The following is a 56,936-nucleotide window of genomic DNA, read 5'->3' as shown; positions in this document are numbered from 1 at the left end:
GCGTCGCTCGGCGTATTCGACTTGGGCGGGATCGCGGTCAATACCGGTGACCTCACCCGTAGGCCCCACCAAGTGGGCCGCCAACAACGCGACATCGCCCGATCCTGAGCCGATGTCGAGAACACGCATCCCAGCCGTGATGCCGGCTCTTTCAAACAGCCGCCGTGTCAACGGGGCCACCAATCCGCTTTGGGCGATAAGCCTTTTCCGTTCGTCGTCCGAACTCTGAAATGGGTAGACTTCTTTCATTCGGTGTCTTTGCCTCTCCCCGAGGCTCAGGGTAAGGCATCGTAGCCATTCAAACAATCACTCCGGAAGGGATAGGACGGGACATCAGCCACGTCCGCTCAGGGTCAAATGGCGCCATTCGGAAGATCGTTCGGCTGCTTCCGGTTTACCCCGACAAGCCGACGTTCAAAGAGCCAGACCGGACTTCACTTTCGGGCCAGATGCGGAAATTCGAGCGTTTGCCACCAAATTGGAATAGACATCACAAGTTTGGGATGCGTTGACGTGTTCTTCCTGTTAGCTACATCACGTTACCTGCCGGTAAATTGGACTAGGTTGGCCTGATCGGCCGTGCATATGGGAATGTCTCAACTTTCCACTAATTGCTGGAGGCAGACACATGTCCAATCTCCGCACTATCCGTCAAACCACGACTATCCGGCCGGATGGCGGGGCGCAACTCGCCGCGCATGGCGTCTTGATTCAGCCCGATCGGCACACATTCGCCAACTTCGATGAGCTCAATGCCTACCTTCATCAGGTCCTCGGCGCGAAGCTAGACGGCAGAGGCATCCGCGGAACGATGTCTCGAAGGGGTACGTATTCGCGGCAAGCCGCTGACGGCACACCTGCCGTGACTTTCGGGGACCCCGTCCTCGATGCGATTTCCTCGGCGAATGGCGTGCTCGTTGTCGGTGACCAAACGATCGATCTTAAAGAGGCCGGCGGAATACGAAATGCGAGCGGCTCAGCAAGCGATACCGTCGTCTTCTCTAGGCCCAATCTGAAGTTCACTGGTATCGTGAATGACGCCGAAAGATGGGCCACCGACGATGGCTCCATGGTCGAGTACCGGCTTGGCGTGGGAAAACTAATCTTCCATGCCTGGAAGAAGCACACCTTGTACGGTTACTGGTCAATGGGCGGAGAGATCAGCGTCTTGTACACTCCCGCCAAGTTTCAGGCTGCCGACATCCTCACGAACGATTTCATGTCGATTACCGCTCCTTGCCAGGCGTACCCGGGTCACGACGACGACATTAATGACACTTACCTCGACCAGTATTCTTTTGGCTGGAACGCACAACAGCCAGAAAGGACTGCGGCGCTGTGTAAGGCGAAATGGCACAACATGAAGTTCGCTGACCTTGTCACGGCAGGCGAAGGCTGCATGAACTACCTCGACGAGCGCTATTGGACACCGGGCTTTCCTGTCAACTGGGACCCCGTTAACACCTTCTTGAATCTGAATGGCGATTGGAGCGATGGAAGTTCGCGAAGCGCCGCAATTTCCGTCGAATTCCCGTCGTCTCTGAAGGTCGATATGTCGTCCTTCGATCGGCCAACGGCCCGCGGCTCGATTGATAATTCGGATACGATCACAGTAAAGTTTCCCGACGACAGGACGTATACGGGCCACCTTGAGGCACCGAACAAAATTCGGTGGTCGAACGGTTCAGTCTGGGTCAAGGTTGTGAATACTGTAATGGATTTAAATGGCAACTGGACCGATGGGAGTGCCCGAAGTGCAGTCATTTGGGAGGGATCCAAGTCGATCAAGATTGACATGTCGGACTTTGATCGACACGAGGCCAGCGGCTCGATTGTCGACGCAACCAATATCAAGATAACATTCCCGGACGATCGTACGTATACTGCCCAGCTTCTATCTCCAAACAAGATCAAATGGTCTAACGGCTCAGTTTGGACTAAGAAGCCTGATTGAGTGAGCACGCTGGATCAGACAACAACTTAAATAACGTACTCTTAGCTGCAGCGATTGAAGTTGAATGCTTGTCAATGGCTGCTTCGGGTCAACAGGCGACCTCGCCAATCATCAGGTGCTAGTCCGCTCCACCCCATAAACCGGACATCTGCGCGCTGGTCACGCAGGTCGGCAACGGGCCAAGAAGAGACTCATGCGCCGCATCAATTATTCGATCTGTAATCAGTTGATTTGCCGGCGCAACATTAACCGCACTCAGCGATAAGATTAGCAGAACAAGCCGCCGCCGGGTTAGGAGCGGCGACGGCGTTCTTTACGCGCTCACATGGCCGCGACTATCGCCTGATAAAGAAGCAGTCAGCGATAGCGCCAGCTTTCGACGCCCTCAATGAGACGACGCTCCTGCTTGCGCAATTCATCAACTAGGCGTTCGAGTAAGGCGGCAGAGGCTAGGCTTCGAGAGCTAAGTCCAGCCGCAATCGGTCACCCACCTCGTCACAGATCGACCGGGCAGTCTTGTGTTCGATGTGTTCGGACATTCGCCTGGAGGGTTCCATTTCGCGCTATCTCGATTTGCCCCGATCCACTAAAGTTCCAGGCTTGGAGATTGTTTCGCGCTTACTTGGACGATGGCGATGGTTCCATTTATTGGAACGAAGGCCTTAGAGGTCATTGACTGCTAGCCACAACTCTCCAGGCGCGAAGGGTTCGCTGCCAACGTTTACACTTGACCGGTCTTTGCAGGCCTTCAGAACGTTGGTTTTAGCAGTTGATCATGCCGGGTGCCCGCGGCGAGTTGCCCAGCTTCTCGAGGTGCTCGTTGGGACCGACGGCCTCGACCCGAGCCAACCGGCGGGACTGCGGACGGAAGCTCATACAAGCAGTTCACCGGAGACAAATTCCTTGACCACCCGAAACACGCCCTACAGAATGAGAAAAGCCCCAGCTCGTTAGGCAAATGAGCAATGGCCCGCTCAAGCTCGAAGCCTAGGCAAGCTATTCTGGGCGCCGCGGGAGTGCTTGGCGCTGTCGTGGCGACTACGTTATGTCTTTTCGCCGTTGGCGATGGGGAGCGGGCTGTCGTCACGTCGTTCGGCAGGCCTGTGCAGGTAGTCACCACGCCGGGCCTTGGCGTGAAGCTGCCTTACGAAAGCGTTACCAAGTTCGACGGAAGGCTTTTTGTTTACCAGCCCCCACTCAGCGAATTCCTGACGCTTGAGAAGACTGCCGTGACGGCAGCGGGCGCCGTCATGTGGCGCATAGCCGAGCCCAAACGGTTCTTTGAGACGGTTCTCAACAAGGCGGGTGCGGAATCGCGCTTGGGCGACATCCTCTCTGCGGAGCTTGGCGCCGCCATTGGCCAAAGTCCGCTCGCTGCCTTTGTCTCGACCGAAGCCTATCGAGCAGAGGCTTTGCTCGCCGAAGTCGCAGCAAAGTGCCGGAATGTTGCGCTTCGGGACTACGGCATCGAGATCCTTGACGTGCAGCTGTTGCGCTTTGATTTCCCTAAGCGCAACCGGCTCACGGTCTACGCTCGCATGCGCTCCGAGCGTGCCGCAATTAGCATGCGCTACCGCTCCGAGGGCGAGGAGGAAGGCCTCAAGATCCGTTCCGCGGCTCAGGGTGAGAAGACGAGCATTCTAACCGAGGCCTTCAAGGTGGCCCAGCGGCACCGCGGCGCTGGCGAAGCAGAGGCCGCCCGCATCTACGCCGACTCGCTTCGCGAGGCACCGCAGTTCTACGCGCTGCGGCGGACGCTCGACGCGTCGCGCAAGTTCGTCAAGGAGGGCACGACGATGGTGTTGCCGGCGAACTCCGATCTCTTCGGCCTTCTGTATGACAGCGGCTTCTATGAGCGCGCCAAGCCGCCGGCAAGCTTGGCCGACAGTGCGAGGAAGGAAACGCCCCATGAGATGACGAGCGGAACTCTTACGCCGCCTCCGTAGCAACAATCTACGCTGCCAACACAGGAGGAATTTCTATGAGTCGAATGAACGAGCAGTCGGTACGAGCGGCCATCGTGGCTCTATCCTCGGCACTCATAGTTATTGGGGTCGCGCCTGCCTCGGCCGCGGAAGTCCGCTATGACCCGGGAGACACTGTTTACTTCACCTATTGCCATGCACATCCGCCGGCGATCCGCATCAGGCCAGGCGACACGGTGATCACAAGGACCAAGGACGCGGCGAACGACGTCTTCCAGCCGACCGACAAGACGGTGTTTCCGAGACTCGACCTTACCAGAGTAAACCCGCAGACCGGGCCATTCTATATCGAGGGCGCCGAGCCAGGCGATACGCTCGTCGTGCGTATCGACAGGATCGGCCTCAACAGAGACTGGGGGTGGGGAGCTTCTATCCCCTACTTCGGAGCATTGGCCCCCGAATACAAGACGGCGATGATAACCGACCCGGTGCCGGACAGGCTCTTTATCTGGCGGCTCGACAGATCGAGAATGCTCGGTGTCCTCGACCTCCCCAACAGCAAGATCGGCAAAGTCGAGGTCCCGTTGCGGCCATTCTTCGGGACAATCGGCACCGCACCTGCTGGCAAGGAATGCATCAGCTCGCTGATACCCGGCCCTCATGGCGCGAACATGGACTTCAATGAGGTCGTTGAGGGTGTGACGATGTCTTTCCCGGTTTTCGAACCGGGTGCGCTCTTCATGCTAGGCGACGGGCACGCTGCGCAGGGTGACGGCGAGATAGACGGCGCCGCTATCGAGACCTCGTTTGACGTCACCTTCACGGTGAATCTCATTAAGGGAAAAAAGATCAACTGGCCCCGGCTCGAGAACGACAGAATGATCATGTCGATCGGCAGCACGCGGCCGTTGATCGATGCGCTGCGGATCGCCTGCGTCGATCTCGTCAACTGGCTGGTGCAGGATCACGGCTACGACAAGATCGAAGCGCTTCAGCTTCTAGGCCAAGCAGCGCATCTCGAGATCGCCAACGTTGTCGATCCGCAGTACTCCGTGGCTTGTCAACTCGACAAGCGCTACCTGCCGCGGTGAGGTTGCACTGGAGACTTCAGGAAGCGTAGGGCTCTGAACATGGGCGTAGCCTGTTGCGGAGAAGGCGCCACCTTCGAAGGCCTGTCGGCTGATTACAAGCGGCGGCTTTGGATCGTCATTGCGATCAACGCCGGGATGTTCCTGGTGGAGATAGGAGCCGGCGCACTCGCCGGCTCGCAGGCGCTGCAGGCCGATGCTCTGGACTTCCTGGGCGACGCGGCGACCTACGGTATCAGCCTCGCGGTCATCGGTGCATCCGTTCGGGTCCGGGCGCGTGCGGCCTTTGTGAAAGGCGTCAGCCTCACGCTGATGGGCTTGTGGGTGTTTGGGGCGACCGCTTATCACGTGCTGGTGCTCGGTGTGCCCCGCGCCGAGATCATGGGCGCCATCGGCTTCCTGGCTCTCGCTGCCAACGTGGCTAGCGTCGTCATCCTCATACGCTACAAGGATGGCGACGCCAACGTGCGGTCCGTGTGGCTTTGCTCGCGTAACGATGCGATTGGCAACGTCGCCGTGATGCTCGCTGCGCTCGGCGTTTGGGCAACGGCGACCAAGTGGCCCGACCTGATCGTGGCGGCCATCATGGCGGGATTGTTCCTGTGGTCATCCGCTCAAATCCTCCGACAGGCCGTGCGTGAGCTCCGGACCGGGGAAATCTCGCTCCACACGCACGTGCCGCGCACGCACGCGCCGTCGAGGTGGGTCCGGCTGCGCGACAGGTTTGCGGCCGCGATCCGCGTGTTTGTTACTGACACCCGCGTTAAGATCGCGGCAATGGCAAGCCTGGTCCTCCTCTGGCTCGCAAGCGGCTTCTTTACGATCCAGTCCGGGGAGATCGGCCTGCGCCTCCGGTTTGCTCGCATCGTCGCGGCCGACCTCGGCCCAGGCCTACACTACCGCCCTCCCTGGCCAATCGAGACGCACCGTCTCGTCGAAACCGAACGCACGAGGAGTGCAGAGCTCGGTTTCCGCAGTCTGGCGGACGAGAGCTTGACGATGCGCACACTCGCCCGCGAGCGGCTCACAACGGGCGGCCCCTCGAATCCAGTGCCGGAGGCGATCAAGGCCAAGGGCTCCTGGTTCCAGCGCGAGGTGTTGGAGGGCGAGTCCTTCCTCCTGACCGGTGATGCCAACCTCATCGATCTTCGATCAACCGTGCAGTACCGCGTCAAGGATCCGGTGGCCTACGTCACAAATCTGGCGGAGCCTGACGCGCTCGTCCGGAGCGTTACTCGAGCAGCGCTGCGTAGCGTTATTGCCACTCAGCGAATCGACGCGTTGCTAACAAACGCCCGAGCCGAGGTGGAGGCGCGACTGCATGAGTTCGTTCAGGCGCGCCTAGACGGTCTGAACGCCGGCATCGCGCTCGTCTCGGTGTGCTTGGTCTACGTCCATGCGCCCCAGGAAGCACACGACGCCGAGCGAGACGTGGCTAGTGCACAGGAGGACAAGCTACGCACGATCAACCGCGCCAAGGGGTTCGCCGCCGAGGAGGTAAACGAAGCGAAAGGAGAGGCCGCGGCGACGGTCGAGGGTGCACTCGCCGTCCAGGAGGAACAGGTCCGCCGAGCTCGCGGCGAGGCCCTAGCGTTCAGCCTACAAGTCGAGGCGTTTCGGCAAGCGCCCGAATTGGCTGCATTCCGCTTGCAGATCGAGACGATCGAGGACGTGTTGCCGAAGGTGCACAAGCTTGTCCGGCCAAAGGCGAGTGCCATCAAGGACTTCGACTTTTGGCTCCTTGAGCCTCCGATCAGCGCGGGCGGCAACCGATGAAAGGCAGCTCATCCTGGAGTTGGCAGATAAGCCGCTCGGGCGGCAGGCGGAGGGCAGCGCTTTGGGTGCTGACGCCTGCCGCTATCGCCGTGCTCGTGCTGTCGGCCTTTGCGAGCCTCTTCACGTTGGATATCACTGAGCACGGGATGGTCACGCGCTTCGGCCGGATCGTGCAACTCGTTGAAGTGCCGGGCTTAGGCTTCAAGCTGCCCTTCGAGCGTGTGCAGCGATTCGACAAGCGCCTCCTATACTTGAGCACTCGGCCCGTTGAGTACGTCACGGCGGACAGGAAGAACGTGTCCGTTGCCATGCTCGCTACCTGGCGCATCGCCGAGCCGACGCGCTTCCTCGCGACGCTTGCCACGCGCGGCGATGCCGAGCAGCGGCTGACGGAGGCTATCGTCGGTGAAGTCGGTGCAGTGCTCGGCCGCCACAGCTTCGCCTCCCTGATCGCGCCGCATGGTTCACAGAACAGGTTCGGGGCAATAGTCGCGGAGGTACGTGCCAGCGTTCAGGCTCTTGTTGCGCCCGCCTACGGTATCGAGGTGATCGATCTCGGTGTGCGTGAACTCGCCCTGCCTCAGCAGAACCGGCAGAGCGTCTTTGAGCGGATGAAGGCAGAGCGAGCCCGCATCACCATGCAACTGCGCTCCGACGGGAAGGCCGAGTCGAGGCGGATCATCGCCGAAGCCGATCGACAGAAGGCACGCATCCTCGCCGAGGCCAACGAACAAGCAAGGCGACTCGACGGCGAGGGAGAGGCTGAGGCGATGAGAATCTACGCGCGCGAGTTTGGTGCCGATCTACCCTTTTTCAAGCTCGTCCGCACACTCGAGGCCTATGATCGTATCCTCGACGACAAGACGACCCTGTTCCTGCCGCCCGAGTCCGAACTCCTGCAAATGCTGCAGCCGAGCGCATCAGTCGCGCTTGATCTTAACCCGCCGCCCAAGGCTCGTCCCAGGAACGGCGAGACCGTGGGCGCTGGTGTCGAAGGTCAGCGGCCACCGTCACGCGGGGAATCGCCATGACGACCAGCCACGAAGACGTGGTGCCGCAGGACCGGGCGGAAAGCGCCCCCAGGCATCCGCGCTGGCGCGCGCACGTGCTCCGGGGCGGTATCATCTTCTTGCTCCTGCTGATCGCGGCCTACTTCGCCACGGGCTTCCATCTCGTCGCAACGGACGAGCAAGCTTTGGCGCGCCGCCTCGGCGCGCCCCATGCCCGCCTGGGCCCCGGCATGCACTGGCGTTTCCCCTGGCCCATCGACCGGGTCGACGTGGTTAAGACCACAAGTGTCTCGAAGGTCGGCGTGGGCTTCGAGTTGCCCGAGCGAGAGCAGGAGACCGCGATTGGGATGGAGCTGCTGACCGGCGACACGAACATCCTAAGCATCGCGCTCGTGCTACAATACGTGATACGCGATCCTGCCGACTTCCTGCTGCATGTCGAGGACACAAAGGAGCTGATCGGCGGGCTCGCCGAAAGTGTGCTCACCCAAGTTTTGGCCGGCATGTCGGTTGATGAGGTCTTGACCACAGGCAGGCTTGCCATCCAGGACAGGGTGAAGATACGGACTCAGGAGCTCCTCGATCGCTACCGAAGCGGCGTTCAGATCACGGCTTCCAGCATCATGGCCATGACACTTGACGCGGCGGTAGCACAGGCCTTTCAAGATGTGGCGGACGCCATGGCTGATCGCGAGCGCTCGCGCAACGAGGCGCGGGTCTATGCGGCCAACCTACTGCCTAAGGCTCGCGGGGAGGCGCACACATTGGTCCAGGCAGCGCAGAGTCGGCGTGAGCAGCGCATCGCGCAAGCCGTAGGCACGACCACCCGCCTCAAAGCTTTACAGCAAGAGTATGCGAAGGCCCCCGAGCTCACGCGCACCCGCCTCTATCTTGAAGCCATGGAGAAGACTCTACCCAGAGTGAAAGCCTACATCCTGGACACGGAGGATGGACAGGCTCCGGTGAATTTGCGAGTGAGAGGGCGATAGCTTCTGTTCAGCGAACAGCATCATCCCCACCGGGTGCCCTTTCGGCCCAGCTCTAGCCGCTCGACCAGAACCGGTCGAGCTGTGACTCCTGCCACAGCTTCAGCGAGGTTGCCAGGCAGCGGTTTAACAGCCTGAGTTCCTGATGAGCGCAGTTCTCGTCTGGCAAGATCGATTTCCCATCCCGCGCATACGTAGGCGGGGCGCTGGCCTTGCCCAACCATCATTGGGATAGCCCCAAGCAGTTTCTAAGTTTTCTGGCAGTACCATCCGCCCTCAAATAGAAAAAGCAATTCGCCCAAAGGCAAAGGTGACCTGCAATCCGGCACAGATTTGCCGGACGACATGCCGAGCCAAGAAGTGTGGCCAAGAGTCGAGCCAGTAACCGCCCTGCAGGCCTTCGCTTCGCGCCCACGATGTTCAGCGACAGCCCCGCATTCATGATCGATAGCTAGAAGGTCGCCAAGCGACGAGCGCCGGTCAACGCACACAATCCGCTTTCTTCAACAGCCGCGGCAGATAGATCCTTCGAGCATCTTCTCAAGCCGTGCGTCGTCCTTGTCGATGGTAGGATCCGTGCCGAGCAGCGGCCCCTTCATGGCGTGACCACCGATGCCGGATGACGGCAGTGCGGTGCCCAGGGAATTCGTTCCCGGCGCAGCGGCGCTCGTACCGAGCGCACCGCCGCTCGCCATCGACATGTGCGATCCCCCGCCGCCGCGGGCAGACGCCGCGCTCGAGAGCGCAAGGCAGGCGGCGATGCAAAGAAACGAAAGCGGCCTCATGGCTCATACTCCACGTGTTACGGTTACCTGGACTTAGAGCTAGGCGCCTCACGCGTTTTGACCATGCACAATCACGCGAGCGGATCATTACAACGGAGACAGGATTCTGTTTCGAAGCAGCGCAAAACCCTCTTCACCGTCGATGACGCATACCCTTCGGCCGATATTCCGCGAGCTTCTCGTAAGAGTGATGCACACGCACCGACGCTTTCCAACCGGAATGCCTATCCACTATGGAAACGAAGCCCCACCGACCGAGCAGCGATCATCGCTTGTCGGGGCGAAACGTACTCGTGATGCGGAGGTCGATGAGGGCCTCAGAGCGTTAGCATCGTTATCGAGAATGCGCTTCGATCGGCACGCTGAGACCGAACTAGGGCAAAATCAGTGCACATGATCGACGTGGACGGCGACCTCGCCAGCTACGACATCGGCCAGCTACTCGCGCTGCGCGGCGGTCAGCAGGCCCAGCGCCCGAACGGCCTCCAGCATATTTGCGCGGCGCCGAGCGCTCAGCGCCGAATTGACGGGAACGGCAACCTGCGAGGGCAGAGACGCGAGCGAACCCGTTCGAGGCTTGGAGGCTCTTCAAACGAGTCCGCAACCGCCACCGCTGCCTTCCCCCTCGAAGAAATGCAATTCATTCTGTTGCCCGCGCGTGTCTGCACGCTGCTTGACACATGCCGGCGGAATCCGGTTTGCTGTGGCGACTTAGTTACACTGATCCGTTTCGGGCACTACCAAGCCCGCATTCCGGCGGCTGCGCCGCCGAATAACGGGATCTAATGATCGATGGAGAAGGCACGCCCGTTAGGTGCCGACATAATTCGGTGGACGGCCTTCCGCCTCCGCTTTGCGCCCCTCAAGAAAATCGTTCGTGCGGTATAGCGCGCCATATTGTGCATCGAGTTCGCAGTAGGCTGCGTCCTCCCCCGCATCTATCGCGAGGTGGGCTAATGCGAGGGTCGTCCGGATGCCGAGCGGCGCGCAGCGGGCGACCCGTCCCGCGATCTCGATACCAAGAGCAAGCGCCTTCTCGCGGTCAGACGCGATCTCCTGAACGACACCAATGCGGCGCGCTTCGTCCGCTCCCCAATGGTCGCCCGTCAACATGTATCTCATCGCGTTCGCCCAGCCTGCCTCGCGGACGAACCTCACGGTCGCACCACCACCCGAAAAGCGACCATGAGTGTTTTCATCCTGGCCGAACCGGACATCGGCGGCAGCGATCCGGACATCCGCGGTGAGCAGGAGTTCATGCCCCATGTTCCATGTATCACCATGCGCGACCACAATGAGCGGTTTGCTCAAGCGCTTGATCTTTCCGAGAGGATCCAGCTCTCCTTCGACGAGTTCAGTCGGCTTTCCGGTCTTGGCAAGCTCGGTGAATGCGTCGACATCAACGCCGCGCGAGAAGTTCTCACCCTGGCCAAAAAGTACGGCTGCTCTCAGCGAACTTTCGTGATCGTAGTCGTAATAGACTTTCGCGAGTGCATGATACGCCTCGGGGTCAATACGATTGTGGATGTAAGGTCGGTTGATCCCGATCAGAAGGATATGTCCTTGACGTTCGATCGTAATCTTGGCGCCGCTTTCGGTGGATTCATCGTCCATAGTTGTGTCCTTTAACTTCACATTGCGACTATTGCTGCCGCTCCAATTGCTGCTGCGGCATTCTCCGGCTCGCGCCAGAGGTCTTCGACCCCAACCCCGGTCAGGAGAACCACTGCCGTGAGTCCAGGCTCAGGCCTTCATATGCGAGCGCTCTGACGACCGAAGGCCTCGTCTTCATCCGCGCGAGATAGCCGCTGAGCCGCTTTGGTACTTCGATCTCAACCTTGCCAGCCCACATCAGCATCACGACGAGATATGGGTCTGCGATGACAAGCTGGGCGGTAAGCCCGGTCGGCGAAAACGAGCTGGTCGAGCTGCAAAGCCCCGGAGCAACACTCGGGACTTGGCTACCTCTCACACCGGGAGAAGAGCGGGTCGCAAATTCCTGGTGGCCGCGCGCCTGACCTTTTCGAAGGCCACGGTTTCGATTTGCCGCACGCGCTCGCCGGAAATGGACAGCTCACGCCCGAGTTCCTCAAGGCTCGGCGGATCCTCGCTGAGCCGCCGCGCCGCGAACACACGACGTTCACGCGCCGTCAGCACGTCAAGGGCTGACTGGAGTGCTCTTGCCTTTCGCGCGCTTTCATCCTGCTCGGTGACGATCGCCTCGGCATTCGGCGATTGATCGACCAGTGTTGCCTCCCATTCGGTCGCCCCATCGTCATTGACGGGCCTGTTCAGGGAAAGGTCCCCTGTCAGGCGGCTGCTCATCTCGATCACTTCGCGAAGCGGGACCGCGAGCTCACGCGCGACGGCCTCGGCCACCTCCTGCGTGAGCCCCGTCTTGTCGCCTCCGAACTTGCGCATGGCGCGCCTAAAGCCAAAGAACAGCTTCCGCTGGGCGGCCGTGGTCCCCATCTTGACCAGCGAGCGCGACCGCAGAATGTAATCGTGGATGGCGGCCTTGATCCACCACAGGGCATAGGTGGAAAACCTTGCACCGTGGCCAGGCTCAAAATGCGAGGCCGCGATGACGAGACCGAGATTGGCCTCGCCGATCAGATCGGCAAGCGGAAGGTCGTATCGCTGATAGCGCCGCGCGACCTTTGCCGCCAGGCGTAGATGGCTGATCACAAGCGTATCGGTCGCCCGGCGGTCCCGATGCTCCTGCCAGCGCCGTGCAAGCTGCTGCTCACGCGGCTGTTCGAGCAGAGCGTATCGCTTGATCAGGGAGACGTATTCATCGGCGAGATCCCGCGATCTGTCGCCGGTCAACATCTCTCGCCTGTCTATGGTCGTGCTGTGCGCGTTCATGGGTAGCTCCAATCCATCGGGTCCGGCAGCTGAACCCTAGGAGACGACACCACAGCGCATCTATTAAATTGGGATTCAGGATTCTAAATTCGCCGTTAGCGTGCGCGCCATTCCGGTCTCGAATTTCAAAATTGCACGATCCGTCTGGACAGCAACTTCGAAGCAACCGCTTCCCGTGCGACGCCCCCCGATAAGGCTCAAGATTGGTTGAGCTTTGTAAAAGGCAATTTAGTGGGGTGACGCCGCCCTCGCCCTACATCTCCACCATGCATCCGCTCTCCGGGTGCAGTTTCAAACGAGCAGTTCGCGTTCGAAGAACGCACGTCCCTTGCGGCGCGCGGCCGCGCTTGCGCGTCCAGCGAATTCCCGCATCGACAAACATGGAGAAAGACAATGATCTCGATCAAGACAATCGCCGTCGCGGGACTGCTGTCGATGATGGCAGCAGCCCCCGCTTTCGCGCAGGAAGCCATCCAGGAGCCTGGTGCTTTCGCATTCTTTTACCCGAACCTGGACGTCCTGAATGGTGGTGCGCCCACGCCGGCCTACAGGATGGAAGGGCTGCCGCCCTCGGTGATGCAATCCTATAATGAGCGGGAAAGCGGCTTGGCCGGTCCAAACGTCTGGCAGCACAGCCGGGTCCATCACGCGTCCGGCACCGTGCATGATGGCCGCCGGCATGGATGACCCTGGCCGAACAGCTCGCCGCCCCCTATCTCCGGCCGGCTTGCTCATCGGGGCAAATGATCTCCACCCGGCCCCCCGGGCCGGAGTGGATGATCAAACGAAATCCGTGCAACTTCACGATGGCCGAAACCAGGTTGAGTCCGAGGCCGACGCCTGGCGTGTTGCGAATCTTGTCCGATCGATAGAATCGGCGCAGAACGGCGTCGTGTTCCTGATCGCTGATCCCCGGCCCCGTGTCCGTCACGCGCAGGATGGTTTCTCCCTGGCCGCGCAGCAGATCCAGCCTGACCGCGCCGTTTTCAGGCGTGAACTTGATGGCGTTGTCGACGAGATTGGCGACCGCCTCCAGCAGCAGATCCCTATCGCCGTGCACATAAAGCTTGCCTGACGTATCCACGTTCAGCGCGATGTGCTTGTCTTCTGCGATCGGCTCGTACATGTCGCAGACCTCACGCAGCATTTCGTCGAGCGCCACCCTTCCGAATGCAGACGACCGGCGGCTGCTTTCGATTTCGGCCAGGCGCAGCAGCGCCGTGACAATCGACAGTGACTGGTCAATGCCAGCAATGGCCTTGTCGGTGGTCTCCTGAAGCCGCTCCAGCGAGGTCGCATTGGTACGGCCGCGTTCGAGCGTCAGGCGTGCGCGCGTCAGCGGCGTTCTGAGATCGTGGGCGATGTCGTTGCCGACGCCCGCCAGCGCGTTGATGGTGGTCTCCAGCTCATCGAGCATGCCGTTGACGATGGCCGCTAGCCTCGAGAACGGTTCATCGATGTTCCCGTGTGGCAATCGCTCGCGCAGGTCGCCTGCGATGATGCGCTGGACCCGCAAGTTGACCTCTTCGACACGTCTCTGCGCGCGAACGCTCAGCCACGCGCCTGCCAGCAGCCAAAAGCAGAATGCGGGCAGCAATCCAAACGCGAGGGCCCCTCCGACAACCCTGGATATCTCCCCTGTTTCGTCGACGTTGCGTCCAATTACCAATACATTGCCGTGATCAAGCGCCCGCGCGACGGCTCTGACCAATGGCACATTGACCTCCTTGTCATCAACTCGCGAGAGCCGCACGCTTTTTACCGGAGCACCGATCTCGAGCCCGCCCGGCAGGCCTGCGACATTGCCGGCAAGCCGACTTCCCTTCGCATCGAAGACGCCGGCAAACTGGACGCCGCGGGAGTCCTGCCCCAGATGATCGTCGAGAGCGGCGATCAGACGATCGAGCGGCAACGCCGCAAAAAAATTGACCTGCGTCGTGATCATCCGATCTGAACGCGCGATCAGGTAGCTGTCTATTTTGAAGTAAATGAACCCGAACAGGATGGTGACAAAAGCTGCAAACAGGCCTGCCAGTGCTGCGGCCCAGTGAAACGTGTTGGAGCGCACGAATTGCATCTGACGCTTCGGGACCTGCCGCCCAATTGCCTCACCGGGCCCGCGCGGGTGCCCGCCACGATCGCTAAAATTGCTCAGGGTACTGCGCGCAGAATGAACCCTGCGCCGCGGACATTGTGAATCATCGGGGTGTCGCCCGGGCCGTCCACCTTGTGCCGCACGCGGCCCATATGCACGTCAACCAGGTTGGTTGCCGGAACGAACTTGTAATTCCACACCTCTTCGAGCAGCATCGCCCGCGTCAACAACTGATCGCACCGTCGCATCATGTACTCGAGCAGCCGAAACTCGCGCGGCAACAGATCGATGTTGCGATCGCCACGCCTCGCCGTGCGCTCGATCAGATCGAGTTCAAGTTGCCCTACCCGCAAGATGGTTTCCCGCGTTTCCAGCGGGCGACGAAGTAACGCCTCTATGCGCGCGACGAGTTCGACGATCGCAAACGGCTTGGTGAGGTAATCGTCGCCGCCCATCCGCAATCCGCGCACTCGGTCATCGACCGCGCCAAGCGCGCTCAGCACGAGCACAGGCGTCCGCACCTGATCTTTCCGCAGCGACTCGATCACGGTGAGACCATCCATTCCCGGCAGCAGGCGGTCGACTATCATGGCGTCCGGCCGCAGATTACGCGCCTTGGCAAGCCCGTCCAGCCCGTCCGAGGACCATTCCACGTCGAAGCCGCGATCAGCCAGTTCGGCGGTGATTTCTCCCGCCGTCTCTTTGTCATCTTCTATGAGGAGAACCTTCGTCATCTGATCAGTCCGATTGCCCTCAAGATGCGCACTCGCGGCGGTTATAATGATACGCTGGCCAGCCGACAAAGCCATGGCGAGGCCCGCACATCTCACGTTCAGGGAACCAGACGGCGCCGCCATCCCTTAGGGGATCCGGCAGGCACCATCCGCCCGGCAGCCATTCCGCCGCCTCGGGACGAGCACAGCAGGACCGTCCCAAACAGGTAGCCCTTGTCGGCGAGTAGCACCAATAAATAGAGATTTAATCAATCGGCACGCCTGCACTATCACTTCAGCCGCCGCGATTTCGGGCAGATCGAGGCCTGCGTCATCCTCACGTCGAGTTGAAAGCGCGTGAAGCGATATTCGCTTTGGACGAGGACAGGCGAGCCGCACGTCAGACGAAGAAGCCAACCCGGCTTCCCCTCACCGAATGGAGAATACCATGCGCAAAGTGAAACTCCTGTCGGCTGCGCTGCTCGCCGCGGCCGCCCTCGCCACACCGGCGCGCGCCGCCACGCACAGCACGCGGCATGTCGTAACCAACGACTATGCGAATATGGCATCCGTCACGCGTTCGGCCGATCGCGGTAGCTGCGTCCGCGCACCGGACGTCGGTGCGTATGCCACTGCACCTTGGACCGTGCCGCCTTGCGAGCCCAACACGGGTTACTGATCCACGCGCTGCGATTGACGACGCATGATGGGCTGGCGGGATTTCCGCCAGCCCGTTTCTTTACCGCGCGCACGGCGCTCGCCTTTTATGCCCGTCTGGCGCTGCGCTCTTCGTGAACGCGACTAACGCCGAATTTAATGGATGCGTTGTGCATCGCACCTACCTGTCACCCATCCGACGTTGGCTCGCGCAGCTCGCTGAAAGTTAGCGCGTCACGGCGCCGAGCAATCTGACTGAAAAGGAGTGTCACGATGAAACGGATGATTGCGATATTGGCAACAGCTCTTCTTGCTTCGAGCCTGCTGGCGGGCGCCGCCGAAGCCCGCGGTGGTGGCGGTGGTCACGGCGGAGGTTTTGGAGGCGGCTTCGGTGGCGGAGGCCATATGGGCGGCGGCTTTGGTGGCGGAGGCCACATCGGAGGCTTTGGCGGCGGCGCCCATATCGGCGGCATGGGTGCCGGGGAACACGTGGGAGGCCTCGGCTATGGCCACATCGGCAGCGTCGGTCACATTGGCGCGCATGGCTTCGGACTCCACCAGCACGCTCTGCATCGCTTCGGCGCATACGGGCCAGGATACGGTTACGGATACTACTACGGTTATCCCGACTGCTACGACTGGTACTACCTGCACCCAACACCCCCTTGCCGCTGAGCTGTAGCTGAACTCGCCGCGCAAACCTCTGCGTGCGCGGGCCGTCGGTTCGGAGGACGTTTTTCCGGTCTTCTTGGCGTCCTCCGGACCGATCTTCCCCCAACAGCCGGGCAGATGTCGCGTGGACTTCGCTCCACGCGTTCGTCGTGCCGACTGAACGACACTGGAGAGCAACATGAAACGCTTCCTGATGATCACGGCAGCCTCGGCCTTGCTGTGCGGCCGAGCCTTCGCGCAGCAGGCTGCGGTGATGCCGACGCCTTCGCTCTCGGCCACATCGCCGCTTGGCATGGTGCCAAACGCGCCGGTCGGCGGCACCGGGATCCCGCTCGGCGCAACGGAAATCGCATCCCCCGGCGTAAGTCCGGCGCCGACCGGCACGATCGGTAGCACCGTATGCTCGACCATCGGTACGGCACCCTCGACGATGTTCGGATCGACAGCCACCTTCGACGGGGGCGGCGTGGCAGTCGGGACCGTCACGCCGCAGAGCACGATGTCCACGATGCCGATGGCGGGAGCGCCAATGTCGTCGGCAATGTCGTCATCGGGCATTCCGCCGACATCGGCCCTGATCGACACGTCCGGGATGTCGAGCATGTGCGGCGCGGGATCGGGCAACCTTGCCGCATCATCGATGCCGACCTCTCCGGTGGCGCCCGGCGGCGTGATGCGGACCGGCATTCCAATGGGCTCGACTGAGATCGGCAATCTCGGGATCAGCTCCGCCGCGGCGGTGCCGACCATTACCGTGACACCCACCGTCAGCACCATCGCGCCAGCGATCCCGACGGTGCCCGCTGTCACACTTCCGACCCCGAACACGACAGCCGTCGCTGCGCCCACGGACCCCATCACAGGGGCGCCGAACACGATACCCGGCCTTTCAGCCGCCGCTACGATGCTCCGTTGATCGGAAACCCACTCGCGAGAAGCAGCCATGAAAATGAAAGTCGCAATACCAGCAGTCGTGTTCGGCGTCGCCGCCTCAGGCGGCCTTCTCTATCTGACGCACGCCAATACGTTCAAAGCCGCCGCCGCCGCGGCGGCGGCGCCAGCTCCGGTGCCCGTCGTTGCCGGCGTAGTCGCCGAGCATGACGTGCCAATTTACCAGAACGGCGTCGGCACCGTGATCGCCTACAACACCGACGTCGTGCGCGCCCAGATCCAGGGCCAGATCATCAGCATCAACTTCACCGAAGGACAGACCGTCCATGCGGGTGACCTGCTCGCGCAAATCGATCCGCGTCCCTACCAGGCGCAGATCGACCAGTTCGAAGGAAATCTGCAGCGCGATCAGGCTCAATTGACCAATGCCCGCGCCAATCTCACGCGTTACAGCCAACTTGGCGACAAGGGCTGGGCCACGCCACAATTGATCGAAACGCAGAAAGCGCAGGTCGGCCAGTTGGAAGCCGCGATCAAGACTGACCAGGCGCTGATCGACGCTGCCAAGGTGCAACTCAGCTACACCCGCCTGACCTCGCCGATCGACGGCGTGGTGGGCATTCGCCAGATCGACGTTGGCAACATCATCAGCCCGACGACGACCAACGGCCTTGTCGTCGTGACGCAGCTCGATCCCGTCTCGCTGATCTTCACCCTGCCGGAAGGGGTGCTGCCGCAGATCGTAACGCAACAGCAGGCCAGTAGCACGCCGCTGCCGGTGCTCGCCTATGATCAGGCCAATTCGGTCCAGCTCGGACAGGGCAAGCTCGCGCTGGTCAACAACGAGATCCTGCAGACCACCGGCTCGATCCAGCTCAAGGCCAACTTTCCCAACAAGTCCCGCGAGCTGTGGCCGGGTGAGCTGGTAAATGCGCGGCTGCTAGTTACGACCCGGCACAACGGCCTGACCGTTTCCGCCAACGTCGTGCAGCAGGGGCCGAACGGCGCCTATGCCTATGTCATCAGGCAGGACAATACCGTGGCGATGCGGCCCATCAAAGTCGCGCAGATCACCGACGGTGAAGCACTGATCGATTCCGGCCTGAAGGCGGGCGAGCAGGTGGTGGTCGACGGACAATACCGGCTGCAGCCGGGCACACACATCACGATCCTGCACGGCGAAGCGGCCGAGGAAGCGACGGCACAGCAGGCACAACAGGCGATGATCCCATGAACATTTCCGCGCCGTTCATTCAGCGGCCGATCGCGACCGCGCTCCTGATGGTCGGCCTGTTGGTCGGCGGCCTCGTCGCCTACCCGCTGCTGCCGGTCGCGGCATTGCCAAACGTCAACTATCCGACGCTTCAGGTCACGGCGCAGCTACCGGGCGCCGATCCGCAGACCATGGCAGCGTCAGTGGCGACGCCGCTCGAACTTCAGTTCGGCCAGATTCCGGGTCTCACCCAGATGACCTCGGCGAGCGCCCTCGGCTTCACCCAGATCACGCTGCAGTTCGATCTGAACCGCCAGATCGACGGAACGGTCAGCGACACGCTGTCGGCGATCAACGCCGCGAGCCCGTTCCTGCCGGCAGGCATCCCCTATCCGCCGACGATCCGCAAGGTCAATCCGGCCGATACGCCGATCCTCGTGCTCGGCCTGACCTCGGACAGTCTGCCGCTGACCACAGTGGATGCGTACGCGGAAAACATCCTGCTGCAGAAGATATCGCAGATACCGGGCGTCGGTCTCGTCGGCATCGGCGGCCAGCAAAAGCCCGCCGTGCGCGTGCAGCTCGATCCGCAGGCGCTTGCCGCGCGCGGCATCAATCTGGAGGACGTCCGCACGGCGCTCGGCCAGGCCAATGTCGATATGCCGAAAGGCACGCTCAACAGCCCGCGCCAGACTTTCACGCTAAACACCAACGACCAGCTCTTGAAGGCGGAGGACTACGCCAATCTCGTGATCGCCTATCGAAACGGCTCGCCGGTCCGTATCCGCGACGTCGGCCGCGCCGTCAGCGCGCCGGAAAACGACCTGATCGCCGGCTGGTACAACAACCGGCGCGCCATCATCCTGGCGATCCAGCGCCAGCCCGGCGCCAACGTCATCGACACCGTCGAGCGGATCAAGGCGGAAATGCCGGTGCTACAGGCCTCGATCCCGCCCGCGATCAAGGTCAATGTCATCTCCGATCGCACCGATACGGTCCGCGCATCCATCCACGACGTTCAGTTCACGCTGATGCTGACGGTTGCGCTGGTGGTGATGGTGATCTTCATCTTCCTGAGAAACTTCTGGGCAACAGTCATCCCGGCGGTTACCGTTCCACTGTCGCTGATCGGCACGCTCGCTGTCCTCTACGAACTCGGCTACAGCCTCGACAACCTATCGCTGATGGCGCTGTCGATCGCCGTCGGCTTCGTGGTCGACGACGCCGTGGTCGTGATCGAGAACATCGTACGGCACATGGAAGGCGGCGCCACGCCATTCGAGGCGGCGCTGAAGGGCGCCGGCGAGATCGGATTCACCATCATGTCGATCACGCTGTCGCTGATCGCGGTGTTCATTCCGCTGTTCCTGATGGGCGGATATGTCGGGCTGCTGTTCCGCGAATTTGCCGTCACCGTCAGCGTAGCCCTGGTGCTGTCGCTCCTGATCTCGCTGACTTTGACGCCGATGATGTGCGCGCGGCTGCTCAAGCCGGAAAACAGGACGCACGGACGGCTGTTCAGCATCCTCGAAGGTGGCTTCAATTCACTACTCGAAGTCTATGTGGCCGGTCTCAAGATCGTGCTTCGTCACCGCTTCATCACCTTGCTGACGATGTTTGCGACCATCGGGCTGACCGGCTATCTCTACGTCGTCATCCCCAAAGGCTTCTTTCCGCAGCAGGACACCGGGCTGATCATCGGCCTGTCCGAAGCAGCTCAGGACATTTCCTATTCTGCGATGGCCGAGCGTCAGCAGGCGCTGCTCAACGCCATCATGCAGGATCCGGCGGTCGCATCGGTCGGCTCGGCGATCGGTGCCGGCGGCGGCAATACCACTGTCAACAATGGTCGCGTCTACATTGCGCTCAAGCCCTACAAGCAACGCGACAGCATGGAGACGGTGCTCGCTCGCTTGCGGAAAAATCTGGCGAATATCCAGGGCGTCACGCTCTACATGCAGGCCGCGCAGGACATCACCATCGGCGGCCGCGTTTCGAAAACGCAATATCAGTACACGCTGGGCGACGCCGATCCAGGCGAGTTGAACCACTGGGCGGCCTTGTTCCTGGAGCAGATCAAGAAGGTTCCCGGCATTACGGACATCGCGACCGACCAGCTCAATTCCGGTCCTCTGCTCGACATCGCCATCAAGCGAGAGGTGGCCTCAAGCTACGGCATCCTGCCGTTCACGATCGACAACACGCTCGACGACGCCTTTGGCCAACGCATCGTGTCGACCATGTATACGACCCTGAATCAGTATCATGTGATCATGGAGGTCGATCCGAAATTCCAGTACTCTCCAGAGGCGCTGACCGGAATCTATGTGAAATCCTCCACCGGACAGGAAGTGCCGCTATCGACGCTGGTCGACAGCGTGGTCAAGGTCGCCCCGCTCGTTATCAACCATCAGGGGCAGTTCCCGTCGGTGACGATCTCCTTCAACCTGTTACCGGGAACCGCGATTGGCCAGGCGACCACCGCAATCCAGACCATCGAGAAGCAGCTCGGAAAGCCGCTCTCGCTGCAAACGAGCTTCCAGGGCAACGCGCAGGCGTTCGGGGACTCGCTGTCCACCACGCCAATCCTGATCGTGGCCGCGCTGTTCGTGATCTATCTGATCCTCGGCATCCTGTACGAGAGCCTGATCCACCCCATCACCATCATCTCGACGCTGCCATCGGCGGGGCTCGGCGCGCTGCTGCTGCTGATGGCGGTTCACCTCGATCTCAGCGTGATCGCGATCGTCGGCATCATTCTCCTGATCGGCATCGTCAAGAAGAATGGCATCATGCTGGTCGATTTCGCCCTGCATGTGGGCCAGCAGGAGGGACTATCGGCCGAAGACGCGATCTATCGCGCCTGCATCATGCGATTCCGGCCGATCCTGATGACCACAATGGCCGCCATGCTCGGCGGCGTTCCGATGATGCTTGGCACCGGTGCCGGCTCCGAGATTCGCCAGCCGCTCGGCTACGCCATCGTCGGGGGACTCACGGTGTCGCAGCTCCTCACGCTGTATACGACGCCCGTGGTCTACATCTACCTCGACAGGCTGCAGAGCTGGATATTCGGCAAGAAGAAGTCGGCGACGGAGGGAGACGGCAAGCTGATGGCGGCGGAATGACGGGAGAAATGGCGGACTCGCTGAGACGCGGTCCTGGTCGATACGTCCCTGACGGTAGATCAGTGCAACGCTCTCGCCGACGCCATTGTAGCGAGCCGGCGGTTATTTCCGTCGAGGATCCCTTGGAAGGCAACGAGATCGATTTGGAAGGAAACAAACTGGTCGTTATCGGGGTCGGCCATACCGACACCGACGATACGAGATGTCTACACATCACATCGATCGGATTGGTCCTCGCGGGCGATGCCGCGTGACCAGCCGGTCATCCGCGGACGCTCGTTCGGCTACCGGCCTTGTCGGTAAGGACCGACCCACTCGACCGACGGCCATGGACCGCACGAGCTTCGTACCAGAACAACCTTAACAAAGCACGACGAACGCGATCAAGACTAAACCAAAACACGTTAGGATCAACGAAGCCGACAATTGTCCTGCGCTCATATTGATCTGGTCGCAGGTTAGAGTCCTGCCCGCCCACCAGCAAATCAACGGCTTATGCTGGTCGACATACTCGGTGCCGAGGATGCCGGCGCCGGCTTCAATGCGAGCGCGCGTTCTCAAATCAATGCCATCCAAGGTCGCTAGCCCGAGACCGCGAAGCGTCGCGCCGACCTCGGATGCGCGCAAGGGCTGCCTCCAGCCGCGCGACGGCAAAAGGGTGCGAGCGTTCCTTTGTTGCTGTCATGACACCGTTTGGCGAGACGAATCAGGAGACGACTGGCAGGACGTCGACGTCGTAGCTATGGGTCAGGGAGCGGTTAAGGACCGGATCCTTCAGCTCAATCTCAAAACGCGTCTCCGGCCGAATGCCTCCGATCGCGCCCGGCGTCCCGCAGAACATCAGTGTGCCTGCGGACAGCGTGTCCGTTTCGGTGTAGCGACGAATGAGATCGCGCGGCGTCCTCAGCGAGGACACAGGGCTCTCTTGGTAGAGTACCCGTTTCCCGTCGATCGTCGCGCAGGAGCGAAGGACCAGTTCATCCCAATGCCCCTCGACTTCTGAATTGGACCAGAGCTGTGGGCCGATGGGCATGCCGCATAGTTGCTTTGAAAGGGCGATGCCCGAAGCTTCCGCCTTGCGGTCGGTATGGTCGGATGCGATGCCGACCCAAAGACCGTCAGCCATGGCGACAATCACTGACTCGACCTCGCCGGAAGTGTCCGGGCCAAGGATGGAAGGACAAGCAAGGGCGAGCCTGCGCCGAGGAGCCAGGTTCTGCTCTCTGCCTTCGCTGATTGCAGCACGGACGAGTTGGCTGGCGATCTCCATCTCAAACGAGACCTCTGCCAATGCCTCACGAAAACGCGCAGTCAAAGGTAGCGACCTGGTCGGACACACCGTCCTCAGCTGGCTGCAACCGCTGGCGACGGCCAGGATTGTGCGCTGTTACGAATGGACCGAGCTGGGCAACGGCACCATCGATCCGCTTCAAGGTATCAGAGCTTACCACACGGTCTCCGTCAAAATCCCGAGCCGATGCGTAGATCGCCGTCGGCATCGCATGCGCCATGAAGAATCCGAACAGCGGGCGCATAGATTGTTCGACGACCAGAGCATGCCGGTCACCTCCGCCGGTCGCGGTGATCACCACGGGCATGCCGCTCAGCGCGTTCGGATCCACGAGGTCGAACAGATGCTTGAAGAGGCCCGAGTACGATCCTTTGTAGACCGGCGATCCGACGACGAGAATGTCGGCCGTCTCGATCAATTCGATCACGCGCGCGAGACCATGCTTGATGGCATCGCGCTCGAAAGCCAGCCCCAGCTCCGGCAGGGCATCCGAAAGATCGAGATGGATGCCATCAACGCCGTAGCGCAGACTGATCGCTTCCAGCACCTGCCCGACAAGCGCATGAGTTTTCGATGGGCGTTTTAAATTACCGCTCAGTCCGATGAGCTTGACGGTCCCGCGTGGCCCAAGCATGTGATGCTCTTACCTCAGGCCGGTTTGCAGGAGCAGCGGATAGGTCTCGCGCTTGAACTCCTCCATGCCCGCGATGTATTTTGGCCACGACAGCAGGACACCGTCGAGTCCCATCTCCGACAGCTTCTCTAGGCCGTCGACGATCTGGTCCTTGGTTCCGATCAAGGGGTAGCCGCTCCAGCCGGCGATGAACCTCTCCTTCATCGCCTGCAGACGCTCCGGCGGTATCGTCTTGGCGTTCAGCCCCATCGTGTCGATCACGTTGCCGGCTGCTTCCCAGTCGCCCTTCACGTTGACGTAGTCGTTGTAGAAGGACTTCGCCTCCGCTTCGGTGCGCGCCTGCACGATATAGGCAAGGCTCCAGACCTTGAGGTCGCGGCCGAATTCCCGATGGGCCAAGTCGCGGTACGCTTTGATGCTGGCCTTGCAATCGTCGAAATTGGTCGAGGTCAGGACTGTATAAACGATGTCGCAGTGCTGTGCAGCGAAGCGCCGACCGCGTTCCGAACCACCGGCATTCATCACCGCCGGGAACGGCTTCTGAATGGGCTTCGGCTCCATATAGCCCCGCCGGATCTGGTAGTAGCGGCCCTCGTGATCGAACTCCTCTTCGCTCGACCAGAGCTTGCGCACGACTTCGAGCCATTCTTCGGCGCAGTCGTAACGCTCGTCGTGTCCCAGCATCGGAGTGCCAAACATGTCGATCTCGGGCTTATTCCAGCCGGTGACGATGTTGAGCGTGAATCGACCCTTAGTGATGTGATCGATGGTCATCGATTGCTTCGCAGCTACGATCGGATGATTGATGGTGACATGCGAAGTCGAGACAACGCCGGCGCGGGTCATCGCAGCACCGATGCCCGCAGCCCAGGTATAGGTTTCCAGCCCCGGGCCCTGAGGGTTGGTCGCACCTCCAAAACCGCGCCAACGCGCCACCGGCACAATCGCTTCGAAGTCCATCTCGTCGGCAAGCTTTGCGAGTGCCAGGGTATTGGGCCAGGAGATTTGCAGGCGCCCGTCGAGCGCCGACATCACGCAGCCGCTGTCCATATTGCTCTGGAACGTACCGAGCTTCAGTTTGCGCAAACCGAAGACGGGATTGGTCGCCGAACGCTGGTCCTGGGGAGTCATCATTTCATTGTTCTCCATTCGGCCGGGCCCTGGTCGCGGCCCTTTTTTTCAACAGGTTCACTTCGAAGCGTCTCCGCTTCGCCGGACCATCCGGTTGCGGAAGAATTGCGGATGAATGCCGAGATCCTCGGGTCCATGACCGGCCACGACGGCCGCGGAAAGCGCGCTGAGGATGCCCGAAGCCATCGGCATGGCTACGCCATTAACTGATCCAGTCGTCACCGCGTTGAGCACATCCTTGCGAAGGGCAGCCAGATCGAGCGTCAGCGTCGCCGGTCCTCCGAGCAGAACCGGCCTCTTGGTCGCCAGCCACGGATTGGCCGTGGGCGCCTGCCCGAGAACGTCGAGCATCTGGGGGATTGTCAGTCCCTCCTCCGCACCGAGTGCCAATCCCTCCGCCAGCGTCTGCAGATAAGCAGCCATCGACAGATTGACGATTAGTTTCATCGCGTTGCCCGCGCCAAGTGGGCCAAGATGAAGGACTTCCCGGGCCAGATGCGCCAGCACCGTCCTCGACCGTTCGATGTCTTCCTGAGCGCCGCCGGCAAGGACGAAAAGCTTGCCTTCCTCGACCGACGGGATCGTCCCAAGAACGGGCGCGCCGAGGAGACGCCCGCTGGCGCTCTCCACGCTCCGCGCAACCCGGCGGATCGTCTCCGGCTGCACCGTGCTCATTTCGACAAACAACTTGCCCGAGACCGGCGAGGAAAGAAGTCCGTCCGGATTTTCAAACAACCATCGGACCGCCGCGTCGTCGGTGACGATCGAAAGAATCACATCGGAATTGGCAACTACTTCGGCCGGACGCGCACACCACCGCGCGCCCACGCCAGCGAGGCTTTGCTCGCGCATATCGTCGACATCCCAGCCGCTGACTTCCAAGCCGCGGCTGACCAGCCGCCTGGCCACCGCCAGTCCCATGCGGCCAACGCCTATGACGCCTACTTTCATTTACCCACCTTTGTAGCCGGATTAAGCCGGCCGTTTGCGGCCGATACGCTGAAGTTCATAAAACCGCATTCTCAGGTGCTCGGCGTCCGCAAGCGCCACCGCAAAGAGAACAATGCCGGTGCCCAAATCTTGCGCGAACGGCGGGATGCCGACCGCTGACATGCCCGTCCGCAACATGCTCAGCAGCAGAACGCCTCCGGCGATTCCAAGCGGCGTGCCGCGCCCGCCGCTCAACGAAACACCGCCTATTATTGCCGCAGCCACGGCAGGAATCAGCGTGTTCGTCAACGCTGCGGGCGAGGCGGCGGCGATGCTGTAGCTGACCAGAGCGCCGCCCGTTGCCGCCAAAAAACCGGAAACGGCAAAGACACCGACAACCATCAAGCCGGCTCGGACGCCGGCGACGCGCGCCGCCTGCGGGTCGCTGCCCGTCGCGATGAGATCGCGACCGATGCGCGTGTAGGCAAGGATCAGTGCAGCGGCAACGAAAGTTGTGAGAGCGAAGATGCTGCGCAACGAAAAAATGGCGAGCACCGGTGAATTCACCATCAGCGCGACGTCCATCCGAGGATAGCCGACGGTCGCATTTCCGGTGATGACGTACCCTGCACCGGCAAGAGTCAGCAGTCCCCCCAGCGTCGCCGCCACCGAACTCAATCGCAGCGCGATAGTCAGAAAGCCTTGCGCTGCTCCTACTACCAGGCCCATGCAGCCTGCCGCCAGAATTCCCAGAAGCGGATCCTGCACCCCGCACAACACCGCCACGCATCCCGCGAAGTTGGTCATGCCCGCAACAGAGAGATCGAACTCCCGCGCGATCATGGTTAGTCCGAGGGCAAGCGCCGTCGGTCCGATCGTAGCGAACTGTTGCAGGACGCTGAAGGCGCTGCTGAGCGTGAGCACACGGCCTTGGCCATGGTCGATCGCCAGAACTGCGAGAAGGATCGGCACCGCCACCAGATAGGGACGGGCATCCCGCGACTTTAGAACGCCGCTCAGGCGAGCATCCATCATCTCTCTCCCGCTGCCTGCAGCACAATCGCCAGCAGCACTGCCACGCCGACGACGAGATATTGCAGCTGCGTGCTCAGCCCCCAGAGAACCAGCAGCGACTGGATCGTGGCGATGCCGAGCGCGCCAACGACTGCACGCAAGGGAGAGCCCGCACCGCCCTGTATGGCGTTGCCGCCGACAAGCAGCGCGCTGATGGCTGCATAGTCGTAACCGTTGCCAAGTTCGAAATCGCCCGAGCGATAACGCGCCGAAATCAGGATAGCCGCGACCCCGGTCGCCACTCCGGAAAGCAGGTAGGCGCCGACAGTCGTGGAGGCTGGCCGCGCGCCGACGATTTCTGCCGCCTTGCGATTGCTGCCGACCATGATCAGGCGCCGTCCGAACGAGGTCCGCGTAACAATCAACTGACCAACCAGCATCAGCCCCACGCAAACCATGACGGGGACCGGCAGATAGCCGATCGTGCCGGACAGGATTTCGCCTCCGCTGCCGGTCGGGTAAACCCCCTGCCCCCCCGTGATCCAGGTTCCCGCGCCGGTGATTATCGAGAGCGCGGCCAGCGAGACGATGATCGGATTGGCCCCGAGGTAGCCGACGAGCCAACCTTGCGCCGCCATCACTGCCGCGCTGAAGGCAAGGGCGGCAAAGATCGCGGCGAAAAGGCCAAAGGGCAGTGACGCGGTAAAGATGATTGTCGTTGCCGACAGCGTCACCCCCAAGCTGAACGAAACAACGTTGCCGCCCAGCGTGATGAACGTCATGCCGATTGCAACACATCCGGTAAAGGCCGCGGCGGTGAGAATCGAAAAAATGCTGATTTGGGTGAGGAAACCCGGGGTCAGCAGACCGACGGCGGCGACAGCCACCAGCGCGAGCAGCCGTACAGCGTCCTGCAACGATACGCGGGCCGCCGGCGAGACCGCCGACCGATTACAGGATGACAATGTCACGAGAGCAGACCATTTCCTTCAGGCGATGGGTGGGTGATGTCGCGGACGATGCGGGCGCTATCAGCTTCACCGCGGCGATATCGACCGACAACCTCGCCGCGATACATCGTCACCACGGAATCGCTGATGCCGACGACCTCCTCGACGTCAGTCGACGTCGCTAGGATGGCATAGCCTTCGTCGCAGAACGAACGCATCAATCCGTAGATGTCGGCGCGCGCCCCGACGTCGATGCCGCGCGTCGGCTCATTCATGACCAGAACGCGTATCCCCTTGCATCCAACCAGCCGGCCGAACGCCAGCTTCTGCTGATTGCCGCCACTGAACTGCCAGGCGCGCGCCTTCAGGCGGTCAACGTCGATCCCGACCTTCTGACCGCTGGCCCGGGCGAACTTGACCAGTTCCGCCTGGCGCAGCATGCCGCCACGCGAGAGGCCCGACAGGTTCGCCGCGACGAGATTGTCGAGCACACTGAGATTCAGGAAGATTCCATCGGTTGCGCGATCGCCGGAGACGAGGATGACGCCAGCGCCAAGCGATCGCTCCACGGAACCGAGGGCAAGGCGCTTGCCGCCGACCTCGACCTCGCCGGAGGCATCGTAGGCGCGGCCTGCAATAGCTTCGATGACATCGATCGCGCCAGATCCGATCTGTCCTGCAATACACATGATCTCGCCAGCCGCAACGCGAGCGCTGAAATCACGGATCCTTTCCGGCACGTTCAGCCGACCGATCGTCAGTGCCGCCTCCCTACCGGTCTTTCCGAGAGGAGGAAACATCTCGGAAGAAGGGCGGCCCAGCATATGCCTAATCAGATCTTCGCGGCTTAGCGCAGAAGTCGGCCCCGTGTAAGCGAGTCTGCCGTTGCGAAGCACCGTGGTCGTCGAGCACAAGGCATAGATTTCGTTCAGCCGGTGACTGATGTAGACGACCGCACATCCCTCGGCTCGAGCGCTTTCGATCGCCTTGAAGAGCAGGCCGATCTCTCCGTCCGACAGCGTTGCAGTCGGCTCATCAAGGATAAGGGTGTGGGCGTTTCGTACCAGCGCCCTTGCGATCTCGATGAGCTGCCGATGACCGAGACTCAGCGAACGAACGGGCGTGTCGAGCGACAGATCGGATTGGCCGAGCTGGGAGAGAACCTTCCTCGCCCGAGCGCGCAATGTCGAACGCTTGTGAAAGAACGGCGTCTCGACCGAGCCAAGCCAGATGTTGTCGTAGACAGACAGATCGGGACAAACGCTGAGTTCCTGCGCAACCACCGAGATGCCAAACTGCTGCGCGGCTCGGCTACTGGGGATTGCGACGGGAGAGCCTTGATACAGAATGGAACCGGCCGTCGCGGCAAACTGGCCGGACAGAATCTTGACCAGGGTGCTCTTCCCCGCTCCGTTTTCTCCACAGATTGCATGGACGATCCCGGGCTCGAACGATAAGGAAACCTCGGACAGTGCGAGCACCGCTCCGAACGACTTGGATACCCGATCAAGCTGGAGCACGGCGATCCTCGATTGCGTCAGATTTGCGACGAAGACCTAGCTAGTACGTGCACGGCTTCTCGAACGCTGCGACGTTCGCGGAGGTGATCGGCTCGGCAGGCGTCAGGTAATAAGCCTTGTCGAGCTTGGCGCCGTTGAAGTAGTCGGCGGCCTTATCGACGGCCAACTTGCCTTCATCTACTGGATTGTCGAACAACGTAGCGGCCATTTTGCCGTTCTTGATGTTCTCAATACCGACGCCTTGGCAATTGCCGCCGACCACAATGATATTGCCCGGCTTGGTGCCGGGCTTGAGGCCGGCTGCGACGATCGCCTGGATGCTGGCATTGGCGAGCGTGTCGTTCATGCCATAGATGCCGGCGATGCCCTTGGAGGCAAAGCGAGCCAGTAGTTGGCCAGCCATCGTTTCGGCGGTCACTGGATTCCACTTCGTGTCTTCCGTCGCAACGACCTTGAAGCCGGGGTGAGATTCGAGGGCAGCAACAAATGCCTTCTGGCGGATCGGCGCCTTTCCTTCATCCATTGAACCCGCGACGATCACTACGTTCGCCTCCTTGTGACCGGCGTCAGTGAGCTGCTTGGCCATCGTCTCTCCGGCAAGACTGCCCAAAGCGCGATCGTCGTACCCGGCGTACGACAGATAGAGGTCCTGCGAACTCGCGTCAGTGAGCGGTACGACCACCAGGACAACCGGAATATTAGCCGCCTTGGCTCTTGTCAGAGGCGGCACGACGGCTTTCTGGCTGATGGGCTGGAGGATCAGCATGTCGAATTTCTGCGCAACAGCGTCATCGATCTGCTGGGCTTGAAGCGTGGGATCGAACGGGCTGGAGAAAACCGTGACCTTCATGCCTTTGGCGGCAGCTGCGTCGGTCACGCCCCTGGTGATACCTCCGAGGAATTTGTCCTGGGTTGGCCCTATGAAGAGGGCGATACGTTTACCTTCGGGCCCGGCATAGGCCGGCACGCCCGACTGAGCGCAGACGGCAATGATGGCAAGTGCAAGGACAGCTGCTTTGCACAGGGCGCGCATAAATTCCTCCCAAATCCAATATTGGACGGGGCCGAAGCTCCCGCTTGCAGCTCTCTCCGGAGCCGACTGGATCAGATTTCCCCACAAGGCCATGACCGTAAAGGCCTTGCGGAGGGTTTGGGGGTCTAGAGCACTGTAACGAAAGCGACTGTGCGCTGTGGCTAAATTCGGGGGCTAAACGTCGATCTCCCGAGCCGCAAGTCGGTCGGCGTTGACTCGAACGCCCGGCGAAAGGCGGTACAGAAGTGCGCTTGGCTGCGAAAGCCGAAGCGGAACGCAACCTCCTTGACGGGCAACGTTGGCGAGGCAAGCAGCGCCTCGTAGCTGCGCGCCAGCCGTCGCTCCATCACCACGCGGCCGACGCTGCGATCCGCCTCAGCGAATATCCGGTGGAGGTAGCGGACCGAGATCCCGATGCCGGCCGCGACGCGCGCAGGATTGAGCCCGGGATCACTGAGGTGATTGTCGACGAAGGCTAGCGCCCGCCGATACAGCGCCGAGCGGCTCGCCGATTCGCCTACGGGCAGATCGCCGTCTCCGGCTTCCAATCCAATTGCAATCAAGTCGATGATGCGATTCGTCAGGTGCGCGCCCATAGGTTCGGGAATGGATGCGGACTCGCGGGAAAGACTTGCCAGCGAGTCTCGGATGACTCTGCCGAGGCCGCGCTTTGCATCGCGCAACGTAACCAGCCGGCTATCGATGCCGCTCAAGCGCGAGCGCAGGGCGTTGCCCGGTATCTTCACGCTGAGGACTTCCGACCAGTCGGAATGGACATAACGGTAAGGCCGCTGCAAATCGAACAGGACAAACGAACCGGACGTGGCCAGGCACTCGCGACCCGCTTGCCGGATGGTAACCGAGCCCCTCTCAATAAACGCTAGGACATGGAAATTCCTCTCGTCGTTCGAAATGTGCTGCGGCCTCCGCCAAGCATCCTCGCCGGAACTCGATATATGAGTGACATCGACTTCACCGAACGACGCTACCTTGGCACGGCCGGAAAAGGTTGTCCGGTCGTGGGTATTCATTTCGACCGCCCCGAACAGCTGCCAAATGGCGTCATCCCAGCGGCGTCTGACAGCGGGTCCCGCCGTCGTCTCGACATTAATGCAAGTTGGCTCCATGTTCGACCTCCCGCTCGACAAAACCGCCACCATCGCAAATGCAACAAATGCTCAGGTCGCTGAGGCCGTCGAGTCCCGCTACCCGACTGGTCCGATTTGCTCAACCGTCCCACGGCCGTTCGGCTTTCGCCTTCCGGTCGGCTTCCTCCTTCGGGCAATTTTTTCCGCCAATAAATGCCACTAGTTAAGTCGTCACAGCGATTCTACGCGGAAGCAAATTCGGTTCTTTCAGCCGTACCTCTCCAGCACGACGCCGCTTCAAAGGCCGCGGAATGGATCCGGAACAGCTCTACCGCTGCGGCCGATCCCACCCACGCCCGACAGCTCACCTCCGCAATTGAACTTGCGTGCCTCATGGGCGTCTTTCCTGCAATTCATTGCCTGTTCACTGCAGCTCGAACACCTTCTTCTCGGTCCGGTGCAAGCAAGGGCCGGGCCCGTCTGCCCCCACCAAGTAGTTGTCGCAGATGACAGCGAAAATCGACTCCGTCTCGTAACCGGGATGGACTGCGAGATGCATGCCGGCAGCGATGGTCATCGTCTCGTCGCGGCGGATGAGCGGCCGCTCGACCATGTCGTAGCCCTGGCTGTGAGCGTAGAGGCGGATTTCCGGCGGAAGGCCGCGGCCGGTCATGAAATCGTCGTGAGCCGCCGCGATATCGCTGGCCTTTACACCCGGCTTGAGCCAGGACAGCGTGTGCTCCTGCGCCGCCCTTACGGCGGCGAAGCCCTCAAGCAGTTCGGCCGACGCCTTGCCCAATACCAAGGTGCGGGCAATTTCGCAGAAGAATCCGCCAGGACCGTTCACCTCGATCAAGAGCGACAGGTGATCTCCTTGCGCAAGAGTCCGCCCCTGGAAGTGCCGTCCCATGAAGGGCGAGCGGACGCCCACTCTCGCGGACGCGCCGAGGAAGATGCCCTGCTCGCTGCCAAGCTGCTGGGCCTTCATCTGCGCCGCCGAGGTAACGTCGATGTCGCGCAGACCGGGACGGATCACGGAACAGACGTGGCTGAAGACGTCGTCCTGGAGCGCGGCTGCACGGCGGATCAGATCCTGCTCTTCGTCACTTTTGATCGCCTTCAGGACATCGAGCTCCTCAGTGATATCGACAATCTCGAAATTGCCGAGACCATCGCGCAGCACCTGGCTGAAACCGGCGAGAAAGCCCGTGCCATTCGCAAGGCCGACCCTGCGCACACCATGCGCACGCAAATCGGCAAGAGCGAGATCGGCATCGTAGCGGACGGTGTAATCGATCGACGGGAAAGACGGCGTCGTCAGAATCGTGCCGACGCCGCGATGGATCGGGTCCTCACCCCTGAGCGTCCGACGGCCATCGAACACGCCCATTTCGACGACGGTCATCAAATCATCGGCATAGAACAGCACCGTTCGCGGATAACCGTTGTTGGCCGGAATATCCGTCAGCCATTTCACGTTTCCGCCGAGCCAGTCATTGGTAGCCTGAACGATGGCGGCGTCGACGGCGTGCGCCTTCATCAGCGCGCGGAGCGCCGACCAGCGCCGCGCCAGCTCCTGGTCGCTGATCCGGACGGGAATGCGCTCGTGACTGCTCATGCTCTGGCTCCGGTCGGCGCGATGGAAATTCGATTCTGCATCCGCACGAACTCTCCCGCGGCGAAGGCACGCAGGTTGTGAACGACCAGCGGCAAGAGTTGCTGTGCGTAGCTGTCGCTCATGCCGCCCAGATGCGGCGTCACCAGCACGTTGTCGAGACGCCACAACGGGCTGTCGGCGGGAAGTGGCTCAATATTGAAAACGTCCAGACCGGCACCGGCGAAGCGCCGGGACTGGAGCCGTTCGATCAGCGCGGCTTCGTCCACCACGGGGCCGCGCGCCAGGTTGATCAAAAAGGCATGCGCAGGCAGCGCATCCAGCACGTCGGCATTGATCAGGTGTCGCGTTTGCGGCGTGGAAGCCGCCATCACGATCAGAAAATCGGCTTCGGCAGCCGACGCGACCAGGTCGCGCCGGGTGCGGATCTCATCGAACCCGTTTCCTGTCGTTCGGGCATCGCTGATTCCGATCACACGCATGCCGAACACCTTGCAGCGATGCGCCAGTTCCTCGCTGATAGCGCCGACGCCGACCAGCACGACGGTCTTGCCGAGCAGCAGGCGCTGCGGCCAGCGATCCCAACTCTGACGATGCTGATTGACGACCATGCGCGGAAGATCGCGCGCCAGCGCCAGCATGTGCGTGAAAGCCATTTCGGACATTTGGGGGCCGTGCACACCGCGAGCGGAGGTCACGATCACCTCTTCCGACAGATCGAGCGACAGAAGCGGATCGACACCGGTGGTCAGCGCCTGGATCCAACGAAGCCCAGGCGTGGCAGCAACCAGTGCCGGCGTGATCGTCTGCGCAAGGCCGATGAGCACGCTCGCACCTCGTGCGTCGTTCAGCACATCGCAGGCGGTGCCGCCCGCATGAAGCCGAACCGTCGGGCAAGCCTGAGCGAGCCCTTCGGCGAGGCCCGGCACATCCTGCGTGATGACCACAATCTCAAGTGAGGCTTCAGCCATAGAGCACCTTCGGCAGCCACAGCGCGAGCTGCGGGAACAACAACAACAGCGCCAGCAGCACGAAAGGCGCGACCAGGAACGGAAGAATGCCGCGATAGATGCTGCCGAGCCTGATGTCAGGCGCCTGGGCCTGAATCACGAACAGGTTCATGCCGACCGGTGGATGGATCAGGCCGAGTTCGACGACGATGACCACGATGATGGAGAACCACACCGGATCATAGCCATACTGCACGACCAGCGGCAGGAAGACCGGCACGGTGATCAGCACCATGCCGATGCCTTCGAGGAAGCAGCCGATCACCACATAGGCGATGATGATCAGCAACATGACCGCGAGGCCAGGAAGATGAAGCGACTTGGCGCCGGTTGCCAACATATTCGGCAGCTGCGTCTGCACAACGAAATTCGCAAAATAGGTCGCACCGATCACGATCGCGAATAGCAGCGCCGAGGTGATGACCGCGCCTTCGGTGGCTGAGACCAGTTGCGTCCAGCCGATTCGCCGGCCCACGACACCGAGCAGGATGGCGCCAGCCGCACCGATCGCTGCCGCTTCGGTGGGACTGAAGATGCCGCCATAGATGCCGCCGATCGTCACGACGAAGAGAAGGATGAACTGCCATGGCTTACGCATGGCCTCGAGGCGCTCGCGCCACGGCACCCGGGGCGACTCCGGTGCGAAATCCGGCTTCAGATAAGCCGTGACCAAAGCCACGACCGTGTAGAGCGCAGTCAACACGAGACCAGGAATCAACGCGGCAGCGAAAAGCTTCGGCACCGACTGTTCTGCGATTGCCGCGTAGATGACCAGGATAATCGATGGCGGAATCAGAATGCCGAGGCTACCTCCAGCAGCGATGGCGCCCGCCGCGAAGCCATCGTTGTATTTGGCTGTCCGCATTTCTGGCAGCGCGATACGGGTCATGGTCGCTGCTGTGGCGATCGACGAGCCGCAAACGGCTCCAAAGCAGGCCGAGGCGCCAATCGCCGCCACGGCGAGGCCACCGCGCAGCCCTGAGAGCAGCACGCGCGAAGCGTTGAATAGATCCGCCGAAAGCTTCGTGCTTGAGGCAACATCGCCCATCAGGATGAATAGCGGCACCACCGACAAGGCATAGGAGTTGGCGACGTCGAACGGAGTGGTGCCGAGCGTGGTGAACGCGACCGACCAGCCGTTGATCGACGCATTGCCGACCAAACCAACGATGACAAGCGCGGCCCATACCGGAACGCGGAAGAACAGCAGCACAAACAAGGCGACAACGCCGAGCGCGCCGATCCATTGCACGCTCATAGACCGTCTCCACTGATTTCCGCGTGGCTTCTCGGCGGAGCGACAGGGCGAAACAGCGGTCCTAGGGCGCACAGCAACGTTCCGATCAGGCCGGCGATCGCGAGCATCCATAGCACCCAGAGCTTGAGGCCGAGTTCGAGCTTGCGATCTCCATAATCATAGGCCTGCATCGCCGGCGCGATCATCGTGACCACGATCAACGCCAATAATGTCACGGTCAGGATATCGGACAGCCGCACTAGAACGCGCTGAACTGCCGGCGGCACCATGGAGTCGATGATGTCGATGACGATATTCTTGCGCGCCAGAAAGCAGACAGACAGGCCGTGAAACACGAACACCACTAGGCAGGCCTCGACCACGTCGTAGGCGCCGTGGATCGGCTTGTCGAATAGAAAGCGCATCGCCACGTCGAGACAGGTTATGCCCATCATCACAACCAGCGCGACCATGGCCAGCTTGAGCTGCACGTTCTTCAGGCGAATGGAAAATTTGTCGAGGGAAGCACCCGGCATCGTGATCTCCCGATGCGGCATGCAACTCGGGAACGACATGTTCACGGGCCGCAGCGCAACGCGTGATGGTTACTGGATATAGGCGTCGAGGAAGGCCTTGCCCGGCTTGCCGGCCTTTTCCAGTTCGGCGAGCGCCTTACCCCTGAGCGGGCTGAGAATTTCCTTCACACGCGCGAGCTCGGCCGCGGGCAACTGGGAGATTTGCACCCCCTTGCCGATCATGTATTCGCGCCCGCCTTTTTCGCTGGTGTCGAACGATGCGCCGAAGCGCTCTGCCCGGTCCGGGCCGGTGGATTTCTCGATCAGCGCCTTCAACTCGGGGGACAGCGAAGTGAATTTGGCCGGGTTCATCGCCACCGCGAAGGTCGCGGTGCTGACGCCCGGCTCGAGGGAATATTTGACCACGGTACCGAGGTCGAAGCTGTGACAGGCCTCGTAGGGAAATGTCGCCGCATCGACGATGCCCTTGGCAAGACTATCGGCGGTCTCCGCAGGAGGCACCGCGAGCGGCGACGCGCCGAGCAAAGGGATAATCTGGGCGAACTGCTCGCCGGCGTAACGCACCCGCAAGCCCTTGAAATCCTCGAGCCTCGTGATCGGCCGCTTGCTGGTGTGAAACATCAGCGGGTTGGTGACGGCCATCCAGAGAATCTTCAGTCCGGCGTGCTCGGTGGAGAGATAGGTCTGCGCCAGTTCAGTCAGCCGCCGCGAGGTTACGCTACTATTGTTGCCCGCCTTCGGCGATGAATAGGGCAGCGACACCAGATCAGTCATCGGGAAGCGGCCGGGCGTAGCGCCATGCAGGCCAACGGCGATATCAACCGCGCCGTTGCGCACGAGGTCAAATTGCCGGTTGACCGGACCAAGCTGAGAGGCCGGGAAGATGTTGAGCGCGAGTTGGCCCTGGGACTGCTCGGTCAGGTACTCGCCCCATTTCACCATCTCGCGGTGGAAGGTGTGGTTGGGCGGCAGATAGTGCGAGACCTTTAGCGTGACCGGCTCGGCCTTGGCGCGACTGACACCTAGCCCTGCAATCGCAACTCCTGACATCGCGCCGAACAGGGCGCCACGACGTGTGATCATCCGTGCTTTCCTCCTGGTTCGCGGAGAGCCACCCCTCCGCTGCAGTCCGGAAGCCTCTTGCGGGCGCCTCGTACTGCCATACGATACTTCTGTACTGTATCATGGGCAGTGCTGCAAGTGCGGCCTTGGCCGCTTCGCGATCTTTAGCGCGAGAGGACGCCCTCGACCCGACGCCGGAAACCGAGCAGCCGCTCCGCAAGACCATCGCGATGCTCGAGAAAACGCTGCGTCGGCACCGGGATCGATACCGCGACCGGGCGACCAAAATGATCGATCACCGCGGTACCAATGGCACTGATGCCGGTGCCGTGCTCTTCGAGATCGTATGCCAAGTGGGTGCGACGAATGTCGCTGAGCTCGTCCATCAGACGCTTGCGGTTCGCGAGCGGAAAGTCCGGATGCTCGGCGAGACTCTTCTCGATCAGTTCGCTACTTTCCTCCGGCGAAAAGCAGGCCAGGACGGCCTTGCCGTTCGCCGTACAATGCAGGGGAAAACGCTCGCCCACGGCCGAGAGCGCCGTCAGCCGATGTCGGCCAGGGATTTGGTCGACGAACACCGCCGAGCCGCCCGACAGCACCGATAGGTCGACAGTTTCCCCAACATCCTCGCCAAGCGCGATCAGATGCGGACGAATGATGTCTGTAGAGTTGGCGCCGACGGATGCTGCGATACGCAGCAATCCCATCCCGATTCTCACCTCGCCTGGCCCGGTTGACGTGAGGAAATCCTCCGCTATCAGCGCAGCGACAATGCGCTGCACGGTCGAGCGGGCGAGATTCACGGACTTGGCGATCTGGCCAAGGCTGAGGCCGTTGGGATGGCTTTCCAGCGTGCGCAATATCTTGCCAGCGCGCGCCAACACCTGAATTCCGTTGCTGATGCGCTCATCCTCTGGTCGGGGCTCGGATGATCGCGGCTTCAATGCCCGCGATGTGGCTTTCGGCATCGGCGCTTTTTCCTTCAATTGATCCGATCAGTGATCGGCGCTCAGTCCGTCAGGCCGGGGGGACGCCGTGGGCGCCCATCAGTGACAACACGATCGGTGTACCACATCGCGGTTCGAAAGTTCAGCATTGCTGGCCTATTTATCTCGGTCTGCACAGTCCGACGACGGACCACTCTGGTGGAGCGCGGAAGATCGACCCTGAGATGAAAAGATCTCTAACTTGTCCCGGCGCTCAAACTTGTCTCCCGAATAGAAGGGGTTGATCAGAACCTTACGTGGCTTTTGCCAACTCGGACCCTCACTGCCCTGCCACTTAAAGTTTGAAACGCCAAATCCAAATTCGATTGACGTCATCCGCATTATGGTACAAGTGTATCACAAAGCGGAGCAGATAGCTACGGCGAAGCCGCTCCCTCGCTGCTGCCAGGACACGACCGGCCGGCGGACACAGAAACCGTTCAATGGAGGAAGCATGTCTATCAAGGTGCGCGGCATCGAATTCCAGAGCAACACGGACAACGCCATGGGGCTGAGGTTCACCAACCTCTCCCATCGATGGGGCTACCAGTGCCCGAACTGGCCCTACTTTGAAGACGTCAAGATCGAGCGCATCCACTACATGGCGAAGTCGGGCGTGCTGTCGCAGCGCATCACCACCTCGATGCATTCCACCACGCATATCGATGCGCCGGCGCATGTGGTGCAAGGCACGCCGTTCATCGACGAAGTGCCGCTGCCGCATTTCTTCGGCTCAGGACTCGTGGTCTCGATTCCGAAGAAGAAATGGGAATCGATCACCGCAGATGATCTGGAGAAGGCCTGCGGTTATGCAATCCGCCCGCATGATGTGCTGATCATCAACACCGGCTGGCACAAGATCTATGAGGATGGCGATTATTTCGCCTACTGCCCGGGCCTCGTGCCCTCCGCAGCCGACTGGATGGTCGACAAGCAGGTCAAGGTCGTCGGTCACGACACCCAGGCCAACGATCATCCGCTGGCGACCGCGATCGGTCAGCACCGCAATGGGCCGCTGCTGCCGCACCTCAAGGAAGAATACCGCGTCTGGTCCGGCGGCCGCGATTGGGCCGACGATTTCCCGGAATGGGAGCCGGTGCACAACAAGCTGTTCAAGCACGGCATTCTCGGCATCGAAAATGTCGGCGGCGATCTCGACGAGGTCACCGGCAAGCGTTGCACCTTCGCCTTCTTCCCCTGGAACTGGGAGCGCGGCGATGGTTGCATCATCCGTCTCGTCGCCATCACCGATCCCAAGCAGGCGTATCGGATCGAGAAGGGCGAGGCATTCTGATGCACGTCAAACGCTTTGCGGCCGCGAAGCCCTATGATGCACCCAACCACCGCGGTGTGGTTGGCCTGCGTCTCCAGGGGTTTGAACCGGGCGGCCCAGCCAACCAATGGGTCGGCCTGTCGCAATTCCTGCCTGGCGGCGGCGCCGGGCCAGACTCTACCCCCTTCGAGAAGGTCTATGTGGTGATCGAGGGGGAAATGACAGTGATCGTCGGCGGTCAGGAGATCGTCCTTGGCCGCTACGACAGCTGCACTATCGCGCCCGGCGAAATACGCGAGATCGTCAACCGCCGCAACGATGTCTGCACCATGCTGGTCGTCATTCCCTATCCCCCAGGAGTGAAGCCGTGAGCGCATCCATCGACTTCCTCAAGAATCCACTTTCGCTGTTTGACATCCGCGGCAAGGTGGCCATCGTCACGGGCGCGTCCGGCGCCTTTGGCGCGCTGGCCGTGCAGGTGCTGGCTGGTGCCGGTGCCAAAATCGTTGCGGTCGCAGGCAACGCTCAGGCGCTCGACGAGACAGCCGCCTCCGCGCGCGAACTCGGTGCCGAGGTCGTGGCCGTCAAGGCACGCCCCACCGACGAGGCTGCTTGCGAGGATATCGTCGCGCAGGCGGTGAAGGCTTTCGGCGGCGTCGACATTCTCGTCGTGGCGTCCGGCAAGAATGACGTCAGCAAGATCGTCGACATGGCCCCGTCACGATTCCTCGACGTCATGGACGCCAATGTCACGCAGTCCTGGCTGATGGCGAAAGCCACAGGCAAGCAGATGCTGGCCCAAGGCCGCGGCGGCAAGGTCGTGCTGATGTCCTCGGCTCGCGGCAAGCTCGGCCATCCCGCGGGTTACTCGGCCTACTGCGCATCGAAGGCGGCCGTCGACGGCATCACCCGCGCACTCGGCTGCGAATGGGGTGAGACGGGCATCACCGTCAATGCTATCGCACCGACAGTTTTCCGCTCCCCTCTCACCGCCTGGATGTTCGAGGATACCGAGCGCGCCCGTGAGGTGCGTAAGGGCTTTCTGGCGCGCGTGCCCAAGGGTCGTCTCGGCGAGCCGCAAGATCTTGCCGGTCCCTTGCTGTTCCTGGCATCCAAAGCCTCGGATTTCTACACCGGCCACATCCTCGACACCGACGGCGGCTACACCGCGGGCTGACGTCCGCGGTGCCTTCTCTTTCGAACCGCGGAGGCCCGCATGTTGCAACGAATTGGCGTCATCGGCGGCGGCACCATGGGGCACGGCATCGCCGCCGCGTTCGCTTTGCACGATCTGTCCGTGCATCTATACGAGCCGTCGGCTGTGACGCGGGCGGACATCGTGCCGTCGATCAAGGCGGCCTATGACCTGCTGATCGAGGAAGACTTCATCACGCAGGCTGAGATTCCACCGGCATTGAACCGGATCCAGGTCTTCGATGAGCTCGCGCCCGCAGTGAACGACCGAGACTTCATCGTGGAGGCGATCCCGGAACGCATGGAGTTGAAGCAAGCGCTGTTCACCGAGCTCGACCGGCTGTGCTCTCCGGCAACCATATTCGCGACCAACACATCGAGCCTACCGCTCGCGCCGATGATTGCGGCACTTCCGGACGCAAGACGCGGACGAACCTTGGTGACCCACTGGTACAATCCGCCATTGATCATGCCGCTGGTCGAGATATCGGCGTTTGGCAATACCGCGGCGGAGGTCTTTGAGGCCGTCGCATCTCTGCACCAGAAGATCGGCAAACGCACCGCGAAGATCCTGAAGGATGTTCCGGGTCTCGTCGCCAACCGCATCCAGCAGGCTGTGGCGCGCGAAGTGTTCTCATTGATCGAGCAGGGCGTCGCCGATGCCGCGGACATCGACGCGGCATTGAAATTCGGGCCTGCATTCCGCTACGCCACCACAGGGCAGCTCGAAGTGGCCGACTTTGGCGGTCTCGATATCTGGCTCACCGTCGGCGACAACCTCCTCGCGGTCATGGACGCCTCGCGCGAAGCGAGCCCGCTGCTGAGGCAAAAGGTTGCTGAAGGCAAGCTCGGCGTGAAGAACGGCGCCGGATTCTACCGCTACGACGCCGCTGCCATTCCGACCATACGCCGGGCATTTCTGACGCGACTGGTGAATCAACTCAAAGCGTCGCGCGCCTATTCTTGAAGATTCGGACGCGAAGATACCAATCAAGAGGAAACTCTCTCATGGCCGATACCATCATCACTGTCGCACCGACCGGCGCGTTTCCAACCAAGGAGCACAATCCCGCCATTCCCCTGACGCCGCGTGAGATCGCCGACGATGTGTACGAATGCTGGCAGGCCGGCGCGGGCATCGCGCACCTGCACATGCGTGACGACGCCGGCAAGGGCACCATGGACAAGGGCCGCTTCATCGAAACTGTCGGCCGCATCCGCGAGCGCTGCGATATCGTGCTCAACCTGACGACCTCAGGCGATCTCAACGCCACCGACGAGACGCGCATGGCGCACCTCATCGAGCTCAAACCGGAGCTTGCCTCCTTCGATGCCGGTTCGATGAACTGGATGCATTCGACGTTGTTCATCAATCATCCGGCGTTCCTTGAAAAGCTCGCCGGGGTGATGAACGAGAACGGCGTCATGCCGGAGATCGAGGTGTTCGACCCGGGCATGTTCTACAACGCGACCCATTACATGAAGAAGGGCATCCTGCGCGGCCCCGGCTACTTCCAGTTCGTGCTCGGCGCCGCTGGCGGCATCGCGGCCACGGTGGAGAACCTCGTCTTTCTCAAGAGCCTGCTGCCGCCCGACGCCGCCTGGTCGGCGTTCGGCATCGGCGCCGGCCACCTGCCGATCCTGTTCGCGACGCTCGCACTCGGCGGTCACATCCGGGTCGGCATGGAGGACAACGTGCTCTACGCCAAGGGCCGGCTCGCCAAGAACAATGCGGAGTTCGTCGCCCGTGCCGCGCGTCTCGTGCGCGAGGCCAACGGTAGCGTCGCGACACCGGCGAGCGCGCGGCAGATCCTCGCCTTGCCCGCCCGCCCGTCGCTGGCCGCCTGACCGAACACGCCGCATCCCCGCAGGCGGTGCGGCCCACCGATCCGACAGAGATCGTCGCGACGTCGATGAGGAGGACACCATGGAGTTCGAAGACTGCAACCTGCTGCTCGATCCCGGCTACCTGCCATTCGAGTCGGGCTACAAGGATCTCGCGGCCGGCAAGAAGCTGGTCGCCGCCCTCACTCGCATGCCCGACTGCCGCGCCAGGATGGTGCATTGGTGGTTCGGCTGGCTCGGCGGCATCGAGCAATACAAGCTCTGGCATCCGCGCGACCACGTCGCCAGCGCCTGGGTCAATCGCGTCGACGGCAACTATATCGGCGCCTCCCACGTGGTGAGCGAGTATCTCGCCGGACCCACAGGTCCGGTCTACGATCTGAGCATCGACTTCCACCATCCGCACGAGATCTTCGACGCGAAACGCTACGACCGCTCGGGCGCGGTTGCCATCTGCGCGCGCATCGGCGACCAGGATGCGCCGGTTCATGTCGGCCGCATGACTCATTTCGTACGCGATACCGACTACGGCTGCGAGATGCGCTCGCGGTTCTGGCTCGGCATCCTTGCCGACAAGAAAACCGGTGAGCCGGTGCCCGAAAACGTCGCCGTCGAGGCGCGCAAGCGCCAGCTCAATGACGACTTCACGCGGCGCCTGCACCAGCACGCCACCGAAGAGATGGGCTATCTCGCCGAGATTCTGCCGGTGCTGTACCGCCGCTACACCGGCGACACCACGTTCTAACGCCGCGCCACAGCCGCGGCGGCACGACCGCCGAGCCATCGGGATGGCCAAGACACCGAGACGACAAACGCATCGGGATCACGATGCCAACCAGGCCGCGAACGGCCATACGGATCATCATGGAGGAACGCATGACGACGACATCGTTGCACCAGTGGCTATCCAGACGCGCCCCGCTTGCCCGGCGCCTTGTCCCGATCGCGCTATTGTCCCTGGCCGCGGCGTTCGCCACAGCGCCTGCGCGCGCCGCCGACGAGATCGTCATCGGCGCATCGATCCCGCTCAGCGGGCCGCTCGCGGGGTTCGGCAGCTTCCAGAAGTGGGGCTACAGCCGCGCCGTCGACGAGGTCAACAAGGCCGGCGGCATCGCCATCGACGGCAAGAAGATGCCGGTGCGCCTTGTGCTGCGCGACGACAAGACCGATCCGAACGCCACCGCTGCCAACACCGAGAGCCTCTTGTCGCGCGACAAGGCCGTCGCCCTGCTCGGCTCCTGCACGCCTGCGCTGGTGAATGCCGGCGCACTGGTCGCCGAACGGAAGAAGATTCCGCTGGTGACAGCCTGCAATCCACTCGAGGCATTCAAGTCGGTGCGCAAGTGGACTTACGTCTGGGACCTGTTCTTCCACGAGCCAGAGCTGGCCGCGATCCCGTTCAAGGCATTGCGCGACCTCAAGCTCGAGACCAACAAGAAGGTGGCGATCTTCCACGACAACGGCCCCGACGGCCAGGTGGTCGGAGGCACGCTGTGGCCCAACATGGCCAAGGACGCCGGCTATGACGTGGTGCAGAACGCGTCCTTCCCGATCGACAACACCCAGTTCACCTCAATCGTCGCCGAGGCCAAGGCGAAGGGTGCCGATATCGTGCTGATCGACGCCATCACGCCGCAGGCGGTCTCGATCCGCAAGCAGATCGCCTCCGCCGGCTATACGCCGAAGCTGCTGGTGATCGAAAAGGGCGCCGAGCCGGTGCAGTTCGCCGAGGCGCTCGGCAAGCTCGCCGACGGCGTCGTGGTCGGCGGCTACTGGGATCCCAGTTTCCCCTATCCCGGCGCGAAAGAGCTGGCGACAGCGTTCGAGAGCGAAACCAAGCTGACCTCCAGCCAGCACATCGCCGACAGCTACGCCGCGGCGCAGATCCTGCTCGACGCCATCGTGGCGGCCGGCTCGCTCGATCCCGAGAAGATCAACACCGCGATTTCGCGCACCGACAAGACCTATGTGGTCGGCCCAATCAAGTTCGACGAGAACCACACCGCGAAGCTGCCGCTGGTGATGCTGCAGTGGCAGTCGGGCAAGACACCGATCGTCTGGCCGGCGGACCGCGCCAACGGCAAGATCCTGTTCCCGGTGCCTTGAGTTCACTTGCCTCGGCCCGGTCGGCTTCGGCGTCCGGGCCGTCCTGTCCTGTTCGGAACGACCGCCATGCCCGCTCTCGATGTGATCCTCAACGCGCTGATCTCGGGTGTCCTTTTGGGCGGCATGCTGGCGCTCACGGCGCTCGGCCTGTCGATCATCCTCGGCGTGATGCGCCTGGTGAACCTAGCCCACGGCGAGTTCCTGGTCGCGGGCGCCTATGCCGGCTTGTTCCTGCTGCAATGGACCGGCATCGATCCCCTCGCCGGTCTCGCTCTGATCGGTCTCGTGCTGGCGCTGATCGGGTATCCGATCCATCGCTTCCTGCTGGTCCCGCTGGCGGGCAAGGGACCGGAGGCCTCGATGATGACGATGTTCGGCCTCTCGATCATCCTGCAGAACCTGTTCATCCTGCTGTTCAGCGCCGACACCCGCGCCATCGACCGCAGCTATGCTACCGTGCCGCTCGAGCTCGGCCCGATCAGCGTGCCGCAGATCTTTGTCATCGGTTTCGTCATCTCGGTCGTGCTGATCGTCGCGGTGCATCTCTTGATCGCGCGCAGCCGCTTCGGCAGGGACCTGCGCGCCAGCGCCGACCAGCCGCAGGCCGCCGCCATGATCGGCATCAATGTCAGCCGTGTTCATGCCTTCACCTTCTGCCTCGGCGCCGCCTGCGCCGGAATCGGAGGCACTCTGATCGGGGTCGCGCTGTCCTTCACGCCGACCAGCGGCGCCTCCTATCTGCTCACCGATTTCGCAGTCATCGTCCTCGGCGGGCTGGGTAACGTGCTGGGCACGCTGGTGGGCGGCATCGTGCTCGGCGTGCTGCAGAGCATCGGCGGGCTCACGCTCGGGGACGGCTACCGCGATCTCGTCGGCCTGGTGCTGTTTCTCGCCATGCTGTCCGTGCGGCCGCAGGGCTTTCTCGGACACCGCGCATGACCGTCCTGACCTCGCAGAGCACACCGCAGCGCACGATCTCGATCCGCAGCCCCGCCATACGCATCGTCATCGCATGCATTGCATTCGCCGCACTGCTGGCTGCGCCGATCGTGCTGCCGACCTATTTCGTCGAGATCGGCTTCAAGCTCCTGATCTACATCGTGCTGGCGGAAGCCTGGAACCTGCTGGCCGGCTATGGCGGCCTGGTCTCGCTCGGCACCTCGTCTTTCTTCGGGCTCGGTGCCTATGTCACAGTCGGCCTGATCAATCAGGCCGGGGCCGGGCCGCTGCAGGCACTGGCCGCCTCCGCGCTCGCCGGCACCGCTGTCGCGATTGTGATGTCGCGCGGCCTGTTCCGCCTACGCGGCCTCTATTTCACCGTCGGAACGCTGGCGCTCGCCGAAGCGCTGCGGCTGTTCGTCATCAACGTGCCATGGTTCGGCGGCGCCACCGGCTTGTTCGTCACGGTCGACCTGCCGGAGATCGCGGCGCTGTTCCGCTACGCCACACTGCTGCTCGCGCTCGCCGCGCTGGTCATGGCGCTCGCGACCGGCTCACGCTTCTCAGTCCTGCTGCGCGCGGTGCGCGACGACGAAGACGCAGCGAGCCAGGTCGGCGTGCGGGCCTTCCGCATCAAGCTTGCCGCCTTCATCGTCGCCAGCGCGCTGATCGCCTCCGCCGGCGGCCTGCAGGCGATCAAGCTCGGCGCCATCGAGCCCTATGGCAGCTTCGGTCTGCAATGGTCGGTCGATCCGCTCGCCATCGTCATCATCGGCGGCCTCGGCATGCGTTTCGGCGCGATGGTCGGCGCGGTGTTCTTCGTGGCGATCGGTGAGCTGCTTGCCGATTATCCCGAGCTCCATGTCGCCATCACCGGCGTCACGCTCATCCTGTTGATCCGCTTCGCCCCGCGCGGAATCTGCGGTCTCGCCGAGGCTGCCCTCCGGCGCCGCGGCGCTGCGCCGCAGGAGGCCCACCCATGACGGCGGCCGCACACAGCGCTCCCCTGCTCGATGCCGCCGGTCTCGGCAAGCGCTATGGCGGCGTCGTCGCCAATGACGGCATCGACATCCGCCTCGACAAGGGCCGCGTGCTCGGCGTCATCGGCCCCAACGGCGCCGGCAAGTCGACCCTGATCGGCCTGCTCGGCGGCGCCATTGCGCCGAGCGCAGGCCGCATCCGCTTCGAGGGCGACGACATCACGGCGCTGCCGGCCTCCGAACGGGCGCGGCGCGGCATCGGACGGACTTACCAGATCCCCCGGCCATTCCTCGACATGACGGTCGCCGAGAACCTCGCGGTCGGCCAGTTCTCGCTGTCGCCGTTCATTTCCGCCGCGACCGCCACGGCCGAACGCCGCGACATCCTCGAGCGCTGCGGCCTCGCGGACGCCACCGACGTCAAGGCGCGCGACCTGCCGCTCTTGCGACGCAAGCGCCTCGAGGTGGCGCGCGCGCTGGCGCTCAAGCCCAAATTGCTGCTGCTTGACGAGGTCGGCGCCGGGCTGATCGACAGCGAGGTCAGCGAGCTGATCGCGCTGATCCGCTCGCTGCAGGACGGCGAGCGCTCCATCATCATCATCGAGCACGTCATCCGGATCGTGAAGGAATGCTGCGAAGACCTGGTGGTGATCAATTTCGGCAAGGTCCTGACCAAGGGCCCGACCGCCGAGGTGCTGGCAAGCGACGAGGTCAGCGCGGTCTATCTCGGCACCAGTCACGGCGGCGCGGCCAACGCGTCCCCTATCGCGGCGCCGTCCACGACGGCCGATCCGGCGCCGTCCGCCTCGGCAACGGCCGCGCCGCTGCTCGCGCTCGAAGGCGTCTCGGCGGGTTACGGCCAGGCCCGAGTCATCCATGACCTCAGCCTCTCGGTGATGCCCGGGCAGGTGGTCGGCATTCTCGGCACCAACGGCGCCGGCAAGACTACCCTCGCCCACGTCATCAGCCGCGCGCTGCCGGTCACCGCCGGCCGCATCCGCTTCGCGGGCGACGACATCACCGCCCTGCCGCCCCACGCGGCGGCGGCCCGCGGCATTGCCCATTGCATGGAAGGTCGGCGGATCTTCGCCTCGCTCTCGGTGGAGGAAAATCTGCTGGTCTCCGCCCGTAACGTCGCCACCGCGCAATGCAAGGAACGGCTGGAGCGCATCTATGCCCTGTTTCCGGTGCTCGCCGAGCGGCGCCACGCCGCCGGCACCTCGATTTCCGGCGGCCAGCAGCAGGCGCTGGCGATCGGGCGTGCGCTGATGGCGAAGCCGCGCCTCGTCATCTTCGACGAGATCAGCCTCGGGCTCGCGCCGGTGATGATGGATCGCCTCTACGAGGCGCTGGCCGAGCTCAAGCGCGAAGGCCTGACCATGCTGGTGGTCGAGCAGGACGTCGAGCGTGCGCTCGACGTTGCCGATGTCGCCCATATCATCAACAAGGGGCGCATCACCTTGTCGGGCTCGGCCGCCGTGGTGCGCGCCGACGAACGGCTGCGCCACCTCTATTTCGGCATTGAAGACTAACCTGCAGACGAAGATTAAGGAGCACAAGATGAAGCGGATCGCAATCGAGGAAGCGTTCGTCACGGCAGAAATCGCCGCAGAATGGAAGAAGGCCCTGGCGCGCCCGGATGTCGAGCCTGGCTTTGCCAAGATGGGCGAGAGCATTCTGGCTGAGACACCGGGCAACGCGCTGCTGCATTCCCGCTTACTCGACATCGGCAAGGGACGCATCGCCCATATGGACGAGGTTGGCATTGACATGCAGGTGCTGTCGCTGACCTCGCCGGGCGTCCAGGTCTTCGCGCCCGACCTCGCCACCCGCCTCGCTGCCGAGGCGAACGACATTCTGGCTGCGGCGGTTCGCGCCGCGCCATCCCGTCTTGCGGGGCTGGGCGCCATCGCGCCGCAAGCCCCCGCGGCCGCCGCGCGGGAAATCGACCGCATCAAGACGCTCGGGCTCTGCGGATTGATCGTCAATTCCCATACCTTCGGTGAATATCTCGACGCGGCTCGCTACTTCCCAATCTTTGAGGCCATGGAGGCGACCGGACTGCCGATGTATCTGCACCCGCGCGAACCGGCTCCGAGCCTGGTGACGCCGTTTCTCGACTACGGCCTCTATTTCGCCGGCTGGGGTTTCGCGGTAGAGACGGGGTTGCACGCAATGCGGCTCATCATGTCCGGCACCTTCGCGCGGTACCCGAAACTGAAGATCATCCTCGGCCACATGGGCGAAGGCATTCCGTTCTGGCTTCAGCGCATCGACAATCGCTATTTGCTTCAGGTCAAGATCGGTGCCGTAACCAAGTTGCCGCGCCTTCCCAGCGAATACTTTCTGGACAATTTCGTGATCACGACAGCTGGAGTCACTTCGATGCCGGCACTGCGGCTCAGCATTGATGTTCTCGGGGCCGACCGCATTCTGTTCGCAGCGGACTACCCATATGAAGACGACGCAGAGGCTGTGCGCTTCCTCAAAGGCGCCGCACTTACGCAGCAGGAGCGCAATCTCATCTCGCACCAGAACGCCGAACGATTGTTTGGAAAATCTTTACCGGAATAAACACGAACGATCTCCTGAACCTCCGTGAAGCAAGCCTCGAACCTAAATCATGCACCCCTTTTCGAACTCGCTACCTTACCTGCTCCTACGTCTCAGCACTCGGATGGCTAACTCCTTGGAGCGGCAATTGAAGGAAAAGGGATTGACGCTGCTAAAGTATCGCGTGCTGGCCATTCTGACCGAAAACGATCGGCCACTGCACATGGGCGAATTGGCCACACTGACATCTGTCGATCTATCAACGTTGTCACGATTGATCGCCAATATGCACGAGCATGGTATAGTGCATCGCGCACGTGTTGAAAGCAATCAGCGCCGAGTGCAGGTGACCCTCACCGAAATCGGCCACCAGGTTTATGCGCGGATCAAGCCAGTTACGGCGCAATACGAAAAATTGGCGACTGCACCTCTACCTGGAAAGGACGTCGAAGGTCTCAAGATAGCCCTCCGGTCGATCTGCAATCGTATCGACAAACTGGAGATCTAAGAAATCGGTCGACGCTACCGCCTCGAGTAGTTCGGCAGCGCAAAAAGGATGTCGTCCTCACAACAGCAACAAACTCGTGGGACGGACGCCAGTCCGCGGGTCAGGCGCACGCCTTGCGAAACCGTTCGGCAATTCGGAATGCCGACCCTTCCGAAGCTTTCTGATCTGGCGTAGGCTCGACGCCTTGGCCGGCAACGACGTCAACGATCCATTAGAGCCTTGCCCCTAGGATCGAAGCGGTTCGAGAATTCGTCTTCGGGACCACTGGCGCAGAAAGACCCGCAAGATTAAGAACCACGACGAGCGCGGCGATGGAGATCTTGGGCTGGATTGCCTTGGTCAGGCTACCTATGGAGTACGGATTAAGGCCTTTGGCGGCTCTAGTGGGAGCCGAAGTGTCGGTTGTACAAATGGTAGCGGGGGAGCTTTACCAACCCACGCCGACATTGCCTCCAATCTTCCCGCGTGAAGTTCGCGGCAAGCTCGACCCGCTAGATTAGCAGATCCCAATACAACGCTCAGCGGCCACCGAACGCCGCCAGAAGCCGAATCCTGCCTACTGAGAGAACGCGTCAGCCGGGGCGGTACAGCATTTGGTACAGCATGGCGCAAGGCGACCGTCCCTTAAGTGCTGATGATGCATCGCTTTTCGAGATGTCCCGGTCCAATCCATCATCGGCAAATTTGAACTACCGTGAACCAGCGACGTCCAACGAGTTGGATTCAGCTCGTTGTTGAGCATTGGCAATTTGTCCTGGCTATACAATACCACCGTCCTCTCGGCTCCTCGCGGTCTGGTTCCCTGGTTCGCCGGGCTCTGCAGTGGCTAGAAGGCTCCGAACGGTGGGGACGCCGCCAAGGCGTCGATGGTCTCGAGCTCAGCTAAGCATGACCAAACGGTCTGACGATCCGGTCTTCGTCAGTTGGACGGCCTGTCAGCACCCATGAAACGTTACGTCAGCCACCTGGACCGGGAGAGTCGCTGAAGAATTGATCGAACTTTCCCTCGGCGCCTTGAAATTCTTCCGCGTCGGCAGGTGGTTCTTTCTTGTTGGAGATGTTCGGCCAAACCGCAGCAAACCTGGCATTCAAAACTAGCCATTTTTCCAGGCCCGGTTCCGTGTCAGCCTTGATGGCGTCGGCGGGACACTCAGGTTCACAGACACCGCAATCGATGCATTCCTCGGGATGGATAACAAGCATATTGTCCCCCTCGTAGAAGCAATCGACCGGGCAAACCTCAACGCAATCGGTATACTTGCACTTGATGCAGGCTTCGGTGACGACATACGTCATCTCAGTCTCTGAATCATCTTCCGACCTGTTACCACGCCGACGGACGGCAACCACAGAGCTAGGAACTCGTCTTTGCTTTCCTGGCAGCGATCTGCTGCAGCGCCCAGCGTGCGTTTTTTCTCACTTCGGGATCGTGATCATTCGCGACCAGGGCGAGAAACGGCTCCGCGGCTGGATCGGCAATCTCGCCCAGCGCTGCTGCAGCTTCCTTGCGCAAATTTGCCTGCTCGTGCGTGATGCACTTGCCAATCGGACGAACCGCCCGATCGAGCTTCATCTTGCCAAGGCTTCTGATCGCCTTGAGCCGCACCTGCCAGAAATCGTCCGTCAACGCGGCAATCAGTTGATCCGCCGCGATCATGCCGTTGGCGTTCTGGCCCAGCGTCTCCGCCGCCATCTCGCGGACCATCCAGTCTTCATCCCCTAGCGTACGGGTGATCGATTCAGCCGCTGGCCGCATCTGCGAAAACGCCAGCGCGCTAACCGCCGCCCGCCTGACGTGGGCATCGGGATCGCCGGTGGACGCAGTCAGCGCAGGTATCGACTCCTCGAGCTTCAAAAAGCCGATGACGCCGATCGCCTGCACACGGACGGCGGCATCGCTATCCCTGAGCGCCTCGAGCGCCGGCTTGAGCGTGTCCTTGCGCCGCAACTCCTTCAGCGCACGGAGGGCGCTCATGCGGACGAACGCGTGGCCGTGCTTGACCAGGGGAAGTATCGCGTCGGCACATGCCGGGTCCTTGAACTCAGCCATGCTGTCGGCCGCTGCGGAAGCGACCGTCTGTTCGGGATCGAGCAGCAGTTTCGCCAAAGCAGACGCCGAATCCGGCCCGTCGAATTCCCCGAGCGCCATTGCCACCTGCTGACGCACCCCGGCGTCGGGATCCGCGACCATGGCGCTCAGATGCCCAACGGCCGCAGGATCCCCGGAATGGCCAAGCGCAATGATCGCGACGCGGCGCTCGCCCGGATCGGCGGCCCCGAGCCGCTCCTCGGCGTCCTCCAGATCGTCGTAGGATTCGAAAGGACCCGACATGATCACCTCAGGAGGTAGGGAATGTTGACGGTAACGGCTCCGGTCGGGCAATCGGCCTCGCACGGCATGCAATACCAGCACTCGTCGTAGGCCATGAATGCCTTTCCGGTCATGTCACTGATGCGAAGCACGTCGAGCGGACAAACATCGACACAAACGGTGCATCCCTTGTCCGCGATACACTTGGCATCGTCCACGACGACCGGCACGGACGTCTGATAACTGGCGAGAGGCATTGCTGAGAGTCTCCTGTTGCTTCGTTGCGGGGCCGTTACGCGCTGGCGCGGATACGTTGCTTGTCGTAGAGATCCTTCTCTTCATCAGCGATCGGGACGACGTACGGTTCCACATCCCGCTTCTCGCTGGTCATCTTGCCGTTCTTGTTGCTGAGAAGTGTGTGGCAGAACCAGTTCTCGTTGTCCTTCTCGGGGAAATCGGTGCGGAGGTGATACAGACCCCAGCGGCTTTCCTCGCGGTAGAGCGAGGCATGGGCGGCCATGTCGGCACAGTCCAGTATCGACTGGGTCTCCAATGCGCGCAGCAGTTCGTGCGAATTGCGTGCGATCATTTGCTTCTCCATGTCCTCACGAGCCTCCGCCAACCTGCGCTGACCAAGTTCGAACTTGCGCGTGACCTTCGGCGGCTGCAGATAGTCGTTCACGAGGCGACGGACCTTGTATTCAATCTGGTTCGGCGGGATGCCGTCTTCCCGCCTGGTCGGCGCCATCACGCGGTCGCGCTCCTTGACCACGTCAGCGGCATCGAAGGCGGCGAAGTCGTGGTTGTCCGCGAACTCCATCGCGTCGGTGCCCGCGACCGAGCCGTTGGTAAAAGCGCCGAGCATGTAGTTATGAGGCACGCTGGCCATGTCGCCGGCGGCGTAGAGGCCGGGCACGGTCGTGCGCGCAAAATCATCGACGAACACACCGGACGCGCTATGCCCTGAACAGAACCCGATTTCGGAAATGTGCATCTCGATCGATTCGGTCCGATAGTCGGTACCCCGCCCCTTCTGGAACAGCCCGCGCGTCGGCCGCTCGACCTTGTGGAGCGTGGACTCGATTTCCTCGATGGTTTTCTCGTGAAGATGCGACAATTGAAGGAAAACCGGACCCTTGCCCGACGACAATTCGTTGTAGAACTCAAGCATCATCTGGCCCGACCAGTAATCGCATTCGATGAAGCGCGATCCTTCGTTGTTGGCGGTGAATGCACCGAAGGGACCAGCGACATAGGCGCAGGCCGGACCGTTGTAATCCTTGATCAGCGGGTTGATCTGGAAGCATTCGAGGTTCGCGAGTGCCGCGCCGGCATGATAGGCCATCGCATAGCCGTCGCCTGAATTCGCAGCATTCTCGTAGGTACCGAACATGTAGCCGGAGGTCGGTAGGCCGAGGCGTCCCGCCGCGCCCATGCAGAGGATGACAGCCTTGGCCTTGATGACCAGGATTTCGGCTGTACGGGTATTGACGCTGATAGTCCCCGCCACGCGCCCGTTGCTCGACGTCAGGAGACGTGTTGCCATATGCCGGTTCGAGATCAGGATTCTCGCGCGCCGGAGCTGCCGGTAGATCGCCTTCTTCACCGTCTCGCCGTTCGGCATCGGCAGCACATAGGTGCCGATGTGGTGCACCTTCTTGACCGCGTAGTCGCCGTTTTCGTTCTTCAGGAAGCGGATGCCGAAGCTGTCGAGCTCCTCGATGATCTTGTAGCAATTCTGTGCATACTTGTAGACCGCCTTCTGATCGACAATGCCGTCGTTCGCGATGGTTATTTCCTTGGTGTATTGCTCCGGCGTCGCGTAACCGGGAATGACGGCGTTGTTCAGTCCGTCCATGCCCATCGAGATCGCGCCCGACCGCTTGACGTTGGCCTTCTCGAGCAAAACGACATTCGCTTTGGGATTCTTCAGCTTGGCCTTGAGTGCAGCCATCGGCCCGGCCGTACCGCCGCCGATAACGAGCACATCGCACGAAACTTCCGAAAGCCCGTCAACGATCTCATCCATTGCCATTACTCGCTCCTGGTTCGGCGTGTTCGCCATCTTGGTGCTAGATTTGTTCGGCGGGCCTTTCGGCGATAGCAATTAGTTGTCGCCGGTGAGAGAAACCCAATGTTTGGGCCTACTGCCGAATCGAGGTCAGTTATTGAACAATAAATGGGCAGACGCGGCATTATCGTTCGACGAAAGCTTTCTCGATCACGAAGTGCCCCGGCTCACTTTGATTGCCTTCGACAAATCCGCGCTCCGTGAACATCACGCGGAGTTCCTCCAGCATGCCGGGACTGCCGCACAACATGACTCGGTCCGTCTCCCGGTCCAGCACGGGTAGTCCGACGTCGTCAAAGAGTTGGCCAGATCCGATCAGGTCGGTGATGCGACCGCGGTTGCGGAACGGTTCGCGGGTCACGGTCGGGTAATAGATCAGCTTGTCAGCGAGCAGCGGTCCGAACAGTTCGTCCTGCTGAAGCTTTTCCACCAGGCGTTCGCCATAGGCCAATTCAGAAACCTGGCGGCAGCCATGGGCAAGGATGATCGCCTCATAGGACTCGTAGACGTCGGGGTCCTTGATGAGGCTGGCGAACGGCGCGATCCCGGTACCAGTCGAAAGCAGCAGCAGCCGCTTTCCCGGGATGAGATTTGCGGTGATGAGCGTGCCAGTTGGCTTGCGGCCAACCAGAATGACGTCGCCCTCCTTGATCTTCTGCAGGCGCGACGTCAGCGGTCCATCGGCAACCTTGATGCTGAAGAATTCGAGGGCGTCCTCGTGATTGGCGCTGGCCATGCTGTAGGCGCGAACGAGCGGCCGCCCATCGACTTCCAGTCCGATCATGGCGAACTGCCCGTTCTGGAAGCGAAAGGCGGGATCGCGCGTCGCCCTGAAGCTGAACAGGGAATCGGTCCAATGTTTCACCGAGAGAACCGTTTCCTTCTGAAATGCGCTCATCGTCCTTCTCCTCCTTCGATCATTCGATCGCCAAAAAAGCGCATGTCTGCGCGACGATGGGGCGTTGGGTGAGAAGCTTGAACTTCGCAACGATGGACTTCAGTTGTTGGTCGATTAGTTTCAAATTTCCTCGGGCTTCATCAGGACGAATGACATTTGACGTACGTTAATGACAACCCGATCAGGATTACGGAAAGAATCAACAGAAGTACGATGGGTCTTGCGCCGAAGGCACGGAAGCTCCTCCAGGGTAACGTCAATCCGATTGCGGCCATCGACGTGACAAGGCAGAACCGCGAAAGCGGAGTTGTCACCTGAGATAGCTCGCGCGGGACAAGCCCCGAAGCATTGAGCATTGCCGCCACGACAAAGCCGATCAGGAAGACTGGCGGCAACGGCAAGGATGGGTTTTGCGACCGCCCCCTACCCATTGTAGCGAAGGGTACAGCGATGCAGGTCGGTGCGAGGAGCGCCACGCGGAAAAGCTTTGCCACCGTGGCCATATCGCCAGTCTCGGGATTGACGCTGTAGCCAGCCGCAACCGCATGGGCCACCTCGTGAATACTGCCACCGAGAAAGATGCCGCCTGCGGTCGAACCCAGCCCTGCCATGTGAACCATGAGCGGATAAAGGATTACCGCCACCGACGATATGACGCTGACAGCGCCGATCGTGCAGGCCACATCCCTGTTAGTCGAATCATTACGCATGACCACACATGCAACGGCCGCCGCAGCCGAGGCGCCGCAAATGGCGACGGAAGCGGCGGTGACCAGCGACAACTCCCTTGTGATCCCGAGCATTGGCCCCAGGAACCAACCTGCTGCCAGCACGATCGCCACATTGACCGCGAGGGCGGCAAGGTCGGTCACGTCAAGGATCTGCAGGGTCGCGAGCGAAATCTGAAATCCAAGCAGCGCGACGCCGATGCGCATCACCTGCCTGGCAGCAAACGAAATGCCCGTTTGAAACATTGCCGAAGGCGACCAGATCGCGGCGAGAACGAGGCCGAGGATCAAGCCCCAGATAACGGCAGACCCGGCCAGAAGCGCCATCCAGGTCGCCGCGCTGGCGACAAGCGCGCAGAGGGCGATACCCGGGATGTCCTTCCAGAGCCGGTTCGGCTCGATGATCCCTCCCGACCGGTGCAACATTTTCCTACCCCCGCGCGATGTTCGCGAAGTGGTGTTCGCGATGCTGACGCGGGACAAGCAAGTAATTTCCAAAACGGGGATTCGGCGCAGCCCGGCAATTAGTTGCTATCCGTGCAACCACTCGCAAAGTAACCTGCCCCGAGGATGGATTTGCCGATGTCGATGCTACCACCGCTTGCCGTAGAACGACCGAGTTGCGAGGTAAGCGCCGATCTCGCCTCGATATCCCTGATCGCAAACGGCGGATCGCGGGCGACCGTTACGGCGGAGAAGCTTCGGCTATCCTGCAAATGCGCGCATTGTACGCGCGCGCGCTTCGACGAACGCTTCCCCGATGGTTTCCCGGGGATCGCCATCGTGGAGGTCGCAGACCTCGGCTACGGGCTCAATATTTCCTTCTCAGACGGACACAATCGGGGAATCTACCCCAAGAGCTATTTGGCCAACTTGGCCGAGCCTTGATCTTGTTCGGGTTTTCGCCCGCGTTTGCCGGCAAGAATGAATCTGGCACGAAGATTGCTGCTTTTTAGATCGGTTCTTAGATGATCTGGAGAGCGGCAATGTTGCTGCAGGCTGGGAATGGGGTGCGCGGCGGCTCGCCTGCGGCTGCGGTAACGAAACCAACCTCGTCCCTGCTTCTCACCGAGAATGAGCAATTGATCGGTGGTCCGCCGTCCCTGATGGACAGGCTGACGATGCGCGAGCGGGAGATCGTCCTGAAACAGGGGCGCCGAAAGGTCCTCAGTCGCGGGCAGACGATCTTCAATCAGGGCGCGAAGCATGACGGCATTTTCCTGATCGAAAGCGGCCGGATCCGCGTGTTCTATTCCTCACCGCTCGGGCGCGAGATCACCCTCGCCTATTGGCATGCCGGCAATTTCGTGGGCGGGCCGGAAGTCTTCGACAGCGGCATTCATCAGTGGTCCGGCGTCGCCTCCACCAACTGCAGCGTCGTTCAGCTTCCCGGGAAAGAGCTGCGAACGCTGGCAACTGAAATTCCCAATCTCGCCATCGGGCTGATCGAGGGGCTCGCGTTCAAGGGAAAGTGTTATTCAGCGCTGGCGCAGATGCTGGGAACGCGCTCGATCACGCAGCGGCTGGCTCACCTTTTGTTGCAACTGATGGATCTATACGGCGTCGAGGATCCAGACGGCGTCGTCATCGCCACGGCTTTTACCCATGCCGACCTGGCCCACATGGTAGGCGCAACCCGGCAATGGGTGACGATCAGTCTCAAGCGAATGCAAGAAAAACGGATCGTGCTGGCGAAGCGCACCCAGATCGTCATTTGCCTGCCGAATATTCT

General features: G+C 61.6%; 54 protein-coding genes and 1 pseudogene (2 of these 55 cut by a window edge). 26 read left to right on the top strand and 29 right to left on the bottom strand.

Features of this window, described 5'->3' with window-relative positions:
• Window positions 1-249 carry the 5' end (the start) of a class I SAM-dependent methyltransferase gene (locus HCN50_RS06910; protein WP_171708876.1) on the bottom strand. 612 nt of this gene lie to the left of the window's left edge, so 249 of the gene's 861 nt are visible here — the first part of the coding sequence; its start codon is at window positions 247-249; its stop codon lies off the left edge, out of view.
• 379 nt (window positions 250-628) lie between these two features.
• Here HCN50_RS06910 and HCN50_RS06905 point away from each other — a divergent pair, with 379 nt between their 5' ends.
• The 7 genes and pseudogenes from HCN50_RS06905 (at window position 629) to hflK (HCN50_RS06880) (ending at window position 8,742) form a co-directional block, all read left to right on the top strand.
• Complete coding sequence (locus HCN50_RS06905; RefSeq protein ID WP_171708875.1) at window positions 629-1,954, top strand: hypothetical protein; 1,326 nt, start codon at window positions 629-631, stop codon at window positions 1,952-1,954.
• A 965-nt stretch (window positions 1,955-2,919) separates the two neighbouring features.
• Window positions 2,920-3,900, top strand: coding sequence for a protease modulator HflC (gene hflC / locus HCN50_RS06900; protein WP_235976805.1), 981 nt, complete (start codon window positions 2,920-2,922; stop codon window positions 3,898-3,900).
• 35 nt (window positions 3,901-3,935) lie between these two features.
• Window positions 3,936-4,970 (top strand): acetamidase/formamidase family protein, encoded by a 1,035-nt coding sequence (locus HCN50_RS06895; RefSeq protein WP_171708873.1) that lies wholly within the window; start codon window positions 3,936-3,938, stop codon window positions 4,968-4,970.
• A 39-nt stretch (window positions 4,971-5,009) separates the two neighbouring features.
• Window positions 5,010-5,621: pseudogene (locus HCN50_RS33460) on the top strand (cation efflux transmembrane domain-containing protein); the annotation flags it as partial.
• A 123-nt stretch (window positions 5,622-5,744) separates the two neighbouring features.
• Entirely contained in the window at window positions 5,745-6,743 is a 999-nt protein-coding gene (gene hflK, locus HCN50_RS33455; protein ID WP_235976849.1) for an FtsH protease activity modulator HflK, read from the top strand.
• 65 nt (window positions 6,744-6,808) lie between these two features.
• Window positions 6,809-7,774 carry a protease modulator HflC gene (gene hflC / locus HCN50_RS06885; protein ID WP_171708871.1) on the top strand — a complete coding sequence of 322 codons (966 nt, stop codon included), beginning with the start codon at window positions 6,809-6,811 and terminating at the stop codon, window positions 7,772-7,774.
• Window positions 7,771-8,742, top strand: a complete 972-nt coding sequence (gene hflK, locus HCN50_RS06880; protein WP_171708870.1) for an FtsH protease activity modulator HflK — start codon at window positions 7,771-7,773, stop codon at window positions 8,740-8,742. The genes hflC (HCN50_RS06885) and hflK (HCN50_RS06880) overlap by 4 nt, the downstream gene beginning before the upstream one ends.
• A gap of 500 nt (window positions 8,743-9,242) precedes the next feature.
• Here the strand turns inward: hflK (HCN50_RS06880) and HCN50_RS06875 are convergent, their stop codons facing one another.
• The gene (locus HCN50_RS06875) at window positions 9,243-9,524 is read right to left on the bottom strand and encodes a hypothetical protein (RefSeq protein ID WP_171708869.1); all 282 of its coding nucleotides are present in this window, start codon (window positions 9,522-9,524) and stop codon (window positions 9,243-9,245) included.
• Between the two features lie 393 nt (window positions 9,525-9,917).
• Here HCN50_RS06875 and HCN50_RS06870 point away from each other — a divergent pair, with 393 nt between their 5' ends.
• Complete coding sequence (locus HCN50_RS06870; RefSeq protein WP_171708868.1) at window positions 9,918-10,310, top strand: hypothetical protein; 393 nt, start codon at window positions 9,918-9,920, stop codon at window positions 10,308-10,310.
• 24 nt (window positions 10,311-10,334) lie between these two features.
• Here HCN50_RS06870 and HCN50_RS06865 read toward each other — a convergent pair whose 3' ends face one another.
• Both HCN50_RS06865 and HCN50_RS06860 read right to left on the bottom strand, forming a co-directional pair.
• A complete protein-coding gene (locus HCN50_RS06865; RefSeq protein WP_171708867.1) occupies window positions 10,335-11,138 on the bottom strand; it encodes an enoyl-CoA hydratase-related protein in 804 nt (267 codons plus the stop codon).
• 354 nt (window positions 11,139-11,492) lie between these two features.
• The gene (locus HCN50_RS06860) at window positions 11,493-12,392 is read right to left on the bottom strand and encodes an RNA polymerase factor sigma-32 (protein WP_171708866.1); all 900 of its coding nucleotides are present in this window, start codon (window positions 12,390-12,392) and stop codon (window positions 11,493-11,495) included.
• A 393-nt stretch (window positions 12,393-12,785) separates the two neighbouring features.
• Between HCN50_RS06860 and HCN50_RS06855 the strand changes: the two genes are divergently transcribed.
• The gene (locus HCN50_RS06855; protein ID WP_171708865.1) at window positions 12,786-13,079 is read left to right on the top strand and encodes a hypothetical protein; all 294 of its coding nucleotides are present in this window, start codon (window positions 12,786-12,788) and stop codon (window positions 13,077-13,079) included.
• Between the two features lie 25 nt (window positions 13,080-13,104).
• Here the strand turns inward: HCN50_RS06855 and HCN50_RS06850 are convergent, their stop codons facing one another.
• Both HCN50_RS06850 and HCN50_RS06845 read right to left on the bottom strand, forming a co-directional pair.
• A complete protein-coding gene (locus tag HCN50_RS06850; RefSeq protein ID WP_171708864.1) occupies window positions 13,105-14,469 on the bottom strand; it encodes an ATP-binding protein in 1,365 nt (454 codons plus the stop codon).
• A gap of 74 nt (window positions 14,470-14,543) precedes the next feature.
• Window positions 14,544-15,221 carry a response regulator transcription factor gene (locus tag HCN50_RS06845; protein WP_171709198.1) on the bottom strand — a complete coding sequence of 226 codons (678 nt, stop codon included), beginning with the start codon at window positions 15,219-15,221 and terminating at the stop codon, window positions 14,544-14,546.
• 427 nt (window positions 15,222-15,648) lie between these two features.
• Between HCN50_RS06845 and HCN50_RS06840 the strand changes: the two genes are divergently transcribed.
• Window positions 15,649-15,879, top strand: a complete 231-nt coding sequence (locus HCN50_RS06840; RefSeq protein WP_171708863.1) for a hypothetical protein — start codon at window positions 15,649-15,651, stop codon at window positions 15,877-15,879.
• Between the two features lie 212 nt (window positions 15,880-16,091).
• On the opposite strand, the gene HCN50_RS06835 is transcribed toward HCN50_RS06840, so the two are convergent.
• The gene (locus HCN50_RS06835; RefSeq protein ID WP_171708862.1) at window positions 16,092-17,378 is read right to left on the bottom strand and encodes a hypothetical protein; all 1,287 of its coding nucleotides are present in this window, start codon (window positions 17,376-17,378) and stop codon (window positions 16,092-16,094) included.
• Between the two features lie 94 nt (window positions 17,379-17,472).
• Between HCN50_RS06835 and HCN50_RS06830 the strand changes: the two genes are divergently transcribed.
• A complete protein-coding gene (locus tag HCN50_RS06830) occupies window positions 17,473-18,654 on the top strand; it encodes an efflux RND transporter periplasmic adaptor subunit (RefSeq protein ID WP_235976804.1) in 1,182 nt (393 codons plus the stop codon).
• Complete coding sequence (locus HCN50_RS06825; RefSeq protein WP_171708861.1) at window positions 18,651-21,761, top strand: efflux RND transporter permease subunit; 3,111 nt, start codon at window positions 18,651-18,653, stop codon at window positions 21,759-21,761. Before HCN50_RS06830 ends, HCN50_RS06825 begins: the two co-directional genes overlap by 4 nt.
• Before the next feature lie 360 nt (window positions 21,762-22,121).
• On the opposite strand, the gene HCN50_RS06820 is transcribed toward HCN50_RS06825, so the two are convergent.
• From HCN50_RS06820 to HCN50_RS06745, 16 genes are all read right to left on the bottom strand, one after another.
• The gene (locus HCN50_RS06820) at window positions 22,122-22,388 is read right to left on the bottom strand and encodes a hypothetical protein (protein WP_171708449.1); all 267 of its coding nucleotides are present in this window, start codon (window positions 22,386-22,388) and stop codon (window positions 22,122-22,124) included.
• A gap of 79 nt (window positions 22,389-22,467) precedes the next feature.
• Window positions 22,468-23,031 carry a DUF2848 family protein gene (locus HCN50_RS06815; protein WP_235976803.1) on the bottom strand — a complete coding sequence of 188 codons (564 nt, stop codon included), beginning with the start codon at window positions 23,029-23,031 and terminating at the stop codon, window positions 22,468-22,470.
• A gap of 25 nt (window positions 23,032-23,056) precedes the next feature.
• Window positions 23,057-23,686 (bottom strand): FMN reductase, encoded by a 630-nt coding sequence (gene msuE, locus HCN50_RS06810; protein WP_171708860.1) that lies wholly within the window; start codon window positions 23,684-23,686, stop codon window positions 23,057-23,059.
• Between the two features lie 9 nt (window positions 23,687-23,695).
• A complete protein-coding gene (locus tag HCN50_RS06805; protein ID WP_171708859.1) occupies window positions 23,696-24,820 on the bottom strand; it encodes an LLM class flavin-dependent oxidoreductase in 1,125 nt (374 codons plus the stop codon).
• 54 nt (window positions 24,821-24,874) lie between these two features.
• The gene (locus HCN50_RS06800) at window positions 24,875-25,768 is read right to left on the bottom strand and encodes an NAD(P)-dependent oxidoreductase (protein WP_171708858.1); all 894 of its coding nucleotides are present in this window, start codon (window positions 25,766-25,768) and stop codon (window positions 24,875-24,877) included.
• Window positions 25,769-25,789: 21 nt separating this feature from the next.
• Window positions 25,790-26,779, bottom strand: coding sequence for an ABC transporter permease (locus HCN50_RS06795; protein WP_171708857.1), 990 nt, complete (start codon window positions 26,777-26,779; stop codon window positions 25,790-25,792).
• Window positions 26,779-27,648, bottom strand: coding sequence for an ABC transporter permease (locus HCN50_RS06790; RefSeq protein WP_171708856.1), 870 nt, complete (start codon window positions 27,646-27,648; stop codon window positions 26,779-26,781). Before HCN50_RS06790 ends, HCN50_RS06795 begins: the two co-directional genes overlap by 1 nt.
• An 80-nt stretch (window positions 27,649-27,728) precedes the next feature.
• On the bottom strand, window positions 27,729-29,231 hold the full coding sequence (locus HCN50_RS06785; RefSeq protein ID WP_171708855.1) for a sugar ABC transporter ATP-binding protein: 1,503 nt from the start codon (window positions 29,229-29,231) through the stop codon (window positions 27,729-27,731).
• A gap of 40 nt (window positions 29,232-29,271) precedes the next feature.
• Window positions 29,272-30,264: a sugar ABC transporter substrate-binding protein gene (locus HCN50_RS06780; RefSeq protein ID WP_171708854.1), complete on the bottom strand. Its 993-nt coding sequence runs from the start codon at window positions 30,262-30,264 to the stop codon at window positions 29,272-29,274.
• Between the two features lie 161 nt (window positions 30,265-30,425).
• A complete protein-coding gene (locus tag HCN50_RS06775) occupies window positions 30,426-31,391 on the bottom strand; it encodes an AraC-like ligand-binding domain-containing protein (RefSeq protein ID WP_283812052.1) in 966 nt (321 codons plus the stop codon).
• A 385-nt stretch (window positions 31,392-31,776) separates the two neighbouring features.
• Window positions 31,777-32,970 carry a M24 family metallopeptidase gene (locus HCN50_RS06770; RefSeq protein ID WP_171708852.1) on the bottom strand — a complete coding sequence of 398 codons (1,194 nt, stop codon included), beginning with the start codon at window positions 32,968-32,970 and terminating at the stop codon, window positions 31,777-31,779.
• Entirely contained in the window at window positions 32,967-33,938 is a 972-nt protein-coding gene (locus HCN50_RS06765) for a D-2-hydroxyacid dehydrogenase (protein WP_171708851.1), read from the bottom strand. The genes HCN50_RS06770 and HCN50_RS06765 overlap by 4 nt, the downstream gene beginning before the upstream one ends.
• The gene (locus HCN50_RS06760; RefSeq protein WP_171708850.1) at window positions 33,931-35,235 is read right to left on the bottom strand and encodes a TRAP transporter large permease; all 1,305 of its coding nucleotides are present in this window, start codon (window positions 35,233-35,235) and stop codon (window positions 33,931-33,933) included. The genes HCN50_RS06765 and HCN50_RS06760 overlap by 8 nt, the downstream gene beginning before the upstream one ends.
• Window positions 35,232-35,750: a TRAP transporter small permease gene (locus tag HCN50_RS06755; protein WP_171708849.1), complete on the bottom strand. Its 519-nt coding sequence runs from the start codon at window positions 35,748-35,750 to the stop codon at window positions 35,232-35,234. The genes HCN50_RS06760 and HCN50_RS06755 overlap by 4 nt, the downstream gene beginning before the upstream one ends.
• A 69-nt stretch (window positions 35,751-35,819) precedes the next feature.
• Window positions 35,820-36,833: a TRAP transporter substrate-binding protein gene (locus HCN50_RS06750; RefSeq protein ID WP_171708848.1), complete on the bottom strand. Its 1,014-nt coding sequence runs from the start codon at window positions 36,831-36,833 to the stop codon at window positions 35,820-35,822.
• Between the two features lie 143 nt (window positions 36,834-36,976).
• Window positions 36,977-37,780 carry an IclR family transcriptional regulator gene (locus HCN50_RS06745; protein WP_171708847.1) on the bottom strand — a complete coding sequence of 268 codons (804 nt, stop codon included), beginning with the start codon at window positions 37,778-37,780 and terminating at the stop codon, window positions 36,977-36,979.
• A gap of 472 nt (window positions 37,781-38,252) precedes the next feature.
• Here HCN50_RS06745 and HCN50_RS06740 point away from each other — a divergent pair, with 472 nt between their 5' ends.
• The 12 genes from HCN50_RS06740 to HCN50_RS06685 all read left to right on the top strand — a co-directional run bounded on the left by HCN50_RS06740 (window position 38,253) and on the right by HCN50_RS06685 (window position 49,196).
• Window positions 38,253-39,092, top strand: coding sequence for a cyclase family protein (locus HCN50_RS06740; RefSeq protein ID WP_171708846.1), 840 nt, complete (start codon window positions 38,253-38,255; stop codon window positions 39,090-39,092).
• The gene (locus HCN50_RS06735; protein WP_171708845.1) at window positions 39,092-39,442 is read left to right on the top strand and encodes a cupin domain-containing protein; all 351 of its coding nucleotides are present in this window, start codon (window positions 39,092-39,094) and stop codon (window positions 39,440-39,442) included. The genes HCN50_RS06740 and HCN50_RS06735 overlap by 1 nt, the downstream gene beginning before the upstream one ends.
• Window positions 39,439-40,248, top strand: a complete 810-nt coding sequence (locus tag HCN50_RS06730; RefSeq protein ID WP_311967307.1) for an SDR family NAD(P)-dependent oxidoreductase — start codon at window positions 39,439-39,441, stop codon at window positions 40,246-40,248. The genes HCN50_RS06735 and HCN50_RS06730 overlap by 4 nt, the downstream gene beginning before the upstream one ends.
• Window positions 40,249-40,287: 39 nt before the next feature.
• Complete coding sequence (locus HCN50_RS06725) at window positions 40,288-41,232, top strand: 3-hydroxyacyl-CoA dehydrogenase family protein (protein WP_171708844.1); 945 nt, start codon at window positions 40,288-40,290, stop codon at window positions 41,230-41,232.
• A gap of 41 nt (window positions 41,233-41,273) precedes the next feature.
• The gene (locus HCN50_RS06720; protein WP_171708843.1) at window positions 41,274-42,113 is read left to right on the top strand and encodes a beta-keto acid cleavage family enzyme; all 840 of its coding nucleotides are present in this window, start codon (window positions 41,274-41,276) and stop codon (window positions 42,111-42,113) included.
• A 79-nt stretch (window positions 42,114-42,192) separates the two neighbouring features.
• Window positions 42,193-42,855: a DAPG hydrolase family protein gene (locus HCN50_RS06715; RefSeq protein ID WP_171708842.1), complete on the top strand. Its 663-nt coding sequence runs from the start codon at window positions 42,193-42,195 to the stop codon at window positions 42,853-42,855.
• A 131-nt stretch (window positions 42,856-42,986) separates the two neighbouring features.
• Complete coding sequence (locus HCN50_RS06710) at window positions 42,987-44,216, top strand: amino acid ABC transporter substrate-binding protein (protein ID WP_171708841.1); 1,230 nt, start codon at window positions 42,987-42,989, stop codon at window positions 44,214-44,216.
• 66 nt (window positions 44,217-44,282) lie between these two features.
• On the top strand, window positions 44,283-45,155 hold the full coding sequence (locus HCN50_RS06705) for a branched-chain amino acid ABC transporter permease (protein WP_171708840.1): 873 nt from the start codon (window positions 44,283-44,285) through the stop codon (window positions 45,153-45,155).
• Window positions 45,152-46,138 carry a branched-chain amino acid ABC transporter permease gene (locus HCN50_RS06700; protein WP_171708839.1) on the top strand — a complete coding sequence of 329 codons (987 nt, stop codon included), beginning with the start codon at window positions 45,152-45,154 and terminating at the stop codon, window positions 46,136-46,138. Before HCN50_RS06705 ends, HCN50_RS06700 begins: the two co-directional genes overlap by 4 nt.
• Window positions 46,135-47,667: an ATP-binding cassette domain-containing protein gene (locus HCN50_RS06695; protein ID WP_171708838.1), complete on the top strand. Its 1,533-nt coding sequence runs from the start codon at window positions 46,135-46,137 to the stop codon at window positions 47,665-47,667. Before HCN50_RS06700 ends, HCN50_RS06695 begins: the two co-directional genes overlap by 4 nt.
• 28 nt (window positions 47,668-47,695) lie before the next feature.
• The gene (locus HCN50_RS06690; protein ID WP_171708837.1) at window positions 47,696-48,709 is read left to right on the top strand and encodes an amidohydrolase family protein; all 1,014 of its coding nucleotides are present in this window, start codon (window positions 47,696-47,698) and stop codon (window positions 48,707-48,709) included.
• A 127-nt stretch (window positions 48,710-48,836) separates the two neighbouring features.
• Window positions 48,837-49,196, top strand: a complete 360-nt coding sequence (locus HCN50_RS06685; RefSeq protein ID WP_171708836.1) for a MarR family winged helix-turn-helix transcriptional regulator — start codon at window positions 48,837-48,839, stop codon at window positions 49,194-49,196.
• 957 nt (window positions 49,197-50,153) lie between these two features.
• On the opposite strand, the gene fdxA is transcribed toward HCN50_RS06685, so the two are convergent.
• From fdxA to HCN50_RS06655, 6 genes are all read right to left on the bottom strand, one after another.
• Window positions 50,154-50,492 (bottom strand): ferredoxin FdxA, encoded by a 339-nt coding sequence (gene fdxA, locus HCN50_RS06680; RefSeq protein ID WP_171708835.1) that lies wholly within the window; start codon window positions 50,490-50,492, stop codon window positions 50,154-50,156.
• A 58-nt stretch (window positions 50,493-50,550) separates the two neighbouring features.
• Window positions 50,551-51,528, bottom strand: coding sequence for a HEAT repeat domain-containing protein (locus HCN50_RS06675; RefSeq protein WP_171708834.1), 978 nt, complete (start codon window positions 51,526-51,528; stop codon window positions 50,551-50,553).
• Between the two features lie 2 nt (window positions 51,529-51,530).
• Window positions 51,531-51,764 carry a 4Fe-4S dicluster domain-containing protein gene (locus HCN50_RS06670; protein ID WP_108522320.1) on the bottom strand — a complete coding sequence of 78 codons (234 nt, stop codon included), beginning with the start codon at window positions 51,762-51,764 and terminating at the stop codon, window positions 51,531-51,533.
• A 35-nt stretch (window positions 51,765-51,799) separates the two neighbouring features.
• A complete protein-coding gene (locus HCN50_RS06665) occupies window positions 51,800-53,542 on the bottom strand; it encodes a fumarate reductase/succinate dehydrogenase flavoprotein subunit (RefSeq protein ID WP_171708833.1) in 1,743 nt (580 codons plus the stop codon).
• 160 nt (window positions 53,543-53,702) lie between these two features.
• Entirely contained in the window at window positions 53,703-54,476 is a 774-nt protein-coding gene (locus HCN50_RS06660; RefSeq protein WP_171708832.1) for a ferredoxin--NADP reductase, read from the bottom strand.
• Window positions 54,477-54,616: 140 nt separating this feature from the next.
• Window positions 54,617-55,630 carry a YeiH family protein gene (locus tag HCN50_RS06655; RefSeq protein ID WP_171708831.1) on the bottom strand — a complete coding sequence of 338 codons (1,014 nt, stop codon included), beginning with the start codon at window positions 55,628-55,630 and terminating at the stop codon, window positions 54,617-54,619.
• 156 nt (window positions 55,631-55,786) lie between these two features.
• Here HCN50_RS06655 and HCN50_RS06650 point away from each other — a divergent pair, with 156 nt between their 5' ends.
• Complete coding sequence (locus HCN50_RS06650) at window positions 55,787-56,092, top strand: gamma-butyrobetaine hydroxylase-like domain-containing protein (protein ID WP_171708830.1); 306 nt, start codon at window positions 55,787-55,789, stop codon at window positions 56,090-56,092.
• A gap of 98 nt (window positions 56,093-56,190) precedes the next feature.
• Window positions 56,191-56,936: the 5' portion of a Crp/Fnr family transcriptional regulator gene (locus HCN50_RS06645; protein ID WP_171708829.1), read on the top strand. It continues 31 nt past the right edge of the window; the window shows 746 of its 777 coding nt (coding positions 1-746); the start codon lies at window positions 56,191-56,193; its stop codon lies off the right edge, out of view.

This window comes from Bradyrhizobium archetypum (genome assembly GCF_013114835.1).
In the GTDB taxonomy this organism is placed as follows: domain Bacteria; phylum Pseudomonadota; class Alphaproteobacteria; order Rhizobiales; family Xanthobacteraceae; genus Bradyrhizobium; species Bradyrhizobium archetypum.
The sequence above is the reverse complement of the archived record's forward strand: the minus strand, read 5'-3'. Positions and strand labels throughout refer to the sequence as shown.

Bases quoted from the DNA above. Each gene is read 5' to 3' on its own strand.
- HCN50_RS06710 (WP_171708841.1), top strand. From the start codon at position 42,987: ATGACGACGACATCGTTGCACCAGTGGCTATCCAGACGCGCCCCGCTT.
- HCN50_RS06745 (WP_171708847.1), bottom strand. From the start codon at position 37,780: ATGCCGAAAGCCACATCGCGGGCATTGAAGCCGCGATCATCCGAGCCC.
- HCN50_RS06715 (WP_171708842.1), top strand. From the start codon at position 42,193: ATGGAGTTCGAAGACTGCAACCTGCTGCTCGATCCCGGCTACCTGCCA.
- HCN50_RS06650 (WP_171708830.1), top strand. From the start codon at position 55,787: ATGTCGATGCTACCACCGCTTGCCGTAGAACGACCGAGTTGCGAGGTA.
- HCN50_RS06875 (WP_171708869.1), bottom strand. From the start codon at position 9,524: ATGAGGCCGCTTTCGTTTCTTTGCATCGCCGCCTGCCTTGCGCTCTCG.
- HCN50_RS06895 (WP_171708873.1), top strand. From the start codon at position 3,936: ATGAGTCGAATGAACGAGCAGTCGGTACGAGCGGCCATCGTGGCTCTA.
- HCN50_RS06805 (WP_171708859.1), bottom strand. From the start codon at position 24,820: ATGATGACTCCCCAGGACCAGCGTTCGGCGACCAATCCCGTCTTCGGT.
- msuE (WP_171708860.1), bottom strand. From the start codon at position 23,686: ATGCTTGGGCCACGCGGGACCGTCAAGCTCATCGGACTGAGCGGTAAT.
- HCN50_RS06765 (WP_171708851.1), bottom strand. From the start codon at position 33,938: ATGGCTGAAGCCTCACTTGAGATTGTGGTCATCACGCAGGATGTGCCG.
- HCN50_RS06735 (WP_171708845.1), top strand. From the start codon at position 39,092: ATGCACGTCAAACGCTTTGCGGCCGCGAAGCCCTATGATGCACCCAAC.
- HCN50_RS06825 (WP_171708861.1), top strand. From the start codon at position 18,651: ATGAACATTTCCGCGCCGTTCATTCAGCGGCCGATCGCGACCGCGCTC.
- HCN50_RS06865 (WP_171708867.1), bottom strand. From the start codon at position 11,138: ATGGACGATGAATCCACCGAAAGCGGCGCCAAGATTACGATCGAACGT.
- HCN50_RS06720 (WP_171708843.1), top strand. From the start codon at position 41,274: ATGGCCGATACCATCATCACTGTCGCACCGACCGGCGCGTTTCCAACC.
- HCN50_RS06795 (WP_171708857.1), bottom strand. From the start codon at position 26,779: ATGGATGCTCGCCTGAGCGGCGTTCTAAAGTCGCGGGATGCCCGTCCC.
- HCN50_RS06655 (WP_171708831.1), bottom strand. From the start codon at position 55,630: ATGTTGCACCGGTCGGGAGGGATCATCGAGCCGAACCGGCTCTGGAAG.
- hflC (WP_235976805.1), top strand. From the start codon at position 2,920: ATGGCCCGCTCAAGCTCGAAGCCTAGGCAAGCTATTCTGGGCGCCGCG.
- HCN50_RS06660 (WP_171708832.1), bottom strand. From the start codon at position 54,476: ATGAGCGCATTTCAGAAGGAAACGGTTCTCTCGGTGAAACATTGGACC.
- HCN50_RS06740 (WP_171708846.1), top strand. From the start codon at position 38,253: ATGTCTATCAAGGTGCGCGGCATCGAATTCCAGAGCAACACGGACAAC.
- HCN50_RS06860 (WP_171708866.1), bottom strand. From the start codon at position 12,392: ATGAACGCGCACAGCACGACCATAGACAGGCGAGAGATGTTGACCGGC.
- HCN50_RS06700 (WP_171708839.1), top strand. From the start codon at position 45,152: ATGACCGTCCTGACCTCGCAGAGCACACCGCAGCGCACGATCTCGATC.
- HCN50_RS06855 (WP_171708865.1), top strand. From the start codon at position 12,786: ATGATCTCGATCAAGACAATCGCCGTCGCGGGACTGCTGTCGATGATG.
- HCN50_RS06780 (WP_171708854.1), bottom strand. From the start codon at position 30,264: ATGCGCGCCCTGTGCAAAGCAGCTGTCCTTGCACTTGCCATCATTGCC.
- HCN50_RS06905 (WP_171708875.1), top strand. From the start codon at position 629: ATGTCCAATCTCCGCACTATCCGTCAAACCACGACTATCCGGCCGGAT.
- HCN50_RS06695 (WP_171708838.1), top strand. From the start codon at position 46,135: ATGACGGCGGCCGCACACAGCGCTCCCCTGCTCGATGCCGCCGGTCTC.
- HCN50_RS06800 (WP_171708858.1), bottom strand. From the start codon at position 25,768: ATGAAAGTAGGCGTCATAGGCGTTGGCCGCATGGGACTGGCGGTGGCC.
- hflK (WP_235976849.1), top strand. From the start codon at position 5,745: ATGGCAAGCCTGGTCCTCCTCTGGCTCGCAAGCGGCTTCTTTACGATC.
- HCN50_RS06665 (WP_171708833.1), bottom strand. From the start codon at position 53,542: ATGGCAATGGATGAGATCGTTGACGGGCTTTCGGAAGTTTCGTGCGAT.
- HCN50_RS06850 (WP_171708864.1), bottom strand. From the start codon at position 14,469: ATGCAATTCGTGCGCTCCAACACGTTTCACTGGGCCGCAGCACTGGCA.
- HCN50_RS06830 (WP_235976804.1), top strand. From the start codon at position 17,473: ATGAAAATGAAAGTCGCAATACCAGCAGTCGTGTTCGGCGTCGCCGCC.
- HCN50_RS06775 (WP_283812052.1), bottom strand. From the start codon at position 31,391: ATGGAGCCAACTTGCATTAATGTCGAGACGACGGCGGGACCCGCTGTC.
- HCN50_RS06840 (WP_171708863.1), top strand. From the start codon at position 15,649: ATGCGCAAAGTGAAACTCCTGTCGGCTGCGCTGCTCGCCGCGGCCGCC.
- HCN50_RS06705 (WP_171708840.1), top strand. From the start codon at position 44,283: ATGCCCGCTCTCGATGTGATCCTCAACGCGCTGATCTCGGGTGTCCTT.
- HCN50_RS06845 (WP_171709198.1), bottom strand. From the start codon at position 15,221: ATGACGAAGGTTCTCCTCATAGAAGATGACAAAGAGACGGCGGGAGAA.
- HCN50_RS06870 (WP_171708868.1), top strand. From the start codon at position 9,918: ATGATCGACGTGGACGGCGACCTCGCCAGCTACGACATCGGCCAGCTA.
- HCN50_RS06725 (WP_171708844.1), top strand. From the start codon at position 40,288: ATGTTGCAACGAATTGGCGTCATCGGCGGCGGCACCATGGGGCACGGC.
- HCN50_RS06690 (WP_171708837.1), top strand. From the start codon at position 47,696: ATGAAGCGGATCGCAATCGAGGAAGCGTTCGTCACGGCAGAAATCGCC.
- HCN50_RS06670 (WP_108522320.1), bottom strand. From the start codon at position 51,764: ATGCCTCTCGCCAGTTATCAGACGTCCGTGCCGGTCGTCGTGGACGAT.
- fdxA (WP_171708835.1), bottom strand. From the start codon at position 50,492: ATGACGTATGTCGTCACCGAAGCCTGCATCAAGTGCAAGTATACCGAT.
- HCN50_RS06750 (WP_171708848.1), bottom strand. From the start codon at position 36,833: ATGATCACACGTCGTGGCGCCCTGTTCGGCGCGATGTCAGGAGTTGCG.
- HCN50_RS06755 (WP_171708849.1), bottom strand. From the start codon at position 35,750: ATGCCGGGTGCTTCCCTCGACAAATTTTCCATTCGCCTGAAGAACGTG.
- HCN50_RS06770 (WP_171708852.1), bottom strand. From the start codon at position 32,970: ATGAGCAGTCACGAGCGCATTCCCGTCCGGATCAGCGACCAGGAGCTG.
- hflK (WP_171708870.1), top strand. From the start codon at position 7,771: ATGACGACCAGCCACGAAGACGTGGTGCCGCAGGACCGGGCGGAAAGC.
- HCN50_RS06815 (WP_235976803.1), bottom strand. From the start codon at position 23,031: ATGGAGATCGCCAGCCAACTCGTCCGTGCTGCAATCAGCGAAGGCAGA.
- HCN50_RS06760 (WP_171708850.1), bottom strand. From the start codon at position 35,235: ATGAGCGTGCAATGGATCGGCGCGCTCGGCGTTGTCGCCTTGTTTGTG.
- HCN50_RS06675 (WP_171708834.1), bottom strand. From the start codon at position 51,528: ATGTCGGGTCCTTTCGAATCCTACGACGATCTGGAGGACGCCGAGGAG.